We start from the raw sequence: 56650 nt of genomic DNA, 5'->3' as shown, positions 1-56650 counted from the left end.
TCCCTTCATCACGAACGAGTCGGGCGCCACCACCACCCCGTCGGACAGTTCGACGCCGTAGTGGACCAGCGCGCCGGCGCCGACCGAACACCCCCGGCCGAGCCGGATCCGGTCGGACTTGAACGCCCCGTCCTCCAGCGAATGCGAGTGCAGCACCGACCCCTCGCCCAGGGTGCAGTAGTCACCGATCTCGACCAGGCTCCGCTCCGGGATCCCGCAACCGTCGTCGAAGACCCGTCGGCCGACCCGTACCCCGAGCAGCCGCCAGACCAGCGACTTGACCGGCGTACCGTTGAACAGCCCGAGGAACCCGGCCTCGCCGAGTTTCCAGTAGCGCTCGTGCCGCCAGTAACGCGGATCGTAGATCGAGCAGCACAACGGGCGGAGCCGCCGGAACCCCAGGCAGACCCAGTCGAGCAGGACGACGTAGCCGATCATCGTCAGCAGCGCCAGCAGGATCCCGGCGGCCAGCGCGGGGACGTGCGGCCCCGCGCCGTCGTGCAGTCCCTCGACGCGTACCACGATCAGGATCGGGAGGTAGAACAGCAGCCAGCGGGAGAGCAGGTACCAGCCCATGGTGGCGATGTTCGAACGGTTCTTCCGGGACAACCGTCGCCGGAACTCGTCACCGGTCCTCCACCCGTCGAAACGGGCGTCCCGGCGTACGGAGCGGGGGATCTCGAACGGTGGCGAGCCCAGCAGCCCGACACCTGACCGGACGGGGCCGTCGAGCGGCACCATGACCTTGGTCGCGAGCAGGCAGTTGTTCCCGACCCTCGCCCCGGCGGGATAGACGATCCGGTTGCCGAGGAAGTTCTCCGCGCTGATCGTCGCCCGCGACAGCGCGAACGACGTACTGGAGAACCGGGCGTTGGACATGGACAGCCCGTCGGAGACGAGACCGCCACCGCGTACCTCGCACAGGTACGGGCTGTCGTGCTTCTGCCCGAGCCCGAAGTTCGAGCCCGTCTGCCGCACCTCGCGCAGCCGCCAGCCGATCAACCGGAGGTATCCGGTGATGTAGGAACTGTCTCCGAACAGGACGTTGAAGATCCGGACGTTGCTGAACCGGGAGACGACCTGGAAGCACATCCAGTGCCAGCCGTAGAGCGGATACGCCCGCTCGGCCACCAGGAACAGGTTCGCCAGTCGGGGAACGGCGACCGCGAGCAGCAGGCCGAGCGGGATCGCGCCGAAGAACATCAGCAGCGATCCCGGAACCGTCCGGATGTCGACGGCGAAGGCGACCGCCACCAGGACGACGACCAACTGGGTGTCGACCACCATCCGGCCGATCAGTTGGGCGGTGCCGTAGCACAGCCGGCGCACCCGCGAGCATGACCTCGGCGCCGCGACCGGGCTGCCACCACCACCCGGCACCGCGGGCGAGCCGTGATAGCTGGCCCCGGCCGGAACGACCTGGCCGGGGTGGGGCGAGGAGACGTGCCCCAACCGCGCCCCGTCGCCCAGTTCGGTGTCGATGTCCAGGACGCTGCCCTCACCGACCTGGACGTTCCGGCCGACGCTGATCGGGCCGGTGGTGATCCAGCCGGCCTCCGCCCGGTACCCGAGAAGGCTCACGTCCTTTCCGATCACCGTACCGGCGCCCAGCGTGATGAGGTCGGTACAGACCGGCACCGACCGGGACAGCATCAACACGTCGGGCCCGACCCGCACGCCGAGCGCGCGGAGGTAGAGGTTGTAGACCGGCGATCCCCGGAAGAGCACCAGCGGGCTGGCCCGGGTGACCCGCTTGACGACCCAGAACCGCAGGTAGGTCGGCCCCCAGATGGGAAACGTCCCGGCCCGCCACCTGCCGACCAGCAACCACTTCACCGCCACCGGAAGCAGCGCCGTCACCGCGAACCAGGCGAACCCGAAGCTCAGCGAGCGCAGGGCCACGTCGACCCCGCCGGAGCCGCCGCTGATCCAGGTGTACCCGGTGACCGCGCCCATGGCGAAGAACACGATGCACACCAGGCCGAAGAGGAGCTGGAGAGCCGCACAGCCGTAGTACGCCAGATCGCCGGGCACGCGCAGCACCGGATGTGGGGGCTCGACCGGCGTCGCCGACGCACCCTTGCCGACCACCTCGGCGAGGCCCCGGACCGTGGGATTCAGGTACACGTCCTTGATCGAGACGTCGGCGCGGATCCGTTCCCGCACCCCCGTGCAGTACCGCGCCATCATCAACGAGTCGGCGCCCAGGTCGGTGAAGAAGTCGTCCCGCACCGACACCCGCTCCACCCGCAACAGTTCCGCGAGAAGTTCCGCCAGCGCCGACTCCGTGGGCCCGGCGGGAGCGACGATGTCCGACGTCGTCGACCGGTGCCGCGTTCCGGACGGCGCGGGAAGCCGGTTACGGTCCACCTTGTCGCTGGGCAGCGTGGGCAGCGCCGGCAGTTCCTCGAGATACGCCGGGACCATGTAGCGGGGCAGCCGGGACCGCAGCGCGGCCATCGCCCGGCCGCGGTCCAGCGCCCCCGCTCCGGCACTCCGGGTGTAGAACGCCGCGAGTTCGACCACACCGAACTCCGGCTGGTACGTGGTGACCGCCGCCTGGGCCACCTCCGGCAGCCGCAGCAGCACCGACTCGATCTCGGTCAGCTCGATCCGGTAGCCACGCACCTTGACCTGGCTGTCGATCCGGCCCAGGTACTCCAGTTCGCCGTCGTCGTTGACCCGGCCGAGGTCACCCGTGCGGTAGATCCGGCCCGAGGGATTGTGCGCGATCCCCAACCGGTCCGGAACGAAGGCGTGGGCGGTCAGGTCGGGCCGGTTGACGTACCCCGGGGAGAGGCCGACCCCGGCGACGCCGATCTCTCCGGTCTCCCCTCGGGGCAGGGCCCGCAGGTCCGGATCGAGGATCACCACCGAGTACGTCGGCAGCGGCACCCCGATCGTCACCGGCCGGTCGGGATGGAGTCGGGCCCAGGTGGCGGTGACCGACGTCTCGGTCGGTCCGTAGACGTTGAGCAACGTCCTTCCCGGCCGATGCCAGCGGTTGACCAGGTGTGCCGGACAGGCCTCACCGGAGACGAGGACGAACCGGAGGTCCGGCAACTCGCCCTCGATCGTGGCCAGCAGCGTCGGTACGCAACACAGCGCCGTCACCCGGTGCCGGGCGAGGAAGCCGGCGAGATCGCGTCCGACCAGCGCCCCGGGCGCGGTGCTCGGCACCAGCGTCGCGCCGCAGACCAGCGGCACCCAGATCTCCTCGACGGAGAAGTCGAAGGCGATCGTCATCCCCTGGTAGACGCGGTCGTCGGCGCGCAGGCCGTAGCTCTCCGCCGCGACCTGGACGAAGTTGCAGATGTTCGCCTGGGTGATGGCGACGCCCTTGGGCCGGCCCGTGGTACCCGAGGTGTAGATGAGGTAGGCCAGATCGTCCGGTGTCGGCGCGGGATCGTCCAGGCGGATCCGGTGCCGGGGGTACCGGTCGAGCTCCGGCGCATCGTCGATCCGGATCACCGTCCGGGCCACCCCGTCCACGCGGTCGGCCAACGCCGAGAGCGCGACGACCGTCCGGACGCGCGCGTCGTCGACGATGAAGGCGATCCGGTCGGTCGGAAAGCCGGCGTCCACCGGAACGTACGACGCGTGGATCTTGGAGACGGCGAGCATGGCCAGGTAGGCGAGGGCGGACCTGTCGACGAGCAGCCCGACCCGGTCCCCCGGAGCCACGCCGCGCGCCAGCAGGAGCCGCCCGAACTGGTTGGCCCGGGAGTCGAGTTCGGCGAACGTCAACCGGTGCTCGCCGTCGTCGACCGCCAGGTGCCCGGGATCGCCCTCGGCGACGAACCGGTCGCAGCGTCGCTCGAACAGGTGGTGCAACCGCTCACCAGGTCGCCAACGGACCCGGTTGTCCACCCCCGCGGCGGTCAGCACCGGACCGGTTCCAGGCCCGACACCCTGGTCGGGGACGTACGGCGGACGTACCGGGTCGGCGTCGGGCACCACCCGGGGGTCGGCGTCCGGCGGCACCCGGGGAGTCGCGGTCACGCGTTCACCAGGCCGGACGCACCGGGTACCCCGGACCCCGTCGTGACGTCTCGGGCGGCGTCCAGCAGGATGTCCAGCCCGTCGTTCAGCAGGTCGTCGGGGGTGGTGAGCGGGGCGAGCACCTTGACGACCTCGTCGTGCGGGCCGGAGGTCTCCAACATCAGCCCTCCGGCGAAGCAGCGCCGGGTGATGTCCGCCGCGAGCGCACCGGAGCCGACATCGACGCCGCGCATCATCCCGCGCCCCTTCACGGTCGCGCCCGGCACGACGCGGGCCATCCCGGCGAGGCGACCGGCGAGCAGATCCCCCCGGCGTGTCACGTCGGCGGCGAACCCGGGGGCCGCCCAGAACTTCGTCAACGCCACCGTGGCCGTGACGAACGCGTGGACGTTTCCGCGGAACGTGCCGTTGTGCTCCCCCGGCAGCCAGACGTCGTGCTCGGGCCGGATCAACAGCAGCGCCATCGGCAGGCCGTAACCGGAGATCGATTTGGACAGCACGACGAGGTCGGGGACGATCCCGAACGGCTCGAAGCTGAAAAAGGTACCGGTCCGTCCGCAGCCGGCCTGGACGTCGTCGACCACCAGCAGGGCGCCGCTGCTCCGTGCCAGTTCCGCGATTCTTCCCAGCCAACCCGGCGACGCGACGTTGAGGCCACCCTCCCCCTGCACCGTCTCCAGCAGGATCGCCGCGGGCGCGTCGAGCCCGCTGGACGGGTCGCACAGCATCCGGGCCAACAGGTCCGCCGTGTCGACACCCTCGCCCTGGTAGCCGTCGTACGGCAGCCGGGTCACGCCGTGCAGCGGCATCTGCGGGCCGATCCGGTGGTGCCGGTTCCCGGTCGCCGCCAACGCGCCCTGCGACATCCCGTGGAAGCCGTTGGTGAAGGCGATGACATTGGACCGGCCGGTGACCTTACGGGCGAGTTTGAGTGCCGCCTCGACCGCGTTGGCGCCGGTCGGGCCGGTGAACTGGACCCGGTGGTCGAGGCCGCGCGGCAGCAGCACGAGCGACTCGAAGGCCGTCAGGAAAGCGCTCTTGGCCGTACTGGCCAGATCCAGGCTGTGCGAGAGTCCGCCGTGTTCGAGGTGGGCGATCAGGGCGGCCCGCATGTCCGGGTCGTTGTGCCCGTAGTTCAACGAACCCGCGCCGGCGACGAAGTCGAGATACTCACGGCCGGACACGTCCCTGACCACGCTCCCCTCGGCGGTGTCGAGGACGCAGTCGAAGCGGCGGCAGTAGCTGCGCACCGCCGACTCGCGGCGTTCGACGATCAGGATGTCGTTCTGGTCCGCCGCGCCGCGTACCGTCATTGGTCCCCCTCCCTCGCCCGATCACTGCCCTAGGCGTTTTCCCTGGTCAGGACCGGTTTCGCCGGACTGCCCGCCTGGTCCAACCGAGGATTGGCAGCCGGGACACGGCAGGGTCCCGGATCGGTGTCAATTGGCCGGATTGCCGACTGAACACTTGCGATCCGGAAAGCGGACTGTCCGATATCGGCGCTTGCTCGGGACCGGCACGCGTCCGTCGCGGCGGTACCCGGCGGGTGGGGTCAGCGGTAGTCGCAGACCCCGGTGGGGAAGATCTGCTCCAGGCGCCGCCGCTCGGGCCCGGTCGGACGCCACGACCCGTACCGGCCCCGGGCGATGGCCGCCGGCACGGACTGCCGGTCGCAGGCGTAGACGCCACCGGCGATCGGGCCGCCGGCGACGGTACGCGACGTTCCGTAGAGCGGGAAGCGGGACGTACACGCACCGGCGGGGCGGTTGTCGAGGATCCCGTCCCAGACGTGCTCTCCCCGGGCGATCTCCACACCCGCGGTGCTGAAGCAGCGGTCGACGGCCAGCGCCGGCCTGTTGCCCACCACCCCCCGCCAGGGCCGGGTACGCAGGTTGGCCATCCAGTCGTCGATCACCGCGAGCGCCTCCGGAGTCTGGTCGAACGCCTCCGCCGGCCGGGCGTCGGTGAACCAGATGACCTGGTTGGCCGCGTTCCGATCGTGATCGCGCATCCGTTGCCGGGACGCGAAGGACTGGTGCGAGTTGTGCATGTCGAGCTGCTCTTCGAGGTAGTGCCGCCAGTCGATGACCGGGATGTCGATGTCGCCGGTGAAGACGATCCCCGAGTCGTACGCGGCCCGGATCGCCCTGCGGTCACCGGTCGTACGCGGTGCCGGGGTACTGCCACCGTCCGGCGACAGCCGCATGTTCCGGGACGACCACGGGTCGAACTGCGCCGGGTCGGCACAGGCCGACGGGGTGAACGGGCATCCCTCCTGCACCATCTCCGGCTGTGGCCGCCAGGAGCCGACCCGGGCGTTCAGGTCCAGGAACTCGGTCGGGGTGATCCGGCCGGACGTCAGCGCCGACAACCCGTACTGGACGCCGACGTTGTCCCAGGTGGACCGGGCGTACCCGGCCGGGCCGGTGCCGTAGATGTTGACCAGGTCGCCCCAGTGCGACCACTGGACCGTCTGCGCCACACCGGGCGGATCCATCTGGGCCCAGAGCGGGTCACCCGGTGACCACAGCGGGTTCAGCGCGAGCGGGGTGAGGCCACGCCAGCCCTCGACGCACTCGGTCGAGCCCGGCACGCCACCCAGGTACGGGTTCGGCACCGTCGCGCTGGCGTTCATGCCGATCAGCCAGGTCCGGTTCTCCCAGTTCCGCCACTTCGGGTTCGCGCGATCGGTGACGTCCATGTAGTACTCCAGCAACTCGCAGTCGCCCACGTGGATCGTCTGGGTCGCCATGTCCGGGTACGAGTACTGCGGAATCGCCGCGTCGATGACCCGGGTGCCGTAGTTCTGCCCGTAGAGGTACTGCTGGATGCCGCCGCCGGAGCCGCCCACCCCGACCGTGTACAGCGGAACTCCGTACGCCTCGACGAAGTGCTCCTTGAGCATCAGCGCCGTCTCGCCGCCGAGCACCGTGTTGTAGTGGGTGGCGGTACGGGTGCCTGTGGAGTAGAGGACGGCGTACCCGAGCGAGAGCCCCTCGTGGTAGAGATGTCCCCCGGGCAACCTGCCCTGGTCGTGCCCGATCGCCACCCCACCGTCGAAGCGGTAGATCACCCGCCGGTTCCAGTTGGATTCCAGCACCGCGATCGAGTAGACGAACCGGTTGATCGTGCCGCGTTCCCGCCGTACCACGTAGTCGACGCTGCGGCCGTCCAGGGTGCGGGTGGTGGCCAGGTCGGCCGGCCGGGTGCCGTCCGCTGGCATCGGCTTGAACGTGCCGTCCGTGGCCCGGTAGAGCCGGTCGGTGACGGTCGGGGCGGCACAGTCCCGGCTCCATCCGACGACCGCGCCGTCCGGGCCGCGTACCCGCATGCCCTGCCCGTCCTGGTTGTCCACCGCCGGAGCGCCGAGCCCGTTCTGCTCGGTGCGGCAGAGGAACGGGTACTGCCTCGGCCCCGAGAAGATCGGACCCGAGCTGTGGTTGCGTACCACGAGGGTCGCGGCACGGGCGTGTGGAGCGCTCGCCCGGAGCAGGTTGGCACCGTCGCGGAGCCCGTCGACCACGCCCCGGAGCGCCCCTGCCTCGATCCGGAACGCCCGGGTGACGTCGGTGCCGTTACGGGTGATCCGGACCGAACGTGGGTCGATCCGGCCGGCGAGGGCCACCCGGACCAGTGCGTCCGCACCGCTGACCTGGTCGGGCCGGCTGGAGAGGGTCTCGATGGCGAGCCGGTGTTCGGCGGCGCCGGTCCAGGCGGCGGCCGGCGTCGCCGCGCCGGTGGCGAGTACGACGGTCAGGGTGGTGCCGAGCCCGGCGGGAACGCTCCGGCGGGCGAGGAGTCTGAGCACGGACATCGGTCTTCCCGTCCTCTCCCCCGGAGCTCCGGGTGGTGGCGAGCCCGACGATGCCACGAGGATCGCTCCGTTGTCGAGATCGGAGTCCGGCCCGGCGGGCGATGGCGATGTGGCCTGGACGATCCGACGATCCGACGTTAGGCGTTCGATTGACGATCGTCATCTTTCCTTCTACATTGACAGTTATTGTTATCGATGGCTGTCGAGGTGGTGGGCATGCGGTCGACGCGTGTGCGACCTCGTCGCACGGGCGGCCCGGTGCAGACCACGCGCCGCCGGCTCGCGACCACCGGAGCGGTTCGTCCCCCGTGCCGCTCTGGTCGCGGCGACCGCCGCCGCCGATGCGTCGCCGACACCGGCCGCGCTGACCCCAGCCGGTCGATTTGTCTCCGGCGCTGCCGTTATGGCCCATACTCTGAGGAGGAACGTTGATTGGGAGAACAGGTCGCAGACGTCGCCCGACGATTCTGACGCTGTCGGGCATCGCAGCCGCCGCTGGCGTCGCGATGTTGGTGGCGACCGCGATACCGTCGGGTGCGGCGATATCCGGAGGAGCCGGCGGAAGCGCGCCGGGCTCCGGGGTAGGCGTCCTCGCGGCCACCGCCGGCTGCGGTAAGGCACCGGCGCTGGCCAACGGCACACATTCGATGCAGAGCGGCGGAAAGAACCGCACCTTCATCCTGAGGCTGCCCAACAACTACGACAACAGCCGTCCCTACCGGCTGGTCTTCGGGTTCCACTGGTTGAACGGCAACGCCAACGCGGTCGCGAGCGGGAACTACTACGGTCTCCTGCCGCTGTCGAACAACAGCACGATCTTCGTCGCGCCCGAGGGCCTCAACGCCGGCTGGGCCAATTCCGGCGGCGAGGACGTGACCTTCACCGACAACATGATCCAGACGATCGGGAACGCTCTCTGTGTCGACACGGCACAGATATTCTCCCTGGGATTCAGCTACGGCGGCGGCATGAGCTACGCGCTCGCGTGTGCCCGTGCCAACGTCTTCCGCGCCGTCGCGATCTACGCCGGTGGCGTGCTCAGCGGATGCAACGGCGGCACCCAGCCGATCGCGTATCTCCATGCGCACGGCATCAGTGACAACGTGCTCAGCATCTCCGGCGGACGCTCGATGCGCGACAGGTTCGTCCGGAACAACGGCTGCACCGCGGCAAGCCCGCCCGAGCCGACGCAGGGCAGCGGACGGCACACCGAGTTCCACTACTCGGGCTGCTCGGCCGGGCATCCGGTTGCCTGGTACGCGTTCGACGGAGGGCACACCGGCAGCCCGTCGGACTCCGGCGGGCAGTGGCTCCCCCAGGAGACCTGGACCTTCTTCACCCAGTTCGAGGGCACCACGCCGACGACAGGACCGACGACGGGCCCGACCACCGGACCGACCACCGGACCGACGACCGGACCGACCACGGGACCGACGACCGGCCCGACCACAGGACCGACGACGGGCCCCGGCGCGTGCCGGGTCACCAGCACCGTGAACGCGTGGAACACGGGCCTGACCGAGAGCCTCACCATCACCAACACCGGCACGACCGCGGTCAACGGCTGGTCGCTGGTCTTCACCCTGCCGAGCGGCCAGACCATCACCTCCGGCTGGAACGCCAGCTACTCGCCGTCCTCCGGACAGGTAACGGCCCGGAACGCCTCCTACAACGGCGCGATCGCGCCGAACGCGTCGGTGAGCATCGGCTTCCAAGCCAACCACACCGGCAACACCGCCAGGCCCGCCTCGTTCACCCTCAACGGTGCGGCCTGCAGCCTCGCCTGATCGACAGAAGACTCTGGGGTGGAGCCGGTCGGCTCCACCCCAGAGCCTTGGGCGGGGTACGAAGCCCTCACCTGCGCGGCTCGCCCGGCAGGCTGTCCGGTATCAGCTCGCCCAGCCGGTCCAGGGTGTACGCCTCCGAGCCGTCCGGCAGGCCCTCGGGCGCCTCGATGCCGATGAACGTGATCGGCTCGTCCGGCAACCGGCCGTCCCACGTCAGCACCTCGGCCCGGGCCCGCCACCGGTCGACAAGGTAGGACACGGTGAGGTAGCGCCGCTCCATCAGCGCCCGTACCCGGTCCGCCGTGCTGAACGTGTTCTCCTCCACCCGGTTGAACGACGGCATACCCCGCAGGTACAGGTGGAGCCACACGGCCTGCCAGCCACGCTCGCCCCTGGCGAACACCATCGGCAGCGCGACTCGGCCCTGGCCGCGCAGCTGCGAGCGCGCCCGCACCGTCCGTGCGTCGAACGGGGCGCCGCGCTGGTCCCGTCCCCGGGTCTGGTACCCGAACATCGACTCGGCGACGTCGTCGAACGACTCGCCCGCGTAGACGTGGACCTGCGGAACCACGTATTGCCCGGGAACCGTCAGGGGCACGTCGATGAACTCGGTCGCACCGTTCGTCGCGTCGGTGACGTCGCCGGAGTGCACCACGCCGGCGTGGCGGTAGTTCGTCCAGGACACCTGGCCCACAGCGTGGAACTCGTCGTCGAGCAGCAGCACCGACAGGTCGTGGTCGGTACGCCGCTCGGTCTGGCGCCAGTAGGTGAAGAAGCGCAGCAGTTCACCGGAGACCGATGCCCGCGAGCCCCTCGGCAGCACCCCGAATCCGCCTTCGGTCGCCCGGCCGGACAGCGGCAGTGCGACGTCGAGCACCTGCGGGTCCACCACCAGCGGTCGCCCCGGTTCCGGCAGCCGGGCGCTGATCTCCGCGTCGAGCAGCGACGACAACTCGGCCACCAGACCGGCCGGCAGCGGCGGCCGCTCGTCCGGCCCGACCCACGCCCGCCGAGAGCGGCTCGCGTACATCCGGACGGACGCGGGCGTCAGCCGGTTGCCGACATGCTCGCGCAGCGAACAGAGCACCCGGCCCGACGCCGAGCCGAGCGCACCAGTGACTGCGTCGACCACGACGCCTCGCTCCGACGCCGGCGCCAGCCGCAGCAGCCGGTCCGCCGATCGCAGGAGCAGTCCCGGCGCGGCCGACAGCACCGACGCGGCCGGGCCGATGGCTCCGGCCCGGATCGCCGCCTCGGCACGACCGGCGAGGCCGTGTCCTCGCCGGTCCCCCCGCGCGACGGCGAACACCTCCTGTGCGTGCGGCCACTCGTCGTACTCGTGCGGGTGCAGCCGCTCCCCGAGCCGCTTCCACCGCTCCGCGTAACGTGCGACGTCACCAAGCTTGTCCGGGCTCGCGCCGACGACCCCGTCCAGGGCGGCAAGCAGGATCCGGCGCTCCCGGCGCCGAAAGGCACGAAATCGCGCAGGTGTTCCGAGCGAGGCGTCCCCGCCGGAGGCATAGCAGGCGAGGCGTAGCACGTCGGTCGTGGTGTCCACGGCGACCAGCGGCCTGCCGAGGACGAGCCGCATCCCGTTCAGGACGGCACGGTTCTCCCGCACCGGAATCTCGGCTGGTTGCGCGCCGTCCAGGCAGGCGACCGCGAGCTCGCCGAGGATCGCGAGGTCCGCCTCGCCGAGTGGCGTCGAGCTACCGGCCAGGGCCAGGTAGAGCCGCGCCGCCTCCGCGTCGACGGTGTCGCCGAGATGCAGCAGGGTCACCCGGTCACCGGCCGTGGCGATCAGCGAGTCGTGCGCGGCCAACAGCTCGGCGTAGGTGTGCGGGTAGACGCCGTAGGCCGGCAGGTCGAGCAGGTTCACCCCGCCCGAGACGACCGCGTCCCGAAGCTTCGCGTCGGTCGCCGTGCCGCCGCGGCTGAGCACGGCCGCCCGCAGCCGTTCCGTCCAGAACTCGATGGTGTCCGGAACGTCGTCCGGAAAACCGAGAAAGTAGGCGTTGTGCTGGACATGGTCGCCGACCAGCTCGCGCACCGCGGACACGACCGTGGCGGCGAGATCCAGCGCCGGGCCGGGAGCCAGGGCACCGACGTGTTCCAGCAGCGCTCGCGAGGCCGAGAACCCGACGTCGAGCAGCACCGCATCCAGTTGCCGGGCCACCGGCGTGCCGTCGCCAGCCGCTCCGGTGCCTGCCGGGACGCGCAGTGTCTTGGAGATGATCAGCTTTTCGAGCACGGGGTTCTCCCTTCCGCTGGTGGTGACTCTCGGCGAAACGACAGACGGGCGCCGGCCCGGGAGGCGACGCCGGCGGTTGCCGGCTCGCAGCCGCGGCACAGTGGGTCGCCGGGGACTCGAACCCCGAACCATTCGGTCCAACCAGGAGAAGGAAGCGCTCCCATGACCGCACAGGCGGAAAGCGGACGCGCTACTCAGCCGAATGCTCTGCCAGTTGAGCTAGCGACCCAGATGTCGATCTTCGCACGGGCCTGGTCGGCGGGACCACCGGGTTTCCACCCCCGGCACGGCTGCCGGGCGGTGTGCACCGCCCCGCGGGCCCGCGCCGCCATCGGGATCCGCGGTCGACCGCCCGGAGCGACACCGGCGCCGGGTGCGGGAAGGGATGCGGCCCCGGAGCGTGGTCGAGGAAGATGGGTCACATGTCTGCTGACGCACCCGTTCCCAACCCGCTCCAGCCCGTCGACGAGAGTTGGCAGCGTGGGCTCGCCATCGTCGCCCATCCAGACGACCTGGAGTTCGGCGCCGCCGCGGCCATCGCGCGCTGGACACGCCAGGGCAAAGAGATCACCTACGTGCTGCTCACCAGCGGCGAGGCCGGGATCGACGGAATGGAGCCGGCCGTGGCCGGACCGACCCGCGAGGAGGAACAGCGCACCTCCGCGGCGATCGTGGGCGTGTCCCAGGTCGACTTCCTGGGACTACCCGACGGCGTCCTGGAGTACGGCGTCGCGTTGCGCCGCGACCTCAGTCGGGTGATCCGGACGCACCGGCCGGACATCGTGATCACGAACAACTTCCGCGACAGCTGGGACGCGGAAGGCAACGCGTTGAACATGTCCGACCACATCGTCACCGGTCGAGCCGTGCTCGACGCCGCACGCGACGCGGCGAACCGCTGGGTGTTCCGTGAGCAGATCGAGGAAGGGCTGGAGAAGTGGAACGGCGTCCGGGAGGTGTGGGCCGCCGGATCGCCGCTGTCGAAGCACGGAGTCGACACCACCGAGACGTTCGACCTGGGCGTGCAGTCGCTCGAGGCGCACGCCGCCTATCTACAGGGCCTTGGCGCCGGGGACTTCGACCCCGAGGAGTTCCTGGACGGTTTCTCCCGGCAGACCGGCAGCCGCCTGGGTGTCAAGCACGCGGCCAGCTTCGAGGTCTTCCGCCTCGGCCTCTACTGAGGCCGTCAACCCGCCCCGCCGCGCTCCGGGCATCGACCGGGACGCAAACGCAGACCATCCCGTTCGAGATCAGATCGCGGCACGACAGGTGCCGGTGGATCGGGAACCGGCGATGTTCGGCGTGCCGACACCTCCGCCGATCGGGATCCGGAGCCCGTCAGGGCCGGCCCGCCGCCCGGCGTACGGATGCGGGCGATGTCGGCGCCGCTGGGTACGATGCCGCGACCCTGAACCCGGACGAGGAGCACAGTTGCTGGTCGGAGCCGTCGACATCTACACCAACCACGCCGTGGTCGTACTCGGTGCCACGGCCTTTCCCGAGGTGGAGCACGACGACTCGGCGGCGACCGCCGACGACCGACACGTCGTGGTACGCACCCGGGGACAGGCCGCGCCGACCCGGGTGTCGATCTGGTCCCGGGACATGCCGTATCTCGGCCCAGTGGTCTTCGACGGAGAACTCGACCTGATGGACCACACGCTCTGGGTGGGCGACATCGAACGCCTGACGTCGTACACGACGAAGGTTCTCGACAGTCCCGGCGTCCAGCGCGTCGTGGTCCGCGTCGACGATCCCGGGCACGCGTCCCTGATCCACGTCGGGCTCGATCTCGACACCGAGGTCACCACGCTCCGCCCGGTGCCGGGACACCGGCCGGGACCTCGGAGTGACCCGATGTCGGACCAGTAGTGCGTCGCCGGACGGTCGTCCGCGCAATTTGCACGGATCGGGGTTGTGCCCGGCCCCGACCCTGCCGTATCAACATTCAAATGCGACCGGACCCCGGGCAGGTGCTGCACTTTTCAGAGGATCCGACGATCACCCGGTTCGTTCCGCACGTCGCCGCGACCGCCCAGCAGTCGGACGCGTACGTCTGGGCCGTCGACCACGATCGCGCACCCGACTACTGGTTTCCCCGCCGGTGCCCGCGCGCGATGGCCTGGGTCTGCGACGCGACCTCCGAGGCGGACCGGGAACGCATCATGGGATCCGGCTGCGGCGATCGCGTCCATGCGATCGAGTACGGCTGGCTGGAGGCGATACGTCAGACGCGGCTGTACGCCTACCGGCTGCCGGCCGAGCAGTTCCGGCCCTTCGGCATGCCCGAGCCACACGCCCACGTGTCGGTCGAGACGGTCGAGCCACTCGGTCCTGCCGAGCCGGTCGGCGACCTGCTCCAGTGCCACGCCGAGGCGGGGATCCAACTGCGCGTACTGGACAACCTCTGGCCCTTCTGGGACGCCGTGATCACCAGCACCGTGGCGTTCAGCGGCATCCGGCTGCGGAACGCGAGACATCACCCGAAACTCTGAGTCGGCCCGGGTCAGGGCTGGTCGCGCCGCCGGGCGGACGGTGCCGCCGCCGTCGCGGGGCGGCCGACCCGGACCACGTGCAGCAGTCGTTGCGGCGCGACGCCGAACTGCGCGGCGAGCGCGGCACGCGGCACGGGCGCGTCGAGAAGCTGGCTCAGCGGGTGTGCCGCCAGCCCCGCCGCCTGCACGGTGAGCCAGATCCGCAGAAGTGCCCGGCCGATCGTCACCTGCGCCTGGTCGTCCAGGTCGGGCGGGCCCACCAGGACCAGGACGTCGCCGCCGAGGGCGAGCGGGTTGCCGCCCGCCGCCGCCAGGATCCGGGGCAGGCCGACCCGACGCAGCAGCGGGTACCCCGCCAACGCCGCCCGGAGCCCGGCCGCCTCGGCCCGGGACAGCGCCAAGGCCCGGTCGGTGAGCCCGTCGGCGTGGTAGCGCGGATGGCGCGGGGTCAGGCGCAGCCACGACCGCAGCTCACCGGCGATCGCGGAATCCGCGTAGAGCTGCTGGTCGGCGGCGCGGATCAGCCCCGGCAGCGGGCCGGCGTCCGGTACCGCCCGGAACCGGGCACCCACCGTCCGGGCGAGCGCGTCGAGGTCCGCGACGACCTCCGGCTCCGGCCCGGTCAGGTACCGGCCCCGATGGGTACGCCGATCCCGTACCCCGGCCGCCCCGAACGGCGTGTCGTACCGCCGCCCCGCGCCACGCAACCAGCCGATCCGATGGCCCTCGGCACAGTGGTCGGCGTCGAACCGTACCGCGAGACCGGCGTCTGCGGCGACGACCAGGCAGGTCTCGACGAACGCACCGAGCGAGAGCCGCAGGTCGCGACCGGTCGGATCGGCCGCCGGCAGGGCGTCCGCCGGATCCCAGCCCACCCGTACGGCCCGGGACTCGTAGCGCAGCCGCCACGGCTGGGTGTTGTGCGCGCTCGGCGCCCGCCAGCACAGCGGCGCCAGCGCCCGGAACGCCTCGACATCCATCTACAGCGCCTTCTCGTAGAACGTGTACCCGTGCAGCGGTCGGCCGCCCATCGCCCGGAACTGCGCCGCCGACGCGGGATTGTCGCGCCCGACGTACGTGCTGCGCAGGGTCGTGTAGCCGCCGGCCCGCAGGTTGCGGTGCAGTTCGTCGGAGAGCAGTCGCTGGTATCCGCGTCCCTGCTCCGCCGGAGCCACCCCCTTGATCAGCAGAATCGCCTCGCGCCGGTACCGCCGCCGGGTGGCCAGCAGCCGGAGTTGGCTCAGCGGCCCGAGGTCGCCCCGGACCCGGATCACGAACTCGCTGATGTCCGGGATGCAGAGGACGAAGGCGATCGGCCGGTCCGCCCTGGTCAGATAGAGCAGCAGGGACTCGTCCAGCAGGTACGTCAGCCCCTCGGTCTGCCGCCGCAGGTCCTCCGCCGAGATCTCGGTGTAGTAGCCGAGCTGGCCGAAGGACGAGTTGAGCATTTCCCGCAACAGCTCGAGCTGGTCGTCCAACCGACGGGTGTCGCCCCGGTGCAGCCGAAGTCCGTCGGGCAGGGCGGCGACGGGTGGCGGCTCGGTCCCGGCCACCGGACAGATCCAGGTGTCCGACTCGAACCGCCGACGGAAGCCGTACGACTCGTAGGCCGTGACGTAGTAGGCCGGGTTGTAGGCGCTGTCGACGAAGCCCCGGTCCGCGAATCCGGAGGTGATCACCCCGCCCGTCTCGTTGGGCAGCAGGGCCACCGGGCCGAAGACCGTGTCCCGGTCCCCGGCGGCGCGGGCCGCCTCGATGATCGCTCCGATCAGTGGTTCCGCCCCGGGCTCGGTGAACTCCGTCAGCCCGAACAGCTGGCACCGCCGCCCCAGTTTGGCGTCGAAGCCGGCATCGGTGTGCAGCGTGGTCCGGCCCAGCACCTGCCCGCCGGGGCGGTCCCGAAGCAGGTACATCGGCACGCCGTCGCGCCACCAGCGCCGGACCTGCTGGCGCAGCGGTGGTACGAAGCGCGGCTCGCCGACGTACACCCGGTCGGTGAGGTCGAGGAAGTCCCGCAGCCCGCGCCGGTCGACGACCCGTTCCAGCCTCATGCTTCCTCGCTCATCGCCGGACCGCCGGCCCGGCCGCCTCGGTCGACAGCGGGGTGAACGTCGGGATGTGGGCCATCTCGTCGCCCTCCGCCCGCCAGATCCCGTTGGTGTAGCCATCCGGCTCGGCGGTGTAGAGCCGGATGTAGCCGCCGGTCGCGTTGCGGGTGCCGTCGGTGACCCACTGCATCAGCCGCCGGTGGTGCCGGGACCGGGCGAAGCGCAGCATCGCGTCCCGGTCGGTGAAGAACGCGATGGTGCCGAGCGTGCAGGGATACTCCCAGTAGATGGTGTGCCAGCGGTAGCCGGCCATCCGCTTGAGGTCCCGCACCATCCGGAGCCACTGTGGATAGAGCCGGAGCACCGCCAGCGGCCCGGAGTAGCGGGTCGCCCCGATGAACATGGCACCGGCGCGGGCCTGGGCCGGCGCCGTGGAGAAGTCGTCCGTACGCATCGCTCAACCCACCAGGTAGACGTTCTTGATTTTTCCGGCTCCAGCTCCGGCTCTGGCTCCGGCGAACGGCCCGGCGCCCGGATCGTGCAACTCGACCCGTAACTCCGCCGCGCTCGGGTCCTCGGTCAGCGACTGCGCGAAGTCCCGGGAGACTTCGGCGAGGTGCCGCAGCACCCCGGTCCGGCAGGCCGCGCCGAGTTCGTCGCGGGCCGGTTCCGACAGTGCCCGGCGCAGTTCGATGTGCACCACCGGACGGGTCTCCAGGTCCGGTCCCTCGACCAGGGCCAGACAGAACCGGCCGATCTCGCCGGCGTACGGGTTCCCGGTGTAGAGCCCGTACTCGACGTCCTGGGGATAGAGGTTGGCGCCCAGGTAGGACACCGTGGAGTCACGGCGGCCGAAGAGCAGCAGCACCGGCAGGGTCATCCGTTCGGTGGCCAGCGCGGCTTGGCAGGCGGCCCAGCGCGCCGGGTCGGTCCGGACCAGTTCCAGGATCCGGGGGTACGACAGCAGCAGCGCCTCGTCGCCGACGTTGTACCGCAGCCGTGGCTGGAGCACGTCCCGGCTGGTCATGGTGCAGAGCAGTTCCCGACGCCGGTTGGTCTCCAGGTAGGTGGCCAGCGGGTTGTACTGGAACACCATCGGCAACCGCTGCTCGTCCTCGCCGAGCACCGCGACCCGCAGCGCCGGATCGGTCTGCAACCGCTGCCGCAGCCACACGGTGAACCGGGTTTCCGCGCCCATTCCGATGGTGAGGTCCGACGCCCCGTACGCCGACCGGACGCGGCGGAACCGTTCCTCCAGGTAGCCGCGCAACGCCTCGGTCATCCCCTCGCCGCCGCAGGTCGCGGAGATGCGGTACCGCGCCCAGGGGAATCCGTCCGTGTCGAGCCGGTCCCGCAGGTGTTTGAGGAACGGCGGGTAGGCCGTGACCAGGTAGTCGAAGTCGGGGCCGAACTCGTGCAGCGTGTCGACGATCTTGTCGAGGTCGGGGCCGGTGTTCTTCACCACCGCGATCCGGGCCATCGCGTTGCCGGTGGTCGTACCGGTCGCCCAGGCCCCCATCGAGTAGGCGTTGATCACGAACGGTCGCCGCATCGGAAAGACGAGGCTGGTGTAGCCGGCGATGTCGCGGTGCACGGCCCGCAGTTCGCGTTCGCTGCGCGGCCAGTTGAACGGGCGCCCCGACGAGCCGGCGGATTCGTCGACCACCACGCCCCGGTCCGGCAGCCGGCCGCCCCAGCAGCGGCTGGCCGCGTCGTGCACGGCGACGTAGTTCTCCTTGTCCGTCTCCGGAAAGTCCCGCAGCCGCCGCCGGGCGCCGGATCGATGCGCACCGGCCCGACCGGCCTTGAGGAGTTCCCGGTACGCCGGCACCTCGAGCGCGGCCAGTGCGCAGACCGCTCGGGCGTTGGCCTCGGCGAACCGGTCGAGTGCCGGGCGGTAGCCTCGGGCCAACCGGCGCCAGAGTGCGGGGTGCGCCTGCACGATCCGCAGGACCGCCCCGAGCAGTCGCCCGGAGACGGTCAGCCGCCCCCACCGCCACCGCTCGCGCAGGGTCAGGCCGGAGTTGTCGATGGTGGACGGTGCCGGGTGCCGCAGCGTCTCGGACATTCCACGATTCTGGTTCCGGCCCGACGCGCCGTCCTGAGCGCGGCGGCGGGACCCGCCTGAGTATCCGACCCCAGTCGCGCCGTCGACCGTCGGCCCTGTGGTGCGGCGCACCATCCGTAAAGCATCCTAGGATGATGCTGGTCCGGCGGCTGGGCCTCCCCCGGTCGGTCCACGGACGACCCGTGGACCGACCGGCAGGCGAGGGGTCAGTCGGCGCTGCGGGCCATCGCCCGGACTCCCACCGCCAACCCGACGGCGGCGGTGACCAGTGCCGCCACCCATCCCCAGAGCACGGTCGCGGTGCCGATCCGGCCGGCGAACAGCGCGCGCTCGGCGTCGACCAGGTAGGCGAGCGGATTCAGCTGGGCCGCCGCCCGCATCCACCCCGGGCCGGTCTCCAGCGGCAGCAGCATCCCGGAGAGCAGCATGAGCGGGAAGATCAGGGTCTGCTGTACGACCCAGAACATCCAGTCCTGCTTGCGTACGGCGATCGCCAGCGCGTAGCTGAGCGCACCGAGTCCGATGCCGAACACCGCGAGCAGGGCCAGCCCGACCAGGGCACCGGCCAGGTGCAGCCGGAAGCCGAACGGGATCATCACCAGCACGATGATCACCGCCTGTCCGGCCAGCGGCACCATCTCCTTGAGCGCCCGCCCGATCAGCAGCGAGGGGCGGGACAGCGGGGTGACCAGCATCCGCTCGTGTGCACCGGTCTGGAACTCGAACAGCAGGCTGGCGCCGGTCGTCGAGGTACCGAAGAGAGCCGTCATGACGAGGATGGCCGGAACGAACCACTGCCACACCCCGCCGTTGCCGAGAGCCGTACCGGCCTGGCCGCCGAGCGATCCGACCAGCAGCGGCCCGAACAGCCCGAGGAAGACCAGCGGCTGCACCATTCCGAAGATCACCGAGAACGGGTCGTGCAGCAACGGCCGCAGTTCCCGGGTCATCACGATGCCGATGTCCCGGAACAGGCCGAGCGGACCGGTCCGGCCCGCCGTCCGGATCTGCGACGGTGCGGTAACGCTGACAGTGCTCATGCCGGTACGTCCTTCGGGGTCTTCGCGTCCTGCGGATTGCCGTGCTCGTTCTCGCCCTCCCGGAGACTCCGGCCGGTGAGGGCGAGGAAGACGTCGTCCAGGGTGGGCTGGTGCACCTGTGCGGTCGCGACCGGTACGTCCGCGGCGACGGCGGCCCGCAGCAGTTCCGGGAGCGCCGCCGGCCCGTTCCCGACGTGCGCCTGCACCCGGTTCCCGTCGCACACGACGTCACGGGCACCCGGCAGCCGGTCCACGAGTCGGGCGAGCGGCCGGGCGTCGTCCCCGGCCACCGTCACGACGATCCGGTCACCGGCCAGTTTCGCCTTGAGCGTCGCGGCCGAGTCGTCGGCGATGATCTCGCCGTGGTCGACGACCACGACGCGCTCGGCCATCGAGTCGGCCTCGTCCATGTAGTGCGTGGTGAGCACGACAGTCATCTCGTGTTCCGCCCGCATCCGCAGGATGTGTTCCCACAGGTTCGCCCGGTTCTGCGGATCCAGCCCGGTGGAGGGCTCGTCGAGGAACAGCAGCGACGGCCCGTGCACCAGGCCCATCGCCACGTCGAGGCGCCGGCGCTGGCCGCCGGAGAGCGCCGAGACCTTCCGGGTGGCGAGTTCGGTGAGGTCGAGGGCGTCGAGCAGTTCGGCGGCCCGCTGCCGGGCTGCCCGGCGGTCCAGACCGTAGATGCTGCCCTGCGTGTTCAGCTCGTCACGGACCCGCTGGGTGTGGCCGGCGCCGTTGCCCTGGCCGACGTAGCCGATGTGCCGGCGGACCTGGGCCGGCTGGCGTACGACGTCGTGACCGGCGACCGTGGCGGTACCGGAGGTCGGCGCGATCAGCGTGGTGAGCATCCGCATCGTGGTGGTCTTGCCGGCCCCGTTCGGGCCGAGCACGGCGACCAGTTCGCCGGGCTCGATCCGCAGGCTGATGCCCCGGACGGCGTGCACGGTCTGGCTACGGCTCACCACGAAGTCCCGGGTGAGCGAGCGGGCGTCAATCATCGTCACGTCCCGCCGGTCGGATGTTCGATTCGGTCATGGGACGGAACGTACGGACCATAGCGGCCACTTCCTGACCTGAATTGCGGGCACACTGACGGCATGGCGAACACCAGCTCCCGGACCCTCCGCCTGCTGTCCCTGCTACAGACCCACCGCTACTGGCCCGGCAACGAACTGGCGGACCGACTCGACGTCTCCGTACGCACGCTGCGCCGCGACGTCGATCGGCTGCGGGAGTTGGGCTACCCGGTCGACGCACACCGGGGCGTCGACGGCGGTTACCAGCTCGCCCCGGGCGCCGCGCTTCCCCCGCTGGTCGTCGACGACGAGGAGGCCGTCGCGCTCGCGGTCGGTCTCCAGGCGGCGGCCCAGGGCGCGATCGCCGGCATCGAGGAGGCCTCGATCCGGGCGTTCACCAAGGTGGTCCAGGTGATGCCCGCCCGGCTGCGCCGTCGGGTCGACGCGCTGCGGGCGATGACCGTACCGTCGCCGTGGGGCGGCGAGACCGGACCGACCATCGAGGCGGCCGTCCTCACCACGGTCGCCCAGGCCTGCCGGGACGCGGAGCGGCTGCGCTTCTCCTACACCGCCAGGGACGCGGAGCAGACCGCCCGACACATCGAACCGCACCGGCTGGTCTCCCTCGGCCGCCGCTGGTACCTGGTCGGATACGACCTCACCCGGCAGGACTGGCGCAGCTTCCGGCTCGACCGGATGCGCGAACCACTGGGCACGGGCGCCCGGTTCAACCCCCGGCAACTGCCCGCCGAGGACGCCGCCGCGTTCATCCGGGCGAGTATCGAGAACCTCGCGACGCCATACCAGGTCGAGGCGCTGGTGCACGCCCCCGCCGGCACGGTACGGGACCGGGTCGGCCGGTGGGGCACGATCGCGCACCTCGACGAGCAACGGTGCCGGCTGTCGATGACGACGTACACCCTGGACTGGCCGATCCTGGCCCTCGGCTCCCTCGGCGCGGAGTTCGAGGTGATCTCGCCGCCCGAGCTGGTCGACCAGATCCGGGAGTGGAGCGACCGGTTCGGTCGGGCCGCCGCCACCGGCCCGCACACCCCGACCGGACCCGACGACACCGCAGCCTGAGCGCCGATCGGTCTGGGGGCGGGTCAGCCGTGGCTAAACCGCTCGCTGCCGCTCTCCTTTCGGCTACGGGGTCGACACTCCGGCGAACGGGGCCCGGGCGAGCCCGACCCGTACCGGCTGGCGACCGTTGTACGCGAACCGCAGCAGTTCGGCCGCGCCGACGGTGGTCGTACCCAGGTCCAGGTACCGCCGCGCGGCCACCCAGTCCACCAGCCCCCGCGGGTCACGCAGTTCGCCGGTGAAGTGGACCAGCGTGGCGTACCAGATGTCCCGGTGGTAGGCGGCCTCGAACCAGCCGTCCGGCCCCAACTCCTCGCCGAGCCGGTCGGCGAACCCGGCCGCCGCCGAATCCTCCGGAAAGGCGCAGACCATCACCCCGGACGGCGTCAACGTCAGCCCGGACAGCCGCAGCCGGACCGGCGGCGAGACGGCGGCGGCCCGGTTCAACGCCGACGCGGAGCGCGCCACCAACGGATCGTCGGACGGGATCACGGACCGGTGCTCCTCGATCGCCCGGACCGTGAAGTGCACCGCCTCGACCGCCCCGGTCGGCCAGTGCACCGCCCCGGCGATGCCGAGCGCCTCCACCGTTACCGCCGCCAACCGGTGCGCGCAGTCCGGGTCCGGCCGGAGGACCACCGACATTCCCCACCGGCCGCCGTCCACCGGCGGCGTGTCCCGATAGTGCGTACCGGCCAGCACGGCGGTCCGGCCCCGGGCGAACAACCGGTCGAAGGCCAGGGCATATCCGGCGTCCGCCGCCGCACGGCCCGACAGGGTAGCTCCACTCGTCGCGTCCATCCGACCCAGCCTAGGCAACGGATCCCCAGGTCCGACTACCCCCTGCGGGAGTTCGACGGCCCGGAACGGTTGACGGCGCGGCCCGGCGGGGCGAGGCTGTTGCCACAATTTGTGGATCATCGTCCCGAGGTACGGCGGAAGTCCGACATGAAGCAGACATTCGAGTTGACCGTCAACGGCGAGCGGCGACAGGTCGACGCCGAGGACCAGAGCACCCTGCTGCACGTGCTGCGGGAAGGGCTCGGCCTCAAGGGCTCCCGGTTCGGCTGCGGCGTCGGGCAGTGCGGCGCGTGCGTCGTCCTGCTGGACGGGCGACCCGCGCCGTCCTGCGACGTACCGATGTGGTCGGCCGTGGGGAGGGACGTGACCACCGTCGAGGGACTCGCCGACGGCGACGTACTGCATCCCGTCCAGCAGGCGGTCCTCGACGAGCAGGCCGCCCAGTGCGGGTACTGCGTCTCGGGGATCCTGGTCAGCGCCGCCGCGCTGCTCGCCGAGAACCCGCACCCGGACGAGTCCACCGTCGCGGCCGCGCTCGACCGGCACCTGTGCCGGTGCGGCGCACAGCGACGCATCGTCCGGGCCGTCGTCCGCGCCGGTGCGCGCGGAGCCGGACGCCGATGAGCACCGGAAGCCCGGACCCGGCGCCCACCGCCGGACCGGCGCTGCCCCGAGGACTCGTCGCGAACCCCCGGCTCTCCCGCTGGGTGAGCGTGGGCCGGGACGGCACCGTCACCGTGCGGGTGGGCAAGGTCGAACTCGGCCAGGGAATCCTCACCGCCCTCGCCCAGATCGCCGCCGACGAACTGGACGTCGACCTTCCCGCCATCCGGATGCAGGCGGCGAGCACCGCGGAGGGACCGGACGAGGGGCTGACCGCCGGCAGCCTCTCCGTCGCCGACTCCGGTGCCGCCGTACGTCAGGTGTGTGCCGAGGTCCGGGCCCTGTTCGTCGCCGAGGCCGCCCGTACCCTCGCCGCCGACCCGGCCGACGTCACCGTCTCGGGCGGCGTCGCCAGCACCCCGGGCGGATCCCGCCGCGTCAGCTACGCCGAGTTGGCCGACCGGATCGACCTCGAGCGGGAGGTGGACGGATCGGTCCGGGCCAAGGCCATACCCGAATCGCGACTGGTCGGCACCAGCGTGCCCCGGCTGGACCTGCCCGACAAGATCACCGGCAGACCCCGGTTCATCCAGGACCTCACGCTGCCCGGACAGCTCTCCGGCCGCGTCGTCCGGCCGCCGTCACCGGCGGCGACCCTGACCGGGGTCGACACGGCCGTCGTCGACGCCCTGCCCGGGGTCGTCTCCGTGCTCCGGGACGGCGACTTCCTCGGCGTGGTCGCGCAGGACGAGGAGACCGCCGAGCGGGCCGCCGCCGTCCTGGCCGGCACCGCGCGCTGGCACGAGGAGCCGACGCTGCCCGACGAGGACGACCTGCCCCGGTTCCTCCGAGACGGCCCCGCCGAGTCGTTCGTGGTGGCCGAGCCGGACCCGTCCGGCGTCCCGGACCGGGCCGTCCGGCGGATCCGCGCGAGCTACAGCCGGCCCTTCCTCGCGCACGCCTCGATGGCACCGAGCTGCGGTGCGGCCCGTTGGGACGGCGAGGGCGTCAGCGTCTGGAGCCACAGTCAGGGCATCCACGCCCTGCAACGGGCCATCGCACTGGCGCTGGGCTCCGACATCGACCAGGTCGGCGTGCGGCACGTCGAGAGCGCCGGCAGCTACGGGCACAACGGCGCCGACGACGCCGCCTTCGACGCGGTACTGCTCGCCCGTACGGTGCCCGGGCGCCCGGTGCACGTCCGGTGGAGCCGACGCGACGAGCTGACCTGGGCGCCCTTCGGCTCGGCGATGGTGGCCGACGTCGAGGCGGGCGTCGACGCCACCGGCGCCGTGCTCACCTGGTCGTACGACGTGTGGAGCCAGGGGCACACCGCCCGACCCGGGTACGCCGGCAGCCCGGGACTGCTGGGCGCGGCACACCAGGACCGGTCCCGCCCGGTCCCGCCACCGGCCGACCCACCCGTGCTGGCCGGTGGCGGAATCACGCGCAACGCGTCGCCGATCTACACCTTCCCGCACCGCCGGATCCAGGGCCACCGGCTGCTGCGGACGCCGGTGCGGTCCTCGTCACTGCGCTCGCTGGGCGCGTTCACGAACGTGTTCGCGGTCGAGTCCTTTATGGACGAATTGGCCCTGGCCGCCGGGCAGGACCCGGTGGCGTACCGGCTGGCCCAGCTCGCCGATCCACGGGCCCGCGAGGTGCTGTCCACCGCCGCCGAACTCGGGCGCTGGGATCGGCGCGGCACCGAGGAGAGCGTCGGGTACGGCATCGGCTTCGCCCGCTACAAGGACCGCGGCGCGTACTGCGCGGTGGTGGCGGAGGTGGAGGCCGTGCACGAGGTACGGGTCCGCCGGCTGGCGCTGGTGGTCGACGTCGGTCGGGTGGTCAACCCGGACGGGGTACGCAACCAGATCGAGGGCGGGGCCGTCCAGGCGACCAGTTGGACGCTGAAGGAACGGGTCCGGTTCGACCGGTGGCGGATCACCAGCGCGGACTGGGAGAGCTATCCGATCCTGCGGTTCAGCGAGGTGCCGCAGGTCGACGTACACCTGATCGCCCGGCCGGACGAGCCCTCCGTCGGCGCCGGCGAGGCGGCCCAGGGACCGACGGCCGCCGCCATCGCGAACGCGGTCGCCGACGCCCTCTCGGTCCGGGTACGCGACCTGCCGATCACCACCGACCGCATCGTGGCGGCCCTGAACGGATAGCCAGTCGGACCGGCGTGCCCTCTGGCGCGCCGGCCGAGCACCGCGCCACCTCGTCGACGCCGCGACGGGGGCGGCCGGACAACGCGACATCGCGACAACCCTGGGCGCCCTTGACACCGGAAAGCGGGGCCGGCCACACTACGGACGCTGCTAATTCGATTTAGCAGGGCACCAGTACACCACCCGCATCGGATCAGAAGCTGCCGCCGCGGAGGCATGCGATCCGGTGGACCTGGATCTCGTACCGGCCGGGACGACCACGAGATCCGGGCAGGCCACGACAAGAGACCACGGAGGAGTGTCCTCAGATGAGGAAGGCGACCGGAAGACGCAGGCTCAGGCGTGCGGTCTCGTTGCTCGCGTTCATATCACTCGGTGCGGGCGCCGTCGTCGCCGCGCCGGCTGCCGCCGCAGGCAGGCCCACGAGTGTGGAAGGCCCGACCGTCAGGCCGGATCGGCATTCACCGACCGGATACACCGTCACGTTCGTCTATCACAATCCCAACGCGACACAGGTCCGCCTTGCCGGGGACCTGACTCTGCTGGACGTCGGCACCGGCAACACGCGGTACCAGCCGGAGGCGTGGCAGCCGGGGCGGTACCACGCCGGCGGTACCGAGTTTCTCAGGGACATGACCAAGGACGCGAAGGGATACTGGTCGGTCTCGGTCCCCCTGCACGCCGGGAGTCTCAGCTACTGGTACCGGGTCTGGGACCCGACCCAGGGCTGGGTGAACAGGCGCATCTGGGATCCCGCCTCGACACACCCCCGACCCCCTGGCGAGTCCTCGTTCCGGGTGAGGAACAACGACGTTCTCGATGCCGTGTACGTGCCGTACGCCGCGAAGCAGAACGACCCGGTGCTGAGGGAGCGTGCGAAGTACGAGCTGCCGGCGCCGGACCCCTCGCAGCGGGGCACCGTCCAGTACGTCCCCTACACCACGATCCTGGGCGACAGTGGCCATTACCTCGGCGTCTACCTGCCGGCCAACTACGATGCCAACCGCGCGGAGCCGTACAAGGTCGCGTATCTCGCCCACGGCATCTTCGGTGACGAGACCGACTTCATGGTCCCGGCGAATGTTCCGAACATCCTGGACAACATGACGGCCAGGGGCGAGATCGAGCCCACTGTGGTTGTCACCATGGGAAACCACTTCACCGGCACCAGCCTCGGCTTCGCCTCCTACAACCAGACCAACGCCGCCAACAACCTGGTCCAGACGATCCTTCCGCTCGTCGAGCAGAACTACAACGTCTCGACCGAGCGTGCCGGGCGCGCCTACGCCGGGTTCTCGTACGGCGGGATGACGGGCGGGGTCGTGATCAGGAACTATCCGACCACGTTCGCGTTCTACGGGCACTTCTCCGGTAATCCGTCGCTCACCGTTCAGGACTACGACAACATCGCGGCGGCGGTCGGGAACGACGACCTCTTCGTCTTCCTCGGAAACGGTGTCTTCGAGGGCAACCTCAACGCCCAGAACGCCATCGCGGACAACTTCAGGGCTCGGGGGTTCGCCGCCGAGACGACCCAGGTCCCCGGCGCGCACGACGGGATGACGGCGGGGCAGCTGTTCACGACCTTCGCCAGGGACCACCTGTGGTCGGGGGTCGACTCCGTCTCGGTGACGCCCGCGACGCAGAACCTGACGAAGGGCTGGAACTGGGTCAGGCAGTTCGGCGCCCGGGTGACGACCAACGAGGGTGTGAGCCCGGCGGTGACATGGTCGGTCAAGGGCGCGACCTCGGCGGGTACGACCATTTCCGCGGGCGGTCTGCTCTCGGTGGCCGCCGCCGAGACCGCGCCGTCGCTCACCGTCGTGGCGACGTCGGTGGCGGACCCGACCAAGGCAAGTTCGGCCCGGGTCACCCTGACGCCGCCCGGCGCGGTGGGAGTCGCGGTGAAGGCGAAGGCCACACCCGCGTCGATCGTCCACGGTGGCACGTTCACGCTGAACGTCGACGTGCGGGCACAGTCCCGGCACAGCAGGGCCCCGAAGGCGACCGGTGAGGTCGCCGTCACCTTCGGCGGTACCACCCGGGTGGTGCCGCTGACCGGCGGCGCGGCGGTCATCGGGCTGCCGACCACCGGACTGTCCGCAGGGGTCTACCCGGTCCACGTCGCCTACTCCGGCGACCCGACCTACGCTCCCGCCGCGGCGGTCCACCAGCAGCTACGGGTTCGGTAGCCAGCAGGCACGGTGGGCCGGCGACCTCCCGTCGCCGGCCCGCCGTGACCGATCCTGGAGCCGTCTGGTCCGAACTCACCGCCCCTCACCCACCGAACCTCAGCTTCTTCCAGTCCTGGAAGACATTCGCCCCGAAATCCACTGGCGGGGCGCCGTCGTGCGCCACTACCGTGCTGTCGAACCACGTCGTCCAGGTCAAGGACATGCCGTTGTACACCCTGTGAGACCTCCCGAACGCTGATCTGTCGCGCGTCGCGCATCTGCGCCGCGCTTCTTCTGCTGCGGAATTCTCACGGAAACCGGTGTACTTCTGTGCTCAAAAACTGGATGGTCGTACCCACCTGCCTACCGCTCGTCCGCCGCCGATGCCACACGTGCGCGTCCGAGCGCTTCCGGGCGAGCGGTAAGTTTCGCGTCAACGCAAACCACAAGCTCATCGACGTCTGGCTCCTCGCGCTCTGTACCGCCTGCGGGGAGACCGCGAAGCTCACGGTCCTGGAGCGGATGACCGTGCGTTCCGTACGACCTGAGCTGCTGGACCGGCTGCACGACAACGACCCTGGCCTGACAGCCGAACTGCTCCAGGATCCGGTCGTGCAGCGCCGTAATCGCGTCGCCCTCGACTGGGACGACGCCTGGCGCCTCGACACCGGCGGATCGGATCACCTGGACCGCGAGGTGATCGACATCTCGGTCCGCTTTGCGGCCCGGATCCCGGTCCGGCCGGTGCGACTGATCGCCGAAGGTTGCGATCTGCCGCGCGCCGAGGTCGACAGACTGATCGCGGCGGGGAAACTCGTCTCGGCAGTCCGGCTCAGCGGCAAGCTCTCCAGCGACTTCACCTTCACGCTCAAGCGCTGAGCCCTCCTCGGGCCACGGGCCTGTCCGGCTTGCTCCGCCGGACAGGCCCCGGTCCGACGAGGTCGCCGCGATGGCCCACGCGTCAGAATTCGAGGACCAGCCGGCCGCGTACGCCGCCGGCTTCGAGGAGCCGGTGGGCTTCGGCCGCACGTTGCGGCAGGAAGGTGTCGGCGACCCGGAGGCCGAGCCGCCCTTCGCCGGCGAGCCGGCAGAGCAGGTCGAGCTTGTCGCGCCGTCCGTCGTACTCGTGCACGAAGGCGTGGACCAGCCTGATGCCACGCGCCGCGGCCGCCTGCGCGAACGCCGTCGAGTCCGGCACCTCTCGCACGTACGCGAGGGCGCCGTCGCGGCGGATGGCGGCCAACAGCGGTACGCCGATGATCGCGGCGTCGACCACCGCGTCGACACCCTGGGAGGTGAGTTCACGGAACCGGTCGGCGACACCCGGCCCGCGCGGGACGACGTCGTCGGCACCGAGCGCGGCGACGAGCGGTACGTCGGCCGGCGCGGCGTCGGCCAGTACGCGGTGACCGGCGGCCTTGGCGAGTTGCAGGGCGTACCCGCCGACCGCCCCGGCCGCGCCGGTGACGGCGATCGTGCTTCCCTCGGGAAGGTCGAGCTGATCGAGGGCGTGCAGGGCGGTGAGCCCGTTCAACGGCAGCGTGGCCGCCTCGGCGAGGCTCGCCCCGGTCGGAACCGGTGCCACCCACGACTCGGAAAGCACGACCCGTTCGGCGTATCCGCCGCCGCCCGGCCGGGTGGGGTTGACCATGGCCATCACCTCGTCGCCGACGGCGAGGCCGGTGTCGGTGCCGGGGCCGATCTCGTCGATGGTCCCGGCGACGTCGAGGCCGGGGATGACCGGATGCGCACCGCGCTGGCGTATGGGCGTCAGGCCGGCCCGGATCAGGGTGTCGGCCGGGTTGACCGCCGCGACCCGTACCCGGATCCGGACCTCGCCCGGTCCCGCGTGCGGGGTCGGCACGTCGAGGACCTGGAGTACCTCGGGTCCGCCATGGCGTAGTAGTCCTACCGCTTTCACGTCGTCGACTCCGATCGTCCTGGGCCGGCCGGCGCCGGGGCGCCGGCCGGCCGTTGGTCACCTCAGGGACTGGGCGACGCCGCTGGCCGAGGAGCGCTCGACGGCGTCGATAAGTCGGTGCCGGGCCAGGGCGAGCGCGAAGTCGGGCACGGTCCGGGTGTCCTCGGCCAGGTCGCGGGCGAGCGCCGCGTAGAGCTGCGCGACTCCTTCGGCGGGGGTCCGCGCCAGTTCCGCCGGAACATCCTCCGAGTAGGACGGCGGGACCGTGAGGGGCGTGACGGCGGCGTCGGTCCCCCGACCGCCGGCGAGGGTGAGCTGGGCGACCTGCATGTTCCCCCAGGGCGCGGTCAGCACGAGGTCCCCGTCGGTGCCGTTGACCTCCCAGCGGAAGTTCTCGCCGCGCGACGCACCGCCCCGGTAGAAGATCGAGGCGGCCGCACCCGAGTCGAGGGTGCCGATCATGGCAACCTGGTCGGGTGCGGTGACCGGGATCCGGCTGCCGTCCTCGGTGACCGTCGCCTCGCTACGTCCGACGACGAGGTTCGCCGTGACCGTATCGAACTCGCCGAGCACGGAGTGCAGCGGATCGAGGGCGTGCAGCGTGGCGGAGGTGAGCGTCGTCGCGCCCTTGCTGTTGTCGAACCAGTAGGCCTGGCTGTGGCTGGCCACCTCGCCGCCCCAGACCATGCCGGAGCCGACCATCGCGGTGCCGAGCACCGTGCCGACGTACCCGTCGTGGATCAGGTCGCGGGCGTACCGGACCTCGGGGGCGTAGCGGCCCTGAAGCCCGACCACGGTACGGACCCCGGCCGTCCGGGCCAGTTCGGCGAGGCGCTCGGCTTCGGCCAGGCCGTTGGCGAGCGGCCACTCGCTGTAGACCATCTTGCCCGCGCGAAGCGCCGCCGAGATCAGCTCGAAGTGCCGGGTGACCTGGACGGCGACGACCACCAGGTCGACACCGGGGTGCTCGATGAGGTCCCGGTGGTCGTGGTAGCCGGGCACGCCGTACCTGGCCGCTGCGGCGTCCGCCGAGGCCCGCCGGGAGGTGCTCACCGCGCGCAGTTCGAACGCCGGGGAGGCGGCGAGCACCGGGATGTGGGAGCTGGACGCCCACGCGCCGGGGCCGATGATGCCTACGCCTGTCGGGGCCATGCTGTTCCTCCGGTCGGTTCTCGGTCGCACGATAGGCGGGATTTCGTCCGGAACAGCCGGAATGGTGGTTTCGGGCGGTTCCGGCACGCCCGGGAGGTCCTGGCGGCGGCACCGCCGTCATGGCCACTTCCGATCCCCGTGCCGTGCTGCCTACGCTAACGACTATCTGGAACGTACGACAAAGAATATGGCTACGCTCACAATCCCGATCCGCCGCTCCCCACGAGCCACAATGGTTCAACGCGGCGGTCTGGCGCGGCCGGTGGGTCGCCACGGGCAGCAGAGGGCTTCCGAATACTTTGGTAGTCGTTCCAGAAAGGCGTACGGTAGGCCCGTGGCGCGTAATCGGGAGTTTGACGTTGACGTCGCGGTAGCCGCGGCGATGGACGTGTTCCGGCGCAAAGGCTACGAGGGCACCTCGATGCGGGATCTGGCCGAGGCGACCGGCCTGGGCAGTGGCTCGCTCTACGCGGCGTTCGGCAGCAAGGACGGCCTGTACCTGGCCGCGCTCGACCTATACCGGCAGCGGTACGCGGCCCCGCTGACCGATATGCTCCGCGCCGGCAACGACGCCCGCGACGTCATCCGTGAGGTGTTCGTCGGTGTTGTCGACGACATCGCCCGGGACTCCCGGCGACAGGCCTGCCTGATCGTGGGTGCGGCGATGGAACGGGCCCACACCGACCTCCGGGTCGCCGAGCGGCTCCGGTCGACCACCCAGTCACTCGAAGTCGCACTCTTCGACGTGCTCGCCGAGGGGCAGCTCCGCGGTCAGATCCCGACCGCCCGCAGCGCACGTGACCTGGCCAACTTCCTGGTGACAAGCCTGCAGGGCCTGCGGGTGATGGGCGCCATCAACCCCGACCGGGCCAGCCTGATGCGGTCGGCCGAGGTCGCCCTGACCTGCCTGGACTGAGCCGACACGGCTCTCCCGGCCCCCTCGTGCCGACCCACCGCGGCGGTCCCGCGCCGTGACCACCGGCCGAGGCGTTCCGTCATGGCTCCCTGAGGAATTCGGCGGCCCAGGTGAAGTGCCCGATTCCCGCCGCGACCGCGAGTTCCCGGTCGGTCTCGGTGTCACCGATCATCGTCGACGTCGCCAGGTCGATGTGATGGGCCCGGGCCAGGCCGAGGACCAGACCCGGCCGGGGCTTGCGGCAGGTGCATCCGGCGTCGCGCGGGTGCGCGCAGACCGCGTAGTCGGTGACCACTCCCTGGGTGGCGGTGGACAACTGGTCACAGAGGTCGTGAAACCGCCCGGGGGTTAGCGTCCCGTCCGCGAGGCCCGCCTGGTTGGTCACGACGAAGACCGGAGTTCCGGCCAGAGCCGCCAGCCGACGCGTGACGCCGGGCAGGATCGTGACCCGGTGATGCTCGTCGAAGGCGATCTCGTCGTGGTCGTCGAGGGCGAGGAGGGTACCGCCGAGGTCGAAGAAGTGGGCTGGTCGTCTCATCGCGACTGGTCGTCTCATCGCGGCTGGTCCTCCGTGAGCAGGGACAGCGCCGTGCGGACCTCGGTCAGCAGGGCGTCCACGTCCGCGCCGTCGCTGCCGGGGTTCACGACACAGGCGCGGAGCGCGAAGACACCGTCGACGCTCGTGCCGGCGAGGAACGCGCGCCCGCCGAGTTGGACGGCGGAGAGCACCTGACGGTTGAGTGCGTCGAGCGCTGCGCCGTCACCGGCCCATCCCGCGGGTCGGCACCGGAAACACACGACGCTGAGCCCGTGGGCAAGCAGTTCCAGGTCGGTGGCGGCGGTGACGCCGGCCGCGAGCCGGGCCGCGACAGCGAGATCGTGGGCGATCAGCCCTCGGTAGCCGTCGAGACCGAGGTGTTTGAGCATCAGCCAGACCTTGAGGGCCCGGAAGGGGCGGGTCTGGTCGAAGCCGTACTCGCTGAACCAGGTCGGGCCCGCCACCCCGGTCGGGTCGTCGTCGGTACGCAGATACGGCGGCACGAGGCTGAACGTCTCGCGGGCACCGTGGCGGTCACGCAGCAGCACGAGGCCGACGTCGACCGGGGCGTAGAGCCACTTGTGTGGATCGAGGGCCAGGCTGTCGACCCGGGCCAGTGCCGTCCCGCTGTCCCGGTACCGGTCCAGGAGCAACACCGCCGGGCCGCCGTACGATCCGTCGACGTGCAGCCACACCCCGAGGTCGGCGCAGATGTCGGCGATGACGTCGACAGGGTCGACGGCACCGGTGTTGACGGCACCGGCGGTGGCCATGACGGCGAGCGGCACCCGTCCGTCGGCCAGGTCGTGTGCGATCTGGTCGCGCAGCAGATCCGGCCGCATCCGGTGCCGGTCGTCCGAGGCGATGGTACGGATGTTCGCCGATCCGATGCCGAGCAGTTCGGCCGCCTTGCGGGCAGACCCGTGGCCCTCCGCACCCAGGTAGAGCACGAAACGCCGCCCGTGGCCCTGCATCCCGTCAGCCCGTACGTCGACGCCGACCCGCACGGCGGCCCGGTGGCGGGCCACAGTCAGGGCGGTCAGGGTGGCCATGGAGCCACCGCTGACCAGGAGGCCGGTGCTCCCATCGGGGAACCCGGCGAGGTCGGCGAACCAGCGCACCACCTGGCGCTCGATGTGGACGGCGGCATGGTTGCCGCCGGCGACGCTCGGGTTCATGGTCGCGGCGAGCGCGTCGGCGACGATTCCGAGCAGGTGGGGCGGCGAGTTCACCCAGCCGAAGAAGCGGGGATGTCCGTTGCCGAAGGGGTATGGCGCGACCCGCTGGAGAAAGTCGTCCAGTACCGCGTCGACGGTCGCACCGTGGTCGGGCGCCCGCTCCGCACCAAGCGCCCCGGCCAGGTCGGTCGGGTACGGCTGGAACACCGGACGCTCCCGCAGGCCGGACAGGTAGGCAACGATGATCTCCACGGTGCGGTGGCCGAGTTGGCGTACGTCGTCGGCGGTGAAGGCCCATCCGGGCGGAACCGACGCTGTCATCCCGAGTGCCCGTCGTGGGCGTCGGGAAGGTCCATCGCCAGGTAGTAGACGCAGGCCTCGGTGCCGGGATTGGCGAACCCGTGGTGACAGTCGCCCAGGTAGAAGATGCTGTCCCCCTGGCGTAGCTCCACCTGCTCATCGTCGAGCGAGAGCCGCAGGACACCCGCCTCCACGGCGAGATACTCACGGGAGCCGGGGCGGTGCGGCAGGAAGACGCCCGCGTCCACTCCGGCGCCGATTGTCGTGCGCATGAATTCGAACTCCACGCCCGGCAGCACGGGGCTGAGCACCCGCCTCTCCCAGCCGGACGGGTCCCGCGCCACGTCCTGCTCGTCGTGCCGCAGGACCACCCTTCGCGCGGGCAGCTCCGCACGCAGCAGCCGCGCGATGCTGGTGCCCAACCCGGTCGCGATCCGGTCGAGGACGAGTACGGTCGGCACACGGCTCCCCCGTTCCACCTCGGACAGCATGCTGCGACTCACCCCGCTGGCGGCGGCGAGTTGCTGGAGGGTGAGGCCGCGCTGGCGACGCTCGGCACGCAGCCGGCCGCCAAGAGCCGCCATGTCGAGGCCGGGGTCCGGGGTGATGCTCTGCACCGCTCCACCATAGCGGAATTCCATTATGACGGAATAGCATCAACCGCTCGCGATGTGTTCGCGAGCAGGACAGCGCGGTGGCGAGTCTTTCAACCTTCTGGTTGACAGGCTCGTCGAACGAACGTAACGTTTCTTTCAACCAGAGAGTTGAAAGCTGGGGGTGAGGATGACGACAGACGGGTTGTCGCGGATCTTCGCGGCACTGGCGGATCCGACCCGCCGCGACATGGTGGCCCGACTCTCGGCAGGCGACGCGACCGTGAACCAGCTCGCGGAGCCCTACCAGATGACGCTGCAGGCGGTCTACAAGCACCTCAAAGTGCTCGAGGACGCGGGGCTGGTGAGCCGGCCACCGGGACCCCAGCCCCGGTCGGTGCGACTGGAAATGGAGGTCTTCGACCTGATGGACAAGTGGATCGAGCGCTACCGGCGCCAGGCGGAGAAGCGCTACCGCCGCCTCGACGCGGTGCTGGCGCGGATGAACGACGAGACACCGAACGATATCGAAGAGCAGAAGGGAACGACGGCGTGAGCACTGTCGCTGAAACCACGATCGAGGCCGACCCGAAGGTGCCGGTCATCCGAATAAGCCGCGACTTCGACGGTACGCCCGAGCAACTGTTCCGGGCGCACACCGATCCTGCGCTGTACGCGCAGTGGGTCGGACCGGACGCCATGGAGACGCGCATCCTCGAATGGGACGCTCGCGCCGGTGGCGGCTGGCGGTACGTGGCCGGCCGCGATGGCGAGGAGTACGGGTTCCGGGGCTGCTTCCACGAGGTCCGGCCCGACCGGATCGTGCAGACGTTCACGTTCGAGGGACAACCCGACGACGTGGCGCTGGAGACGCTGTGGTTCGAGGACCTCGGCAACGGGCGCTGCCGGTTGCGCGTGCAGTCCCTTGTCGACAGCTTCGAGGGCCGCGACGCGTGGCTCGCCAGCGGCATGGAGACCGGGGTCAACGAGGGTTACGCCAAGCTTGACAGGATGCTCGTCGATGGCACTCTCTGACCTGCCCGCCGAGCGGCACCGGGAGATCGCCCGGGTGTTCACCGCCCGCGTCCGGGGCACCCGCTCGTGGAACGCGCCGGCCCCGGTCGCCGGCTGGACCGCCCGCGACGTCGTACGTCACCTCGTCGAATGGTTGCCGTCGTTCCTTGCCCACGGGTCCAGCGTACGGCTGCCGGCCGTACCGTCTGTCGACGACGATCCGGTCGGGGCCTGGCAGGCGCACGTCGATGCCGTACAGGCGCTGCTCGACGACCCGGCGACCGCCGGACTGACGCTGTCCAACCGGCACATCGGTCAACTGCCGCTCGATCGCGCGATCGACCAGTTCTACACCTCGGACGTGTTCATGCACACCTGGGACCTGGCCCGGGCGACCGGCCAGGACGATCACCTCGACCCGGAGTTCTGCGCCCTGCTGCTCGCGGGGATGGAGCCGCTGGAGGACGTCATCCGGTCGTCCGGACAGTACGGCCCCAGGATGCCGGTGAAGGACGATGCCGACACCCAGGCCAGGCTGCTCGCCTTCATCGGCCGGGATCCGTACTGGACACCGGCGGACTGACCGGGACCCGGGTCGCGCCGCCCCACATCGAATCGAGATTCGTTCGCACCGCGTGTGCGACTGGACCCGGATCGGCATCGATACTCTCTGGCAATGCGAGGCTCGCGCGAAGATGACAACTCGGCCAACCTCGATGACGTCGAGCGACGGCTCCGGGACATCCGCGACAACCCTGAGAAGTCGACGACGTTGCGGGCACTGGCGCAGTACCAGCTCGAACGGATCGCCGGGATCCGTGCGATGGCGGGCGGCTCCGGCGAGGACGGAACGCCGACGGTGACCGTGGAGCGGATGGGGCCGTTCACCTTCTCGGCCATCCCGGACACCAGCCTCGTCGCCGTCGCGGTCGGCCGGCGTAACTCCGCACCACTGGTGGCCGTGGTCTCCGCAGAGGAGATCCGGCGGTTGACGCCACTGTTCGAGCAGGTCCGGGAACGCGTCGAACGCGGCCAGGCGGTCGAGATCGACGTGCGGGCGGCCTTCCTGGACCTGCTCGGTCGCGATCCGTTCGACGGTCAGTTCGAGGACGGTTGACGTCCGCCTATCCGGCGGACGCCCCCACCCGGTGCTCGTGTGGACTGATCCCGCGCTCACGCTTGAAGGCGGTGCTGAGCGCGAAAGGGCTGCCGTAGCCGACCCGCCGGGCCACCGAGGCGACGGTGGCGCCGGGCTCTCGCAGCAGATCGGCGGCGAGAGCCAGGCGCCAGCCGGTCAGGTAGCTCATCGGCGGTTCGCCGACCAACTCGGCGAACCGCCGGGCCAGCCCCGCCCGGGAGACACCGGTCGCGCCGGCCAGGCCGGCCACCGTCCAGGCGTGGGCCGGGTTGTTGTGCAACATGCGCAGGGCCCGCCCGACCACCGGGTCGGCGTGGGCCCGGTACCAGGCCGGCACCTCGGCCTCGGGTCGGGCGAACCAGGCCCGCAGGACGGCGACCAGCAACAGGTCGAGCAGCCGGTCCAGGATCGCCTCCTGGCCGGGCACGTCCTGGACGATCTCGTCGCTGATCAGGCGGACGAGTGGAGTGAGCCGCTCGTCCGAGGGGAGCACGAGCAGGCCCGGCAGCGCCCCGAGCAGGCGACGGCCGATCTCGCCGTCCACCTGGTAGGTCCCGGTGAGCATCACCGTGGCGCCGTCCGAACTGTTGCCCCAGGTGCGTACGCCCAGGTCCATCGCCTGGGCCAGGTCTTCCCCCCGGACGGTGGTGCACCGCTGCCCGGGATGGATGATCACCTGTGGCGGGGTGGCCGGATCGTCGGCCACGGTGTACGGATCCGGGCCGCGCAGGATGGCGACGTCGCCCTCGCCGAGCGGCCTGACCTCCCCGATGTCGGGCAGCAGCACCGCGCCGCCGCGCAGCAGCACCACCAGGGTCAGCGGCGCCTCGTCCTGGATCCGTAGCGACCAGGGCGGGTCGAGGACGGAGCGGAGCAGGAAGGCCCCCCGGGCCCGTGGCCCGTCGAGCAGGCCGGTCAGCACGTCCACGGCCTCAGGTTAGACGCATGAACATGGAATTGCGATTCCTGGCTATGGGACGTCGCACGTATGCCGGCTTGAATTCAGTCATGACCGAACATGAGCACGAGAACACGGCCCTGACCCTGGTCCTCGGCGGCACCGGCAAGACCGGCGGCCGGGTGGTGGAACGACTGACGGCACGACACCGGCCGGTGCGGGTCGGCTCCCGCTCCGGCGAGCCGCCCTTCGACTGGGCGGACCGGCGGACCTGGGCGCCCGCGCTCGACGGGGCGACGTCGGCGTACCTGTCGTTCTATCCGGACCTGGCGGTTCCGGGCGCCGCCGACGCGATCCGGGCCTTCACCGACCTCGCGGCCCGGCAGGGGGTACGCCGGCTGGTGCTGCTGTCCGGGCGGGGAGAGGAGGAGGCGCAGCTCTCCGAGGAAGTGGTCATGAAGTCCGGCCTGGAGTGGACGATCGTCCGGGCGAGCTGGTTCAACCAGAATTTCAGCGAGGGGCACCTGCTGGAGCCGGTCCGGGGCGGCGAAGTCGTGGTGCCGGTCGGGAACGTCGGCGAACCGTTCGTCGACACCGACGACATCGCGGACGTCGCGGTCGCGGCGCTGACCGAGGACGGCCACGCGGGTCAGCTCTACGAGGTGACCGGCCCCCGGCTGCTGACCTTCGCCGAGGCCGTCGGTGAGATCGCCGTCGCCACCGGACGGGACATCCGGTTCCGACCGGTCTCGATCGAGGAGTACGCCGGGATGCTGGCGGAGTACGAGTTGCCGGCGGACGAGGTGGCGCTGCTGACGTACCTCTTCACCGAGGTGCTGGACGGCCGCAACGCCCACCTCACCGACGGGGTGGAACGGGCCCTCGGGCGTCCGCCCCGCGACTTCCGCGACTACGCCCGGACAGTGGCCTCGACCGGTGTCTGGGCGGGGTGACCAGGCGCCGGTCATCGCGCTCGCCACGGCCGGGCCGGCCGCCCGCACGGGGCTCGGCCGCAACCGGCCGGAGTGACGCGGTTGTCGCGAGCAGCCGTGGCGCCGTCGGCGCCACGGCTGCTCTTCTCGAACCCGTCCGGACCGCTCGAACCCGTCAGGCGGACTTCCACGGCCGCGCCGTCACCGCACGGAGGCCCGGTTGTAGGCCCTGAGCGACCAGAGGTATCCGACCAGGGCGATGCCGACGCACCAGGCGACCGAGACAACCGCGCTGTTGCCGATCGGCGTGCCGGTCAGCAACCCGCGCAGGGTCTCGATGATCGGGGTGAAGGGCTGGTACTCGGCGAACCAGCGCAGTCCGGTCGGCAGGGAGTCGGTGGGTACGAAGCCACTGCCGAAGAACGGGAGCAGCGTCAACGGCATCGGCAGGTTGCTGGCGGTCTCGATGCTCTTGCTCGAGATGCCGAGCGCGACCGACAGCCAGGTGAGGGCGAAGGTGAGCAGTCCGAGCAGACCCGCCGCCCCGAGCCACTCGACCGGGCCGGCGGAGGGCCGGAACCCGACCAGCACCGCGACGGCGAGCACGGCCGCGAGGCAGAGCATGGTCTGGATCAGGTTACCGACGACGTGTCCGGTCAGTACCGAGGCGCGGGCAATCGCCATCGTGCGGAACCGGGCGACGATGCCCTCCGTCATGTCCATCGCGATCGATATCGCCGGTCCCGCCGCACCGCTGGCCACGGTGATCAGGAGGATGCCCGGGGTGACGTACTCGACGTAGTCGGCGCGACCGCCGGAGACACCGCCGAGCCCCGCCCCGAGCGTCCCTCCCAGGACGTAGACGAACAGCAGCAGGAAGATGATCGGCATCGCGAGGAGCATCAGGGTGAGGGACGGGTAGCGCACCATGTGCCGGAGGTTGCGACGCAGCATGGTCGCCGAGTCGCTCGCGACGTGGCCAAGGGTGGTCATCGTACGGTCTCCTTCTCCTTCTGCGGCTGGCCGGTGAGCGCGAGGAACACGTCGTCGAGATCGGGGGTGTGCACCGACAGGGCCTCGACCTCGATCGAGGCGTCGTCGAGTCGGCCGAGCAGCGTCCGCAGGTCCCGGACGCTGCCGTCGGTCGGCACCCGCAGGGCGAGCCCGTCGTCGTCGGGGGTGGATTCGCGCAGGACCCGTACCGCCGCGCGGAGCCCGCCCGGGTCGGTGAACCGCAGCCGGACGTGACCGCCGGGAACCTGGCGCTTGAGCTGCTCCGGGGTGCCCTCGGCGACCAACCGGCCGTGGTCGAGCACGGCGACGCGGTCGGCGAGCTGGTCCGCCTCCTCCAGGTACTGGGTGGTGAGGAAGACCGTGACCCCGCCCGCCACCAGGTCGCGGACGATCTGCCACATCGTGCGCCGGCTACGCGGGTCGAGTCCCGTCGTCGGCTCGTCGAGGAAGATGACCTGCGGATCGCCGACCAGGGTCATCGCCAGGTCGAGCCGGCGCCGCATTCCGCCGGAGTAGGTCACGGCGCGTTTCCGGGCCGCGTCGACCAGGTCGAACCGTTGCAGCAGCTCGGTGACGCGCCGCCGACCCTCGCCCCGGCCCAGGTGGTACAGGTCCGCCATCAGCCGCAGGTTCTCCTCGCCGGTGAGCAGGTTGTCCAGCGCCGAGAACTGCCCGGTGACGCCGATCGCGGCGCGTACCGAGTCGGGATCGGCGGCCAGGTCGTGTCCGGCGACCCGTACCTTTCCGCCGTCGGCGTCGAGCAGCGTGGACAGGATCTGCACCGTGGTCGTCTTGCCGGCACCGTTCGGGCCGAGCAGCGCGAAGACCATGCCCTCCGGCACGTCCAGGTCGATTCCGTCGAGTACGACCTGCTTGCCGAAGGACTTGCGCAGCCCGGTCACCGAGATCGCCGATCGGGGTGTGGCCATGTCCTCTCCTCTCCGAACGTCCGATGGTCAAGTGGGGGTGGGTCGGTCGGCGTCGAGCTACCGCAACCGCCGTGGCACCATGATGGCATCACTATGGCGCCACATGCAAGCCAAGACTGAGCCAGATGGCGCCGGACTTGCGCCACATCGGGTCCACAACCGCGCCATCCATCGAAGGACGTAGCGGTTGATCATCACGGCGGACGAGGAGAACCGGCGGAGCAGCCAGGACGCTGGAACGATGCGATGGCGGATCTTCACCGGGGCCGGACTGGCCGTCTTTCTCCTGTCCCCGTTCGTCCTGCTCGGCCTCGGCGGCTCGGCCGTACGGACCTCGGCCGACGCCGAGGCATCACCGAAGCCGCTGATCGCGATCGTTGTCGCCACCCTCGCCGGCCTGCTGCTGACCCGGCTCGTGCCACCACAGCTACCGGCGATCGCACCGGCCGATGCCGCACACCGGCCCGCGCTGACCCGGCAGGCCGTCGGGCTGGTCGGGATCGCCCTGCTGCTGCCCGCCATCGTCCTCACCGCCGAACCCGGCGTCTGGTACGGGCTGGTCAAGCTCGTGCTCTTCTTCGGAGGCGCCTGGCTGCTGCTGCGCCGCTGGCCGACCGACTGGCGGGGCGGCTCCACCCACCGTGCGTCGATGCCGGCCCGCTGGCGCCGGCTCGGCCCGGTTCCCGCGCTTCTCGGCTGGGCCTACCTGCTCTACTACAGCCCGTTCGCCGGCACCGAGGACCTCTCCGGATACCGCGAGTTCGACCGCGCGTTCCTGCTCTCCGCCATGTTGTTGACCTTCCTCACCGCCAGCCTGGCCGAGGAGATCTTCTACCGGATGCTGCTCCAGACCCGGCTGGAGGCGCTGCTCGGACGCTGGCCCGCGATCATGGCCACCGCGCTGCTCTTCGCGGCGATGCACGTACACCGGATCGGCGACGGCCCACTGGCGGAGATGATCGCGATCATGGTCGTCTGGAACGGCGGATTCGGGCTCCTCACCGGCTACCTGTGGGCGCGCTACCGCAATATCTGGAGCATCGTCGTGCTGCACACCGCGGTCAACTCGCTCCCCCTGCTGCCACTGTTCCTCGAGTGAGCGGCAGCCGCACCGGGCCGACGCTAGGCCGGATCTGCCGCTGGGTCGTCCGGACCGGCGAACCGGGCCACGTACCGGTGCTGCCACGGCGTCTCGACGGCCCCGGCGGCGTAGTGCCGACGTACGAACGCCACCGCCTGGTCGGCGGGAACTCCGTCCAGGACGGCGAGACACGCCAGGGCGGTACCGGTCCGTCCCCGGCCACCGCCGCAGGCGACCTCGACCCGGTCGTCCGCCGCCCGCTGCCAGGCCTCCCAGAGGATCGTCCTGGCCTGAGCCCGGTCACTGGGCAGCCGGAAGTCGGGCCAGCGTAGCCACCTGCTCTCCCAGGGCGTCTCCGGAGGTCTCCGTCCGAGCAGGTACACCGCGAACGTCGGGGTCGGCCCGGGCGGAAGCGGTCGACGCAGGCCACGACCCCGGACCAGCCGGCCCGAGGGCAGTTCGAGCACACCGGTGTCGGTCGGCGTCCAGGGCTGGTTCACGAGGGTGAGCCTACGCGGCCACGCTCTGGGCGGTCAGGACCCTTCGGGACGGTTCCATGGCGTGGGGCGTCCGACTCGATGATCTCAGTCGGCTCCCCGACACAACGTCAGATCCCGCCCTGCCGGCGCAACCGAGGCGGAGGGATGGAGGTGTATGCCACGACGGGCGAACGACGGAGCCCGACACCTAATCAAGGGGGAGCGATGCACAGCATCGGGTTCGGATCCGATCGACGTACCCGGATGGCAGCCATGGTGGTTGCCCTGGCCGGCGCGATGGCCATGGGACTGGCCGGCTGCGGTGCCGATGCGGCACCGACCGGCGCACCGGCGACGACCGGGGTACCGACGGTGGTGCCGTCCGCCGATTCCGGAACCAGCAGCCCGAACACGGCGGAGCCGACGGCCGGGGAGTCGAGCGCGCCGCCCGGCGAGGACGGCAGCGGGTCGGCAACCGTTCCGGGTCGGACGGCTCCGGGCCGCCCGACGGGGACACCGAAGCCGCCGGCGTCGTACGACCCCGCCGAGGACATCACCGACCTGGTGGCGCAGACCAACGGCCTACGGCTCAACCGGCCGGTCGACGGCGTCCGGCACGGCGAGTTGGTGGTGACCATCCGGAACAGCGGACCGGAACCGGTTTGGGGTCTGACCTTCACCGTCGAGGTACCGGAGAGCATGGCGGCGGACGGCGGAGACTGGTCGGGCTGTTCCCGTCTCCGGTCGACGCGGGCCGGCAACCCGGCCGGGGCGAAGTGCGAGAAGGGCTACCTGGCGCCGGGCCAGTCCCGGGGGTACCGGTTGGGCATCCAGTCACCGGCCACGAAGGACGGTGCCGACAGCCCGGTGTCTCGGTGGCTGGTCGACGTCTGGTCCGCCGGACAGCGCGGCCAGCACTACCGCGATCTCGGACCGGACGACAACAGCCGCATCTTCCTGGTCGACCGTGCCTGACACCGTCGGCCCGGCGAAGGACTGAGGTCGGCCGGAGGGCCGCCCGCGACGACAGAATGCCGTGGCCGACGGTCTCCTCCGTCGGCCACGGCATCGTTCGGCTGGTACCTCAGGATGTCGGTGGTCTGCTTGCTCTTCCCCTGGACCACCTTCGTCGAACTGATCTAGGGGCATGGATTGCCGACTCCAAAGTGTATTGCTAACCTTAGGCCGTGGCATATGTCAACCTAGATAGCGCGGGAACGCTCCACACTGACGAGGAGTGGTCCTCTCTCGAAAAGATCGGGACCGTCATCCACTATCCGGTTGGCAGCATCCTGGTCGGCGAGGGCGAGGCGACCGACTTCGTGCTCCTGATCCGGACGGGCCATGTCAAGGTCGTCTCCGGGGCTCCGCGACGCATCGTCGGAATCAGGCGCCCCGGCGAGATGGTGGGCGAGATGGCGTCCATCCGGATGAAACCGCGCTCGGCCAGCGTGTTCGCGTTGAGCGACGTCGAAGCCCTGTTCCTGTCGGCGGACAGCTGGAAGACCTTCCTGCTCGAGCATCCACGGGCCGTCCTGGCTCAGCTGTACGCCACCGAGGAGCGGCTCGCCGAGGCCACGCAGAAGAGCGTCGAGTCGCTGCTGGGCGCCGAGCGGAAGCTCGCCAAGGCCATCCTCGAACTCGACGCCCGAGGGCTCGGGGTTGTCACCGAGTCCGGGACGTTGCTGCGGTTCAGCCAGCAGGATCTGGCGGACATCGCCGGAGTCTCGCTCGACTCGGCGAAGCAGGTGATCCGGGCCATGAAACGCGGCAACGCCGTACACACGGGGCGCCAGGCCATCACCATCGTCGACCGGCTGGTTCTTCAGGACATCGCGAGCGCGAGAACGACGAGTCTCGGTGAGCGGGTACCGCGCCCCGACGATCGACCGGACGCCGGAACATCATGAGGAGTCGCTGTGCACACTGCCCCAGCCGTGGCCGACCTGGTCGGACACCCGCTGCTGCGACGTCTGGTCTCGCTCGGGCTCGACCACCGCGACTTTGCGATCTTCGGGAGTGGACCGATGCTCGCCCGGGGCCTGCGCCGGGACATCGGTGACCTGGACGTCGTGGCCAGGGGGGCGGCATGGAAGCGCGCCTGCGCCATCGGCGAGCCGAGGGTGGGACCCGTCAGTGGAGACCGGGCGATGCACTTCTGGGGCGGCCGGATCGAGGTGTACGCCCGATGGATCGCACCGCTGCTCGACACCGACGAGCTCATCGACGGTGCGGACGTGATCGAGGGCCTGCGGTTCGTCCGGCTGGAGCACGTCCTCGCCTACAAACGCGCACTGGGGCGCCCGAAGGATCTGGCCGACATCCGTGCCCTGGAGGCGTTGCACCAGCGAGGGCGTGCCGCCACGGTCCGCCGCCTGGCACCCGCCATCGCGTGATCGTTCCTGCGGGAGGAAGCTCATGATGTACGCCGGAGGGTTCGCGGAGCGCGCCCCCCACCTCCAGGAGTTCCTTGCCGGAGGCGGGATCGGTGTCGAGGACTGGCCGACGATCGTTCCGGGCCTTGTCGGCGTACTCGGCATCGTGGTCGCCGTGATGGTCGCCTGGCGACAGCGGGTGATCCAGCTCCGCGACCGGGCCGCCGAGCGCGAGCAGCAGGAGGCACGTCGTGCCGAGCGCCAGGCACACGAGACGAGGATCGCGCGGCGGGAGATGTGGCGCGCGGAGTACCAGCAGATTCGTACGCTGCTCGAGAACGGCGAGGTGCTCGCGTACCAGGTGCGCAACAACGGCCCGTTCACGGCTCGCGGGCTCGCGGCCCTCGACGTCGACACCTTCCGGATGAACGCCGAACGGTTGGCCGCCCGAGGGGTGGAGCAACTCCGCGGTCCGCTGCTCGGCCTGGCCAAACTCGCCGATGAATTCGCGCGGTACGCCGTCCCCGAGGAGGAGGCCATGGTGGCCGGCTACGCGCGGGGCCAGGTTCCGGACGAGTGGGGCCTGCACCGGGTGCAGCGGCTGGCTGTCGGGCAGGACCGCACGGCGCGGGACCTCGCCGAGCAGGTTACCGCCGCCTGGCAGGTGCTTCGCGCCGAGTGGGGCAACTGAAACCGTTCGGCCCGGCCCGGGAGCCGCCGGAACGGCCCCCGGGGCGGGTTCGGATGGGCTCAGTAGCGGTAGTGGTCCGCCTTGTACGGGCCTTCGACGTCGACGCCCAGGTATTCGGCCTGCTTCTTGGTCAGGGTGGTGAGACGTGCCCCGAGCGCGTCCAGGTGCAGCCGGGCCACCTTCTCGTCCAGATGCTTCGGCAGTACGTAGACGTCCTTGGCGTACTGGCCGGGCTTGGTGAACAGCTCGATCTGCGCCATCGCCTGGTTGGTGAACGAGTTGGACATGACGAAGCTCGGGTGGCCGGTGGCGTTGCCGAGGTTCAGCAACCGCCCCTCGGACAGAACGATGATCGAGTGCCCGTCCGGGAAACGCCACTCGTGCACCTGGGGCTTGACCTGCACCCGCTCGATGCCCGGAATCTCCGCCAGACCCGCCATGTCGACCTCGAGATCGAAGTGGCCGATGTTGCCGACGATCGCGTTGTGCTTCATCTTGGCCATGTGCTCGGCCATGATGACGTCGGTGCCACCGGTGGTGGTGACGAAGATGTCCCCGGAGGCCACCACGTCGTCCAGTTCGACGACCTGGAGACCCTCCATCGCCGCCTGTAGGGCGCAGATCGGGTCGATCTCGGTGACCACGACGCGGGCGCCCTGGCCGCGCAGCGACTCGGCGGCGCCCTTGCCCACGTCGCCGTAGCCGCAGACGACGGCGAGTTTGCCACCGAGCATCACATCGGTGGCCCGGTTGAGGCCGTCCACGAGCGAGTGCCGGATGCCGTACTTGTTGTCGAACTTCGACTTGGTCACCGAGTCGTTGACGTTGATGGCCGGGAACAGCAGTTGCCCGCTGCGGGCCAGCCGGTAGAGCCGGTCGACGCCGCTGGTGGTCTCCTCGGTGACGCCGCGCATCTGGCCGACGATCCGGGTGAAGCGCTGGTCGTCGGCGGCCAGGCTCGCCGTCAGCGTCTGCAGGATGAGCCTGTACTCGACGTGGTCATCCTCGTCCGGAAGCGGCACGGCGCCGCTGTTCTCGTACTCGAAACCCTTGTGTACGAGGAGGGTGGCGTCACCGCCGTCGTCGACGATCATGTTCGGGCCCTGCCCGCCGCCGAAGTCGAAGAGCTGCATGGTGCACCACCAGTACTCCGCCAGGGTCTCGCCCTTCCAGGCGAACACCGGCGTACCGCTGGGCTGGTCGACCGTGCCGTCCGGGCCGACGACGACCGCGGCGGCGGCCTCGTCCTGGGTGGAGAAGATGTTGCAGGACACCCAGCGAACCTGTGCACCGAGCGCGACCAGGGTCTCGATGAGCACGGCGGTCTGGACGGTCATGTGCAGCGAGCCCGCGACGCGCGCCCCGCGCAGCGGCTGGGACTGCGCGAACTCGCGCCGGATCGCCATCAGACCGGGCATCTCGTGTTCGGCCAGGCGCATCTGGTGCCGTCCCGCCGTGGCGAGCGACAGATCCGCCACCGCGAAGTCGACACCATTGATCTCTTGCAGTCGTGCGTTCATGGATTCCTCTTCCGTACTCCGCACTGCCTGGAGGTCGGTCGGACGGGGTCCGACCGGTACGGCGCCGCGGCGGCTGTCGTCCGCAGCGCGGCAGAAGATGCCAAGAAGGGCACCTCCTGCTCGGAGGCGCCCTTACGTCTGGCCACAGACCGAGCGTGGCGGAATAGGATCCGTCGCAGCGCCTCTCGGCCCGAGCCGCGCCCCGTGGGGCGTGCGGAAAGTATAACCCGCCCGGAGCCGCCGTGTTGCCGGCCGACGGGCCGGGCGCGGCCCGACCGGCCGTACGTAAACTGGCACGGTGACTGCACCAGTTTCTGGCTCCGGGAACGCGGATGCCGGGTACGGATCGCGCACCATCGTGTTTCCGGTCTGGGTCCTGGCAGGACCCGCGCTCGCCGCGTGGGTGGGTGCGTCCCTGCTCACCGTCACCCTCGGTCCGCAGTGGACGGCGATGCGGACGGACCTGGACCTGCCCGCCCTGGCGGTGGTCTGGGTCTTCGTCGCCTACCTGCTGCCGGCGCTGGCGACGGCGGCCGTCGGGCTCCTGGTCGGCGGGCGCTGGCCGACCGCCCTCGTGCTCCCCGGAATCGGCCTGCTGGTCCTCGGGGCGCTGCTGACGACGTTCAGCCCCGGCAGCGCCCTGCTGATGTTCGCGCGGGCACTCACCGGCCTCGGCGCCGGCCTGGCCTGGGGTGTGACGGCGGCCCTGGTCCGGCAGCAGCCGGCCGGGCGGGCCCGGACGGCGTGGGCGATCACCGCCGCGGGGACCGTCGTGGCGCTGGTGGTGGGGCCGCTGTTCGGCGCGTTGGCGTCGACGAGCCTGACGTGGCGCCTGACGCTGTTCGTCGCCGTGCCGATCGCGGGGGTCGCCTTCCTGGTCGCCGCGGTGAGCGGAATCGCGCTGCTCGTCTCGGGCGACGCGGGGAATCGGACCCGCTGAGCCTTCCACGGGTCGACGCGTACGACCATTTCGCCGGGTTCGGACCTGGCGACGTAGCCGACCACCGGCCAGGGTTGGCCGGGCCGACCGGCGCGACTTCTTCTTGCTCTTGAACGTCGGGTACCTGGCGCTCGACCTGGACGAGAGCCGGCCGGGGGCGGTCCTCTTCGCGGACCGCCAGTCGTAGCTCCGGCGGCCCGAAGGGCCCGAGCCCGGCAGCATCCCAGGAAACCGGACAGACCCGACCCCAGCCGGTCGGTTCGCACACCTGTCCGGTAATTTCTGGCTCTGGCCGTACCGCCCGGACAGGAGAGCTCAGGCATGGGTAAGAGGACCGTTCACGTCTCCGACTTCACTGGCAAGGTCCTCCCGACCGCCGACCAGGTGGTCCGCATCGTCGTCCTGGAACACCCCGACCTGGTCGCCGGGCCGGTGCAGTTGGAGGCCGAACCGGTCGAGGTCGAGAGCATCGACGACGCGGCGCTGGACGTCGCCGTCGTGGAGATCTACGACGGGCAGGACGGCGACCAGCCGCGCCGGATCGTGCTCACCGCCAGCGAGTTCGACGCGCTGGCCACCGACGTACCGATGGCGCAGTTGCTGCGGACCGCCGAGCGGATCCGGCCGCCGAAGGCGAACCGGAAGGCCGACCGCCCCGACTACGGCACGCTCGAGCACGCCGGCAAGCCACACCGGGGCCGGGTCACCGAGGAGGAGGCGGCGCTGGTCCGCGACCAGCTCGACGAGATCAACAAGAGGCTGGCCGACGAGGGGATCCGGCAGATCGACCCGAACGATCCGGAGCACGCCTCCCGGTACGGCTTCCCGACGCCGGCCTGACCGGGTCGAATCCGACCCGCGTCCGCCCTGCGGCCAGGTCTACCCTCGGACCGGCTGGACCGGGCGGGTGGGGAGCGAGGACGCCTCGCGGGCGTCGAGAAGCTCGTCCCAGTGCTCCCGAGCCCACGCGCACGCTGCGGCAATCGGCTGGAGCAGGCTGCGGCCGAGGGCGGTCAGCTCGTACTCGACCCGACGGGTCGGTTCGGCGTGCGCCCGGCGGGTGACCAGGCCGTCGCGTTCGAGGCTCCGCAGCGACTTGGTGAGCGCCTTGGCTGAGATGCCGCGCAGCGGAACGCGGAGTTCGGAGAACCGCCGGGGGCCGTGCTCCAGGCAGCGGAGAAGCATCCCCGCCCATTTGTCGCCGAATCGGATCGGCGTCAGGTCCGACGGGCAGACCGGGTCGAACATCTCCGGATCAAGGGACGTACGCACGTCCCCAACCGTAACTGGTATCCGATCGGTAACCATCCGCCTGGCTACCGTCTCGGACAACGCCGGGCGATCGGGCCCGGCCCGGACGGCGAGGTGGTCGGATGAGCAGGATCGTGGTCTTCGGTGCGGGTGGCAGGGCCGGGCGTACGGCCGTGGCGGAGGCGCGTCGGCGGGGCCATCGGGTCACCGCCGTCGTGCGTGATCCGGCCCGTCACCCCGAACTGGTGTCCGCCGACGGCGTACACGTCGAAGCCGGCGACGTCACGGATCCGGCTGGTGTCGCCCGGCTCGCCGACGGCCACGATGCCGCGATCAGCGCCGTCTACGATGCCGGCGCGGAACCCGGCGCGTTCTTCACCGGCGCCGCCCGTGCCCTGGTCGACGGGTTGCCGAAGGCCGGCGTGGACCGGCTGGTCGTGGTCGGCCTGGCCTCGCTGCTGGCGGACCCCTCCGGGGTGGCTCTGATGGACACGCCCGGTTACCCGCAGGAGTACCGCTCGTTCTTCCTCGGGCACGCGGCCGGGGCGGCGGTGCTCAGCAGCGCGACCACCGGACTGGACTGGCTGATCGTCAGCCCGGCCGGCGACTTCGACCACGGCGGCCCGCGCACCGGCCGGTACCGCACGGTTCCGGCCGACGCGGCCAGCCGGATCACCTACCCGGACTTCGCCATCGTCCTGCTCGACGAGATCGACGCTCCCCGGCATCACCGTACGCATCTGGGTGTCGAGGCGGGCTGACGGCCGCCTGAAACCGCCCGCCACGGCGGCCGTGCCCCGGTCCGGCGAATGAGCACCCGACCTGCCGGCCCGGTCAGTCGCCGGCCGCGTAGCGCTGGGCGACGGTGTGGAACGCGGCCTTCGGCTCCCAGCGGTACGTCTCCGGCTCCTGGCCGGGAAGAACCTTGACGATGCCGTAGCCGGCCATGTCCAGGTCCCGGCGGGGATCGTCGGAGTGGGGGTGGCTCGGCTCGATGAATTCGAAGACGAACGCGCCGTCGACGCCCGCCGCCTCGTAGATGTCGATCAGCTCCCCGAGCTGCTCCGCCTGGACCTCTTCGTTCCGCTGGTGACCGCCGCTGATCTCGGGGACGTCGCCGCTCCAGTCGATGATCTCGTGTGCGGCGGGCCCCTTCTCGACCGCGTCGGCGAAGCTGGCGCAGCCGAACTCCACGACGACCACCGGTTTGCCGTGCCGGAGGTGCCTGCGCAGGTTCGCCGCGTACCGCCGCCGGTTGAACCGGACCCGGTAGTAGTCCAGGCCGACGATGTCGAACGGACGCCAGTCGACCTGTTCCCAGAGACCCGCGCCGTAGGTGAGCCGGCCGTGGAAGGAGGACCTGGCGACCGTGGCGGCTCGGGCCAGCAGCGAGTTGAGCCTGCGGTTGTACCAGGGCAGCAGCGGCCAGGTCCGGGGTGAGGCCAGTCGGGCCCCACGCTCGCGGTAGGTGGCGCCGGGGATGATGCCGGCGGAAAATATGGTCAGCTCGCAGCCGACGTTGAGCGTCACCGTGCAGTACTGCCGCCTCAGATCCTCGGCGGCGCCGGCCGCCTCGGCGAGGTGGTCGAGCATCCGCTGCGGGTCCGCGTCGACCAGCCGGGGTTGCAGCCACACGTGCAGGCCGTGTTCCAGCCCGATCGTCGCCGCCTGTACGAGCCGGTCGAGGTCGGTGCCGAAGATGCCGACGGAGTCGCAGTGCAACTCGTTCCGGATGGCCTGGATCTCCCGCCGGACCAGTTCCGGTCGCCACAGGTCGCGGGACAGCGCGCCGCCGGCTCCGTAGTTGGTGCCGGTGTCGTAGTTGACGCCTCGGTAGGTCAGGCTCATGTCAGTCCCCCTGGCTTCGGGTGGCCCGGTCGAACAGGGTGACCAGTTCGGCGGCGTACGAGGTCGGGTCGACCGTCGGGTCCGCCACCCAAGCGCCGAGCACGCCGATGATCGCCTGACTGACGGTCACCGCGACGAGCCGAGGGTCGAAGTCCCGGAACTCCCCGTCGCGTTGCCCGGTGCGCAGGATCTCGCCGAGGAGCGTCAGCACCGACTCGTCGGCGCTGGGCTCGAATCGCAGCCGGCCGTCGGCGCTGCGGTGGTTGCCGACGACGGCCACCACCGCCAGCAGGTGTGCCCGGCGCGCGTGCATGTACGCGATGTTCGATTCGATGTACGCGGCCAGCTTGCCGGCCGCGCTCGACTGGGCGGCCAGCCGGGGTTCGATGAACGCCCAGGAGTCGGCGTAGATCTGCGTGACCACCTGTTCCAGCAGCTCGTCCTTGCCTGCGAAGTGGTAGGAGACGACGCTCTTGCTGGTCTGGGCGCGTTGCGCGATGCGGGCCAGTGATGCCTGCGCGTATCCCACCTCGGCGACCGTCTCGATCGCGGCGTCGACGATCTGCCGCCGCCGGGCCTCCTCGATGATCGGGTTTCGTTTCCGTCCGCTCGGACTACTCTCAGGCCGCATGGTCTGAGGGTAGGCCGATCGGCCTACATTGTCCAGCGTCATGGCCGTCGAACTGGGCCGCCCGGGATTGCAGTTCCTCTCGAACGAGCACCGGCAACGCCCGGCGGGAGAACGACTAAGCCGCGCGCAGGGCCTCCACCGCGACCCGGGCGGCCTCGCCCATGGCCAGGTCCACGTCGATCCGGCGAACGGCGAGCCGATCGCTGCGCGCGAACACCGCGATCGCGTACCGGCCGCCATCGGGATACTCGGCGACCCCGGCCTCCAGGTGCAGCCCGGGTAGCGTGCCGGTCTTGGCCGCGACCCGGACACCGGGCGGAAAGCCGGAGGCGAGCCGGGTCCAGGAGAGCTGCCGGGACATCCACTCCCGGACCATCCCGCAGGCCGCGCCGGGGCCCGCCTCGTTCCGCCAGACGAGGCCGAGCAGCCGGGTCATCTCCCGAGCCGTGCTCGACGTCGTGTGGGCCGGGTCGAAGACCCGCATCGCCCGGATCCGCTCCGCCGACATGGTCGGGAAGATCCGGGCGAACTCCGCCTCGGTCCGGGCTCCGACGTCGGCGAGCATCGTCTCGACCAGTTGCCGGGGCCCGCCGAGGATCCGGGTCCGGGACAGCCCCAGCTCGGCGGCGAGCATCGGCAACACGTCCGCACCCACCCGGCGCAGCAGCAGGTCGGCGGCGGTGTTGTCGCTGACCGACATGGCGAAGTACGCCAGATCCCGCAACGACACCTCGGCGTCGTCGGCGCAGCCCGCCAGTCCCCAGCCGCCGAGGCGGTCGGCGGCCCGGATCAGGACGCGCTCCCCCGGATCGAGTTGGCCGGCGGCGACCTGCCGGGCGAACTCCAGAACCAGCAGGATCTTGAAGATCGAGGCGATCACCACCTGCTCGTCCGCCCGGACCGCAACCTCCCGGTCGACGACGCCGGTGCCGGTGTCGACGACGCCGCTGTCGATGTCGATGTCGACGACGTGCAGGCTGGCGGTCACCCCGGCCCGGGCGAAGACGCCCTCGATCAACTCCTCCACTGCCATCCCGGCACGGTATCCGGCCCGCCGACCACCCACCTGCGGTTGGTGACGGTCGGCACGGGACCGGCCGGTGCACCGGCCGGTACGCGCCCCTGGCATACGATCGCGTCGTGGACCTGCTCCGACACCTGCGGAACTTCGTGGTGGTCGCCCACGAACTGCACTTCGGGCGGGCCGCCGAACTGCTCGGGATGGCGCAGCCGCCGCTGAGCCAGTCGATCCAGCGGTTGGAACGGGAGCTGGAGACAGAACTGTTCGACCGCTCCCAGCGGCAGGTACGGCTGACCACCGCCGGTCAGTTGCTGCTCGGCGAGGCCGAGGAGCTGCTCGCCGGCCAGCAACGGCTGCGCAACCTCATGCGGCAGGTCCGGGACGGCACGCTGGGCGTGCTCCGCGCCGGGGTGCCGCCGGAAACGTCGGCGGTTGTCCTGCGTGAGCTGCTGGAACGGCTCGCCGCCCGGGCGCCCGGCCTGGACGTGGAACTGCACGAGCTGACCAGCGGCGAGCAGAGCCGGATGCTGACCGATCGGCAGCTCGACGTGGGCCTGATCCACCATCCGGTCGACGCCGACGGGCTGCATCTCGGCGCCACGGTCGACGTGCCCCTGGGGGTGTTGCTGCCCCGGACCTCGCCGCTGGCCCGGAACCGGCAGGTCGAACTGGCGGCGCTGGCCGGGCTCGACCTGATCACCGCACCGGCCGCCACGGCGCCCGGCTGGCACGGGTACCTGCTCGACGTGTGCCGGCGGCACCGCTTCGTACCGGCCCGGGTACGTCCGGCGCGGAACCCGGAGTTCCTCCTCGGCCTCGTGCTGGCCGGTGGCGGCGTCGCGGTCGAGCCGGAGGCGCTCGCCCGCCGGGAGCCCCGGATCGCCTGGCGGCCGATCACCGGTACCCCGCTGGTGAAACGCACCTCGCCGGCCTGGCCGAGGCATGCCCCGCATCCCGCCGCGCCGATGTTCGGCCAGCTCGCCGCCGAGGTCCTCGCCGAGGCCGAACCCGGGCTTCCGGTGCCGCCGTCCGGGGCCGCGCCCCGCCCCTGGCCGGTCCTGTTCGACGCGATCGGCTGACCGACGTTCCGGTCCGCCGCCGGTCCTCGCTGTCCGGCGCCGGATCAGTGGGACTCGCGCGAGACCCGGTCGCCGCTGGAACCGACGAGGAAGTCGAGATCCGCACCGACCTCGGCGCCGAGCACGGTGTCGACGTAGAGCTTCTCCCAGCCCCGGCCGGGCCGGGCGAGCGCGCCCGCGAGGGCCGCCGACGGCGGTCGCCTGTCGAACTCCTGCTGCGGTACGTCCACCGACACCTGCCGGTTCACCACGTCGAGGGTGACCCGGTCGCCGGTACGCAGCCGGGCGAGCGGGCCGCCGGCCGCCGCCTCGGGCGACACGTGCAGCACGACGGTGCCGTACGCGGTGCCGCTCATCCGGCCGTCGCAGATCCGGACCATGTCCCGGACCCCCTGCCGCAGCAGTCTGGTCGGCAGCGGCATGTTCGCGACCTCGGGCATGCCGGGGTAACCACGCGGGCCGCAGCCGCGCAGCACGAGTACGGAGTCGGCGTCCACGTCGAGGCCGGGTGAGTCGATCCGCGCGTGCAGGTCCTCGACGGAGTCGAAGACCACCGCACGGCCACGGTGCCGCAGCAGGTGTGCACTGGCGGCCGCCGGCTTGATGATGGCGCCACTCGGGGCGAGGTTGCCGTACAGCACGGCGATCCCGGCGTCCGGTCGGATCGGGGCGTCGCGGGTCCGGATGACGTCCGGGTCCCAGATCCGCGCGTCGGCGAGGGACTCGACGAACGGTCGGCCGGTGACGTCGATCGCGTCCGGGTCGAGCAGGTCGACCACCTCGCGCAGGACGGCGGCGAGCCCACCGGCCCGGTGCAGGTCCTCCATCAGGTACTTTCCGGCCGGTTGCAGGTTCACCAGCAGCGGCACGTCGGCGCCGATCCGGTCGAAGTCGGCCAGGGTGAGGGGTATCCCGAGCCGGCCGGCGATGGCGAGCAGGTGGACCACCGCGTTGGTGGAGCCGCCGATCGCGGCGAGCGCGACGATCGCGTTGTGGAACGAGCCCGCGTGGAGCACCCGACTCGGCCGGCGGTCGGCGGAGATCATCTCGACGATCAGCCGGCCGGTCTGATGCGAGCGGGCCAGCAGCCGGCTGTCCGGGGCCGGGACCCCGGCGGTTCCGGGGAGTACGGCGCCGAGCGCCTCGGCGAGCAGCGCCATCGTGGACGCGGTGCCCATGGTGTTGCAGTGCCCCCGGCTGCGGATCATCGACGACTCCGACTCGAGGAACGCCGCCTCGCTGAGCGTACCGGCGCGGACCTCCTCGCTCAGCCGCCACACGTCGGTGCCGCAGCCCAGTGGCGTACCACGGAAGGTGCCGGTGAGCATCGGCCCACCGGGAACGAGCACGGCGGGCAGGTCGACCGACGCGGCCGCCATCAGCAGGGCGGGGATGGTCTTGTCGCAGCCGCCGAGCAGCACCACGCCGTCGATCGGGTTGGCCCGCAGCATCTCCTCGGTCGCCATCGCGGCCATGTTGCGCCACAGCATCGCGGTCGGCCGCACCTGCGCCTCGCCGAGCGAGACCACCGGCAGGTTCAGCGGGACCCCGCCGGCCTCCCAGACACCCCGCTTGACGTGCTCGGCGACCTCGTCCAGGTGGCTGTTGCACGGCGTCAGGTCCGAGGCGGTGTTCGCGATGGCGATCTGCGGGCGCCCCTCGAACGCCGAGTTCGGCAGGCCGCGACGCATCCATGCGCGGTGGATGTACGCGTTGCGGTCCTGACCGGAGTACCACTGGCTGCTACGGGTCTGAGGCATCGGATTCCGATCGTGGCAACGCTGGTCCTGCTTCTGGGATGTCGGTACCGTACCGGAGTAGCGTCGCTGTTCCGGATCGGCTTCGCCCACCGGACGTCCCGGTGCCGCCACCTGCCCGGCGACGGACTCCGCCGGCTCACCTTCCCGCGTCACGGAGCGCGCTGATGCGCGCCTTCGTTCTCACCGGCCCCGGTAGGGCCGAGGTCCAGGACGTGCCGGCACCCGAGGCCCGTCCCGGCGGGGTCGTCGTCGACGTCGAACGGGCCGGTGTCTGCGGCACCGACGTCGAGTTCTTCACCGGGGAGATGTCGTACCTGCACACCGGGCAGGCGCGCTACCCGATGCGGATCGGGCACGAGTGGTGCGGAACGGTCTCCTCCGTCGGCGACGGTGTCGACCCGGCGTGGCGAGGCCGTCGGGTCACCGGTGACACCATGCTCGGTTGTGGACACTGCCAGCGGTGCCTCAGCGGTCGCCAGCACGTCTGCGCCGACCGGTACGAGATCGGCATCCGCAACGGCTGGCCGGGAGCCCTCGCGGAACAGGTTCCCGTACCCGTGACGGCCCTGCACGTCCTGCCCGACGCGGTGGACGCGGCGCTCGGTGCCCTCGTCGAGCCCGGCGGGAACGCCCTGCGCGCCGTGCAGGGGGCGGAGCTGCGCTCCGGTCAGCGGCTCCTGGTGCTCGGCCCGGGCACCATCGGCCTGCTCGCCGCCCAGATCGCCGCCGCGCACGGTGTCGAGGTCCACCTGCTCGGGCGCGGCGGCGCCGTGCCGGGTGTTGCCGGGTCGATCGGCTTCGGTGACGTGTGGACCAGCGAGACGCTGCCGGAACTGCCCTGGGATGCGGTGATCGACGCCTCCAACGCCGCCGCGCTGCCCGCGCTCGCCGCGGACCTCGTCGAGCCGGGACGCCGGGTGGTGTACGTCGGGCTCGCGGGTCGACCGAGCCCGCTCGACACCCGCACCCTCGTACTCAAGGACGTCACCGCGGTGGGGGTGCTCAGTGCCTCGGGCGCCTTCCCCCGGACGGTGGAGCTGTACGCCTCCGGAGCGGTCGACCCGCGCCCGCTCGTCGCCGCCACCGTCGGACTCGACGAGGCCGCCGCCGTGCTCGCCGGCGGCCGCCGACCGGAATGGGGCGACGCACCCAAGATCCACGTGGACCCCCGACGCTGACTCCCGGCGCTGACCCCGGCGCTGACGGACCGGTCAGGTCGACTCCTCCGCGTACACCGTCATCGACTCCAGCAGTGGCGCCCCGAACGTGGTCACCATCGCCACGTCGGAGGCGTCGCGACCCTGGCCGATGAGGACCCGGCCCTTACGGCGGCGGTTGTTGCGCGGGTCGAAGGTCCACCACCGGTCGCCGAGCCAGACCTCCATCCAGGCGGCGAAGTCCATCGGCGCCGGGTCCGGCGGCACGTCCATGTCCGGCAGGTAGCCGAAGACGTACCGCGCCGGGATGTTCAGCGCCCGGCAGAAGGAGATGGCCAGGTGGGTGAAGTCGCGGCAGACCCCGAAGCCGGAGGCGTTGACGTCGACCGCCGTCGACTGCGGGCTGCTGCTGCCGTACTGGAAGGTCAGGTGGCTGTTGACGTAGTCGCAGATCGCCTGCACCCGGGAGTAGCCCGTCGGCATGGCGCCGAAGCGGGACCACGACTCGTCGCCGAGCATGTCGGGCAGGCAGTATCGGCTGGGCAGGGTGTAGATGAGTACGTGGTCGGGAAGCTCCTCGGGCATCAGCTCCGGAGCGTCTTCGTCGGCCGCCTCGGTCGCGTCCGGGACCAGCACCGAGGCGTCATAGCGCAACGTCGAGCGGCCGGCGGGCAGGACGAGTCGCGCGCAGGGGTTGCCGTAGATGTCGGTGTAGCTCCGGATCCGCAGCCCCGGCTCCTTGGTCCAGCCGCGGCTCTCCAGGGTGACCGGTGCCGCGTTCCGCGGCTCGACCTGTAGAACGGCCGGAGTATCGATCGCCGCGACATAGACGAACTCGCAACCCACCACCACCCGCCGTGATCTCATAGTCGAATCGTCCGGGCACGGTGTTTCAGGCGCGTTACCCGCAGGCCCGATCCCGGGCCACAGTTCAGGTG

Annotated in this window: 53 protein-coding genes and 1 tRNA gene (1 of these 54 cut by a window edge); 26 read left to right on the top strand and 28 right to left on the bottom strand. The window is 71.0% G+C overall.

All coding sequences use genetic code 11. From position 1 onward, the window contains the following. From I0C86_RS20120 to I0C86_RS20110, 3 genes are all read right to left on the bottom strand, one after another. A protein-coding gene (locus I0C86_RS20120) for a Pls/PosA family non-ribosomal peptide synthetase (RefSeq protein ID WP_323373741.1) crosses the window boundary here: on the bottom strand, window positions 1-4002 show its 5' portion. The gene continues 66 nt to the left of window position 1, outside the view; 4002 of the gene's 4068 nt are visible here — the first part of the coding sequence; it begins with the start codon at window positions 4000-4002; its stop codon lies off the left edge, out of view. After that, window positions 3999-5315 carry a diaminobutyrate--2-oxoglutarate transaminase gene (gene ectB, locus I0C86_RS20115; RefSeq protein ID WP_196202806.1) on the bottom strand — a complete coding sequence of 439 codons (1317 nt, stop codon included), beginning with the start codon at window positions 5313-5315 and terminating at the stop codon, window positions 3999-4001. The genes I0C86_RS20120 and ectB overlap by 4 nt, the downstream gene beginning before the upstream one ends. Before the next feature lie 239 nt (window positions 5316-5554). Further along, window positions 5555-7816 (bottom strand): DUF6351 family protein, encoded by a 2262-nt coding sequence (locus I0C86_RS20110; protein ID WP_196202805.1) that lies wholly within the window; start codon window positions 7814-7816, stop codon window positions 5555-5557. A 506-nt stretch (window positions 7817-8322) separates the two neighbouring features. On the opposite strand from I0C86_RS20110, the gene I0C86_RS20105 reads away from it, so the two are divergent. Further along, window positions 8323-9603 (top strand): cellulose binding domain-containing protein, encoded by a 1281-nt coding sequence (locus I0C86_RS20105; RefSeq protein ID WP_196202816.1) that lies wholly within the window; start codon window positions 8323-8325, stop codon window positions 9601-9603. A gap of 67 nt (window positions 9604-9670) precedes the next feature. Here the strand turns inward: I0C86_RS20105 and I0C86_RS20100 are convergent, their stop codons facing one another. Both I0C86_RS20100 and I0C86_RS20095 read right to left on the bottom strand, forming a co-directional pair. Further along, window positions 9671-11854 carry a TerD family protein gene (locus I0C86_RS20100; RefSeq protein WP_196202804.1) on the bottom strand — a complete coding sequence of 728 codons (2184 nt, stop codon included), beginning with the start codon at window positions 11852-11854 and terminating at the stop codon, window positions 9671-9673. Between the two features lie 101 nt (window positions 11855-11955). Further along, window positions 11956-12083 (bottom strand) — tRNA-OTHER (locus I0C86_RS20095). 193 nt (window positions 12084-12276) lie between these two features. Here I0C86_RS20095 and I0C86_RS20090 point away from each other — a divergent pair. The 3 genes from I0C86_RS20090 to I0C86_RS20080 all read left to right on the top strand — a co-directional run bounded on the left by I0C86_RS20090 (window position 12277) and on the right by I0C86_RS20080 (window position 14349). After that, window positions 12277-13035: a PIG-L deacetylase family protein gene (locus tag I0C86_RS20090; RefSeq protein WP_196202803.1), complete on the top strand. Its 759-nt coding sequence runs from the start codon at window positions 12277-12279 to the stop codon at window positions 13033-13035. Between the two features lie 250 nt (window positions 13036-13285). After that, window positions 13286-13726 (top strand): hypothetical protein, encoded by a 441-nt coding sequence (locus I0C86_RS20085; protein WP_196202802.1) that lies wholly within the window; start codon window positions 13286-13288, stop codon window positions 13724-13726. 80 nt (window positions 13727-13806) lie between these two features. Further along, window positions 13807-14349, top strand: coding sequence for a DUF6886 family protein (locus I0C86_RS20080; protein ID WP_196202801.1), 543 nt, complete (start codon window positions 13807-13809; stop codon window positions 14347-14349). Window positions 14350-14360: 11 nt separating this feature from the next. Here the strand turns inward: I0C86_RS20080 and I0C86_RS20075 are convergent, their stop codons facing one another. The 6 genes from I0C86_RS20075 to I0C86_RS20050 form a co-directional block, all read right to left on the bottom strand. Next, the gene (locus I0C86_RS20075) at window positions 14361-15329 is read right to left on the bottom strand and encodes a nitroreductase family protein (protein WP_196202800.1); all 969 of its coding nucleotides are present in this window, start codon (window positions 15327-15329) and stop codon (window positions 14361-14363) included. Further along, a complete protein-coding gene (locus tag I0C86_RS20070) occupies window positions 15330-16400 on the bottom strand; it encodes a GNAT family N-acetyltransferase (protein ID WP_196202799.1) in 1071 nt (356 codons plus the stop codon). A 10-nt stretch (window positions 16401-16410) separates the two neighbouring features. Further along, the gene (locus I0C86_RS20065) at window positions 16411-16851 is read right to left on the bottom strand and encodes a DUF4188 domain-containing protein (RefSeq protein ID WP_196202798.1); all 441 of its coding nucleotides are present in this window, start codon (window positions 16849-16851) and stop codon (window positions 16411-16413) included. Window positions 16852-16854: 3 nt separating this feature from the next. Next, window positions 16855-18465, bottom strand: coding sequence for a phenylacetate--CoA ligase family protein (locus I0C86_RS20060; RefSeq protein WP_196202797.1), 1611 nt, complete (start codon window positions 18463-18465; stop codon window positions 16855-16857). A 206-nt stretch (window positions 18466-18671) separates the two neighbouring features. Beyond that, entirely contained in the window at window positions 18672-19505 is an 834-nt protein-coding gene (locus I0C86_RS20055; protein ID WP_196202796.1) for an ABC transporter permease, read from the bottom strand. Next, window positions 19502-20506 (bottom strand): ATP-binding cassette domain-containing protein, encoded by a 1005-nt coding sequence (locus tag I0C86_RS20050; protein WP_196202795.1) that lies wholly within the window; start codon window positions 20504-20506, stop codon window positions 19502-19504. Before I0C86_RS20050 ends, I0C86_RS20055 begins: the two co-directional genes overlap by 4 nt. Before the next feature lie 99 nt (window positions 20507-20605). Here I0C86_RS20050 and I0C86_RS20045 point away from each other — a divergent pair, with 99 nt between their 5' ends. Continuing rightward, window positions 20606-21607: a helix-turn-helix transcriptional regulator gene (locus I0C86_RS20045; protein ID WP_196202794.1), complete on the top strand. Its 1002-nt coding sequence runs from the start codon at window positions 20606-20608 to the stop codon at window positions 21605-21607. Between the two features lie 63 nt (window positions 21608-21670). Here I0C86_RS20045 and I0C86_RS20040 read toward each other — a convergent pair whose 3' ends face one another. Continuing rightward, window positions 21671-22408 (bottom strand): hypothetical protein, encoded by a 738-nt coding sequence (locus I0C86_RS20040; protein ID WP_230394450.1) that lies wholly within the window; start codon window positions 22406-22408, stop codon window positions 21671-21673. 147 nt (window positions 22409-22555) lie between these two features. On the opposite strand from I0C86_RS20040, the gene I0C86_RS20035 reads away from it, so the two are divergent. The 5 genes from I0C86_RS20035 to I0C86_RS20015 all read left to right on the top strand — a co-directional run bounded on the left by I0C86_RS20035 (window position 22556) and on the right by I0C86_RS20015 (window position 28235). Next, window positions 22556-23032 (top strand): (2Fe-2S)-binding protein, encoded by a 477-nt coding sequence (locus I0C86_RS20035; RefSeq protein WP_196202793.1) that lies wholly within the window; start codon window positions 22556-22558, stop codon window positions 23030-23032. Continuing rightward, complete coding sequence (locus I0C86_RS20030) at window positions 23029-25182, top strand: xanthine dehydrogenase family protein molybdopterin-binding subunit (protein WP_196202792.1); 2154 nt, start codon at window positions 23029-23031, stop codon at window positions 25180-25182. The genes I0C86_RS20035 and I0C86_RS20030 overlap by 4 nt, the downstream gene beginning before the upstream one ends. A 308-nt stretch (window positions 25183-25490) precedes the next feature. Then, window positions 25491-27374: an Ig-like domain repeat protein gene (locus I0C86_RS20025; RefSeq protein WP_196202791.1), complete on the top strand. Its 1884-nt coding sequence runs from the start codon at window positions 25491-25493 to the stop codon at window positions 27372-27374. A gap of 44 nt (window positions 27375-27418) precedes the next feature. After that, complete coding sequence (locus tag I0C86_RS20020) at window positions 27419-27598, top strand: hypothetical protein (RefSeq protein ID WP_196202790.1); 180 nt, start codon at window positions 27419-27421, stop codon at window positions 27596-27598. A 103-nt stretch (window positions 27599-27701) separates the two neighbouring features. Next, window positions 27702-28235 (top strand): DUF1062 domain-containing protein, encoded by a 534-nt coding sequence (locus I0C86_RS20015; RefSeq protein ID WP_230394460.1) that lies wholly within the window; start codon window positions 27702-27704, stop codon window positions 28233-28235. Between the two features lie 82 nt (window positions 28236-28317). Here I0C86_RS20015 and I0C86_RS20010 read toward each other — a convergent pair whose 3' ends face one another. Continuing rightward, the gene (locus I0C86_RS20010) at window positions 28318-29277 is read right to left on the bottom strand and encodes an NADP-dependent oxidoreductase (RefSeq protein ID WP_196202788.1); all 960 of its coding nucleotides are present in this window, start codon (window positions 29275-29277) and stop codon (window positions 28318-28320) included. A gap of 57 nt (window positions 29278-29334) precedes the next feature. Next, the gene (locus I0C86_RS20005) at window positions 29335-30429 is read right to left on the bottom strand and encodes a Gfo/Idh/MocA family protein (protein WP_196202787.1); all 1095 of its coding nucleotides are present in this window, start codon (window positions 30427-30429) and stop codon (window positions 29335-29337) included. 334 nt (window positions 30430-30763) lie between these two features. Between I0C86_RS20005 and I0C86_RS20000 the strand changes: the two genes are divergently transcribed. After that, window positions 30764-31345, top strand: coding sequence for a TetR/AcrR family transcriptional regulator (locus I0C86_RS20000; RefSeq protein ID WP_323373739.1), 582 nt, complete (start codon window positions 30764-30766; stop codon window positions 31343-31345). A gap of 79 nt (window positions 31346-31424) precedes the next feature. Here the strand turns inward: I0C86_RS20000 and I0C86_RS19995 are convergent, their stop codons facing one another. Genes I0C86_RS19995 through I0C86_RS19985 form a run of 3 tightly spaced genes read right to left on the bottom strand, consistent with a single transcriptional unit; the run spans window position 31425 to window position 33978 of the window. Beyond that, entirely contained in the window at window positions 31425-31883 is a 459-nt protein-coding gene (locus I0C86_RS19995) for an HAD-IIIA family hydrolase (protein ID WP_230394449.1), read from the bottom strand. A 14-nt stretch (window positions 31884-31897) separates the two neighbouring features. Continuing rightward, the gene (locus I0C86_RS19990; protein WP_196202784.1) at window positions 31898-33382 is read right to left on the bottom strand and encodes a pyridoxal phosphate-dependent decarboxylase family protein; all 1485 of its coding nucleotides are present in this window, start codon (window positions 33380-33382) and stop codon (window positions 31898-31900) included. Then, the gene (locus tag I0C86_RS19985) at window positions 33379-33978 is read right to left on the bottom strand and encodes a helix-turn-helix domain-containing protein (protein WP_323373738.1); all 600 of its coding nucleotides are present in this window, start codon (window positions 33976-33978) and stop codon (window positions 33379-33381) included. Before I0C86_RS19985 ends, I0C86_RS19990 begins: the two co-directional genes overlap by 4 nt. Window positions 33979-34144: 166 nt before the next feature. On the opposite strand from I0C86_RS19985, the gene I0C86_RS19980 reads away from it, so the two are divergent. The 4 genes from I0C86_RS19980 (at window position 34145) to I0C86_RS19965 (ending at window position 36085) form a co-directional block, all read left to right on the top strand. Continuing rightward, entirely contained in the window at window positions 34145-34510 is a 366-nt protein-coding gene (locus tag I0C86_RS19980; RefSeq protein WP_230394448.1) for an ArsR/SmtB family transcription factor, read from the top strand. Further along, complete coding sequence (locus tag I0C86_RS19975) at window positions 34507-34989, top strand: SRPBCC family protein (protein WP_196202782.1); 483 nt, start codon at window positions 34507-34509, stop codon at window positions 34987-34989. The genes I0C86_RS19980 and I0C86_RS19975 overlap by 4 nt, the downstream gene beginning before the upstream one ends. Beyond that, entirely contained in the window at window positions 34976-35551 is a 576-nt protein-coding gene (locus tag I0C86_RS19970; RefSeq protein WP_196202781.1) for a TIGR03086 family metal-binding protein, read from the top strand. The genes I0C86_RS19975 and I0C86_RS19970 overlap by 14 nt, the downstream gene beginning before the upstream one ends. Window positions 35552-35644: 93 nt before the next feature. Then, window positions 35645-36085: a hypothetical protein gene (locus tag I0C86_RS19965; RefSeq protein ID WP_196202780.1), complete on the top strand. Its 441-nt coding sequence runs from the start codon at window positions 35645-35647 to the stop codon at window positions 36083-36085. A gap of 7 nt (window positions 36086-36092) precedes the next feature. Here the strand turns inward: I0C86_RS19965 and I0C86_RS19960 are convergent, their stop codons facing one another. Then, window positions 36093-37034, bottom strand: coding sequence for an AraC family transcriptional regulator (locus I0C86_RS19960; protein ID WP_196202779.1), 942 nt, complete (start codon window positions 37032-37034; stop codon window positions 36093-36095). An 80-nt stretch (window positions 37035-37114) separates the two neighbouring features. Here I0C86_RS19960 and I0C86_RS19955 point away from each other — a divergent pair, with 80 nt between their 5' ends. Continuing rightward, window positions 37115-37957, top strand: coding sequence for an NAD(P)H-binding protein (locus I0C86_RS19955; protein WP_196202778.1), 843 nt, complete (start codon window positions 37115-37117; stop codon window positions 37955-37957). 180 nt (window positions 37958-38137) lie between these two features. On the opposite strand, the gene I0C86_RS19950 is transcribed toward I0C86_RS19955, so the two are convergent. Together I0C86_RS19950 and I0C86_RS19945 are read right to left on the bottom strand one after the other, a co-directional pair. Then, window positions 38138-38929, bottom strand: a complete 792-nt coding sequence (locus I0C86_RS19950) for an ABC transporter permease (RefSeq protein ID WP_196202777.1) — start codon at window positions 38927-38929, stop codon at window positions 38138-38140. Next, window positions 38926-39879: an ATP-binding cassette domain-containing protein gene (locus I0C86_RS19945; protein ID WP_196202776.1), complete on the bottom strand. Its 954-nt coding sequence runs from the start codon at window positions 39877-39879 to the stop codon at window positions 38926-38928. Before I0C86_RS19945 ends, I0C86_RS19950 begins: the two co-directional genes overlap by 4 nt. A gap of 187 nt (window positions 39880-40066) precedes the next feature. Between I0C86_RS19945 and I0C86_RS19940 the strand changes: the two genes are divergently transcribed. Continuing rightward, window positions 40067-40978, top strand: a complete 912-nt coding sequence (locus tag I0C86_RS19940; protein WP_196202775.1) for a CPBP family intramembrane glutamic endopeptidase — start codon at window positions 40067-40069, stop codon at window positions 40976-40978. 23 nt (window positions 40979-41001) lie between these two features. Here I0C86_RS19940 and I0C86_RS19935 read toward each other — a convergent pair whose 3' ends face one another. Further along, on the bottom strand, window positions 41002-41460 hold the full coding sequence (locus I0C86_RS19935; RefSeq protein WP_196202774.1) for a protein-tyrosine phosphatase family protein: 459 nt from the start codon (window positions 41458-41460) through the stop codon (window positions 41002-41004). Window positions 41461-41664: 204 nt separating this feature from the next. Here I0C86_RS19935 and I0C86_RS19930 point away from each other — a divergent pair, with 204 nt between their 5' ends. The 4 genes from I0C86_RS19930 (at window position 41665) to I0C86_RS19915 (ending at window position 44505) form a co-directional block, all read left to right on the top strand. Next, a complete protein-coding gene (locus I0C86_RS19930) occupies window positions 41665-42414 on the top strand; it encodes a hypothetical protein (protein WP_196202773.1) in 750 nt (249 codons plus the stop codon). Window positions 42415-42626: 212 nt separating this feature from the next. Beyond that, the gene (locus tag I0C86_RS45100; protein WP_196202772.1) at window positions 42627-43349 is read left to right on the top strand and encodes a Crp/Fnr family transcriptional regulator; all 723 of its coding nucleotides are present in this window, start codon (window positions 42627-42629) and stop codon (window positions 43347-43349) included. 9 nt (window positions 43350-43358) lie between these two features. Next, window positions 43359-43835 carry a hypothetical protein gene (locus I0C86_RS19920; protein WP_196202771.1) on the top strand — a complete coding sequence of 159 codons (477 nt, stop codon included), beginning with the start codon at window positions 43359-43361 and terminating at the stop codon, window positions 43833-43835. Window positions 43836-43857: 22 nt separating this feature from the next. Beyond that, a complete protein-coding gene (locus I0C86_RS19915) occupies window positions 43858-44505 on the top strand; it encodes a hypothetical protein (RefSeq protein WP_196202770.1) in 648 nt (215 codons plus the stop codon). A gap of 59 nt (window positions 44506-44564) precedes the next feature. Here I0C86_RS19915 and ahcY read toward each other — a convergent pair whose 3' ends face one another. Next, window positions 44565-46025 (bottom strand): adenosylhomocysteinase, encoded by a 1461-nt coding sequence (gene ahcY, locus I0C86_RS19910; protein ID WP_196202769.1) that lies wholly within the window; start codon window positions 46023-46025, stop codon window positions 44565-44567. 298 nt (window positions 46026-46323) lie between these two features. On the opposite strand from ahcY, the gene I0C86_RS19905 reads away from it, so the two are divergent. Continuing rightward, complete coding sequence (locus I0C86_RS19905; protein ID WP_196202768.1) at window positions 46324-46965, top strand: MFS transporter; 642 nt, start codon at window positions 46324-46326, stop codon at window positions 46963-46965. A 321-nt stretch (window positions 46966-47286) separates the two neighbouring features. Then, window positions 47287-47805 (top strand): hypothetical protein, encoded by a 519-nt coding sequence (locus I0C86_RS19900; protein WP_196202767.1) that lies wholly within the window; start codon window positions 47287-47289, stop codon window positions 47803-47805. Window positions 47806-47844: 39 nt separating this feature from the next. On the opposite strand, the gene I0C86_RS19895 is transcribed toward I0C86_RS19900, so the two are convergent. Further along, window positions 47845-48237 carry a winged helix-turn-helix transcriptional regulator gene (locus I0C86_RS19895; RefSeq protein WP_323373737.1) on the bottom strand — a complete coding sequence of 131 codons (393 nt, stop codon included), beginning with the start codon at window positions 48235-48237 and terminating at the stop codon, window positions 47845-47847. A 101-nt stretch (window positions 48238-48338) separates the two neighbouring features. Between I0C86_RS19895 and I0C86_RS19890 the strand changes: the two genes are divergently transcribed. After that, window positions 48339-48977 (top strand): NAD(P)-dependent oxidoreductase, encoded by a 639-nt coding sequence (locus I0C86_RS19890; protein ID WP_196202766.1) that lies wholly within the window; start codon window positions 48339-48341, stop codon window positions 48975-48977. A gap of 73 nt (window positions 48978-49050) precedes the next feature. On the opposite strand, the gene I0C86_RS19885 is transcribed toward I0C86_RS19890, so the two are convergent. The 3 genes from I0C86_RS19885 to I0C86_RS19875 form a co-directional block, all read right to left on the bottom strand. Then, the gene (locus I0C86_RS19885) at window positions 49051-50064 is read right to left on the bottom strand and encodes an abortive infection protein (protein WP_196202765.1); all 1014 of its coding nucleotides are present in this window, start codon (window positions 50062-50064) and stop codon (window positions 49051-49053) included. A 1-nt stretch (window position 50065) separates the two neighbouring features. Further along, the gene (locus I0C86_RS19880; RefSeq protein WP_196202764.1) at window positions 50066-50695 is read right to left on the bottom strand and encodes a TetR/AcrR family transcriptional regulator; all 630 of its coding nucleotides are present in this window, start codon (window positions 50693-50695) and stop codon (window positions 50066-50068) included. Between the two features lie 115 nt (window positions 50696-50810). Then, window positions 50811-51728, bottom strand: coding sequence for a serine hydrolase (locus I0C86_RS19875; protein ID WP_196202763.1), 918 nt, complete (start codon window positions 51726-51728; stop codon window positions 50811-50813). A 107-nt stretch (window positions 51729-51835) separates the two neighbouring features. Here I0C86_RS19875 and I0C86_RS19870 point away from each other — a divergent pair, with 107 nt between their 5' ends. Then, complete coding sequence (locus I0C86_RS19870) at window positions 51836-52795, top strand: LysR family transcriptional regulator (protein ID WP_196202762.1); 960 nt, start codon at window positions 51836-51838, stop codon at window positions 52793-52795. A 44-nt stretch (window positions 52796-52839) separates the two neighbouring features. Here the strand turns inward: I0C86_RS19870 and I0C86_RS19865 are convergent, their stop codons facing one another. Next, window positions 52840-54555: an IlvD/Edd family dehydratase gene (locus I0C86_RS19865; RefSeq protein ID WP_196202761.1), complete on the bottom strand. Its 1716-nt coding sequence runs from the start codon at window positions 54553-54555 to the stop codon at window positions 52840-52842. Between the two features lie 164 nt (window positions 54556-54719). Between I0C86_RS19865 and I0C86_RS19860 the strand changes: the two genes are divergently transcribed. Next, entirely contained in the window at window positions 54720-55733 is a 1014-nt protein-coding gene (locus I0C86_RS19860) for a zinc-dependent alcohol dehydrogenase (RefSeq protein WP_196202760.1), read from the top strand. Window positions 55734-55766: 33 nt separating this feature from the next. On the opposite strand, the gene I0C86_RS19855 is transcribed toward I0C86_RS19860, so the two are convergent. Beyond that, on the bottom strand, window positions 55767-56579 hold the full coding sequence (locus I0C86_RS19855; protein ID WP_196202759.1) for a transglutaminase-like domain-containing protein: 813 nt from the start codon (window positions 56577-56579) through the stop codon (window positions 55767-55769). Window positions 56580-56650: the final 71 nt, after the last annotated feature.

It is taken from the genome of Plantactinospora alkalitolerans, assembly GCF_015690345.1.
Classification (GTDB): Bacteria; Actinomycetota; Actinomycetes; order Mycobacteriales; family Micromonosporaceae; genus Plantactinospora; species Plantactinospora alkalitolerans.
The sequence above is the reverse complement of the archived record's forward strand: the minus strand, read 5'-3'. Positions and strand labels throughout refer to the sequence as shown.

Bases quoted from the DNA above. Each gene is read 5' to 3' on its own strand.
- ectB (WP_196202806.1), bottom strand. From the start codon at position 5,315: ATGACGGTACGCGGCGCGGCGGACCAGAACGACATCCTGATCGTCGAA.
- I0C86_RS20110 (WP_196202805.1), bottom strand. From the start codon at position 7,816: ATGTCCGTGCTCAGACTCCTCGCCCGCCGGAGCGTTCCCGCCGGGCTC.
- I0C86_RS20105 (WP_196202816.1), top strand. From the start codon at position 8,323: ATGTTGGTGGCGACCGCGATACCGTCGGGTGCGGCGATATCCGGAGGA.
- I0C86_RS20090 (WP_196202803.1), top strand. From the start codon at position 12,277: ATGTCTGCTGACGCACCCGTTCCCAACCCGCTCCAGCCCGTCGACGAG.
- I0C86_RS20080 (WP_196202801.1), top strand. From the start codon at position 13,807: ATGCGACCGGACCCCGGGCAGGTGCTGCACTTTTCAGAGGATCCGACG.
- I0C86_RS20075 (WP_196202800.1), bottom strand. From the start codon at position 15,329: ATGGATGTCGAGGCGTTCCGGGCGCTGGCGCCGCTGTGCTGGCGGGCG.
- I0C86_RS20070 (WP_196202799.1), bottom strand. From the start codon at position 16,400: ATGAGGCTGGAACGGGTCGTCGACCGGCGCGGGCTGCGGGACTTCCTC.
- I0C86_RS20065 (WP_196202798.1), bottom strand. From the start codon at position 16,851: ATGCGTACGGACGACTTCTCCACGGCGCCGGCCCAGGCCCGCGCCGGT.
- I0C86_RS20060 (WP_196202797.1), bottom strand. From the start codon at position 18,465: ATGTCCGAGACGCTGCGGCACCCGGCACCGTCCACCATCGACAACTCC.
- I0C86_RS20055 (WP_196202796.1), bottom strand. From the start codon at position 19,505: ATGAGCACTGTCAGCGTTACCGCACCGTCGCAGATCCGGACGGCGGGC.
- I0C86_RS20050 (WP_196202795.1), bottom strand. From the start codon at position 20,506: ATGATTGACGCCCGCTCGCTCACCCGGGACTTCGTGGTGAGCCGTAGC.
- I0C86_RS20045 (WP_196202794.1), top strand. From the start codon at position 20,606: ATGGCGAACACCAGCTCCCGGACCCTCCGCCTGCTGTCCCTGCTACAG.
- I0C86_RS20040 (WP_230394450.1), bottom strand. From the start codon at position 22,408: ATGGACGCGACGAGTGGAGCTACCCTGTCGGGCCGTGCGGCGGCGGAC.
- I0C86_RS20035 (WP_196202793.1), top strand. From the start codon at position 22,556: ATGAAGCAGACATTCGAGTTGACCGTCAACGGCGAGCGGCGACAGGTC.
- I0C86_RS20030 (WP_196202792.1), top strand. From the start codon at position 23,029: ATGAGCACCGGAAGCCCGGACCCGGCGCCCACCGCCGGACCGGCGCTG.
- I0C86_RS20025 (WP_196202791.1), top strand. From the start codon at position 25,491: ATGAGGAAGGCGACCGGAAGACGCAGGCTCAGGCGTGCGGTCTCGTTG.
- I0C86_RS20015 (WP_230394460.1), top strand. From the start codon at position 27,702: ATGGTCGTACCCACCTGCCTACCGCTCGTCCGCCGCCGATGCCACACG.
- I0C86_RS20005 (WP_196202787.1), bottom strand. From the start codon at position 30,429: ATGGCCCCGACAGGCGTAGGCATCATCGGCCCCGGCGCGTGGGCGTCC.
- I0C86_RS19995 (WP_230394449.1), bottom strand. From the start codon at position 31,883: ATGAGACGACCAGCCCACTTCTTCGACCTCGGCGGTACCCTCCTCGCC.
- I0C86_RS19990 (WP_196202784.1), bottom strand. From the start codon at position 33,382: ATGACAGCGTCGGTTCCGCCCGGATGGGCCTTCACCGCCGACGACGTA.
- I0C86_RS19980 (WP_230394448.1), top strand. From the start codon at position 34,145: ATGACGACAGACGGGTTGTCGCGGATCTTCGCGGCACTGGCGGATCCG.
- I0C86_RS19970 (WP_196202781.1), top strand. From the start codon at position 34,976: ATGGCACTCTCTGACCTGCCCGCCGAGCGGCACCGGGAGATCGCCCGG.
- I0C86_RS19965 (WP_196202780.1), top strand. From the start codon at position 35,645: ATGCGAGGCTCGCGCGAAGATGACAACTCGGCCAACCTCGATGACGTC.
- I0C86_RS19955 (WP_196202778.1), top strand. From the start codon at position 37,115: ATGACCGAACATGAGCACGAGAACACGGCCCTGACCCTGGTCCTCGGC.
- I0C86_RS19950 (WP_196202777.1), bottom strand. From the start codon at position 38,929: ATGACCACCCTTGGCCACGTCGCGAGCGACTCGGCGACCATGCTGCGT.
- I0C86_RS19945 (WP_196202776.1), bottom strand. From the start codon at position 39,879: ATGGCCACACCCCGATCGGCGATCTCGGTGACCGGGCTGCGCAAGTCC.
- I0C86_RS19930 (WP_196202773.1), top strand. From the start codon at position 41,665: ATGCACAGCATCGGGTTCGGATCCGATCGACGTACCCGGATGGCAGCC.
- I0C86_RS19915 (WP_196202770.1), top strand. From the start codon at position 43,858: ATGATGTACGCCGGAGGGTTCGCGGAGCGCGCCCCCCACCTCCAGGAG.
- ahcY (WP_196202769.1), bottom strand. From the start codon at position 46,025: ATGAACGCACGACTGCAAGAGATCAATGGTGTCGACTTCGCGGTGGCG.
- I0C86_RS19900 (WP_196202767.1), top strand. From the start codon at position 47,287: ATGGGTAAGAGGACCGTTCACGTCTCCGACTTCACTGGCAAGGTCCTC.
- I0C86_RS19890 (WP_196202766.1), top strand. From the start codon at position 48,339: ATGAGCAGGATCGTGGTCTTCGGTGCGGGTGGCAGGGCCGGGCGTACG.
- I0C86_RS19885 (WP_196202765.1), bottom strand. From the start codon at position 50,064: ATGAGCCTGACCTACCGAGGCGTCAACTACGACACCGGCACCAACTAC.
- I0C86_RS19880 (WP_196202764.1), bottom strand. From the start codon at position 50,695: ATGCGGCCTGAGAGTAGTCCGAGCGGACGGAAACGAAACCCGATCATC.
- I0C86_RS19875 (WP_196202763.1), bottom strand. From the start codon at position 51,728: ATGGCAGTGGAGGAGTTGATCGAGGGCGTCTTCGCCCGGGCCGGGGTG.
- I0C86_RS19865 (WP_196202761.1), bottom strand. From the start codon at position 54,555: ATGCCTCAGACCCGTAGCAGCCAGTGGTACTCCGGTCAGGACCGCAAC.
- I0C86_RS19860 (WP_196202760.1), top strand. From the start codon at position 54,720: ATGCGCGCCTTCGTTCTCACCGGCCCCGGTAGGGCCGAGGTCCAGGAC.
- I0C86_RS19855 (WP_196202759.1), bottom strand. From the start codon at position 56,579: ATGAGATCACGGCGGGTGGTGGTGGGTTGCGAGTTCGTCTATGTCGCG.